Raw genomic sequence first — 51298 nt, 5'->3', positions numbered from 1 at the left:
CCGCCGCTGCCTTCCCCAAGTGGGACGCCGGGCCTTCCCCCTTGGTGGCCCCGCGCCCAATCGCCGCAGTGGGAAGATTCTCCTTACGCTTCGGTCTTGTCCGGCTTTTTGCAAGGATTGGCGGCCCAAGGGGGAGCGCTCTCTCAACAGGGGATCCTGCTCTGGACGCCGGAAGGGGAGCTGTTGGCGGAGCATGGGCTGGATCGACCTTTGCCGGTGGGAGCCTTGGATCAGTTGGCCATCAGCTTGATGGCCCTGGAGACTTGGGGTTACGAGCATCGCTTTGAGACCCGCTTCTACACCACAGGCCATCGGTTGGGCCATCGCTTGACGGGAGATTTGATCCTGGTGGGTGGCGGGGATCCCTATTTCACGGAAGCGAATGTGGCAGAGCTGGCCCGCCATTTGCATAGCCTCAACATTCGCCAGATCGACGGGGATGTGAAGGTGTTGCCCCCCTTCCGTTTGCTGGGCCAACCCGATCCTTTGGGCGGCGCTCAGCGTTTGGCAGAACTCCTCAGCAATACTCAACAACCCCATCCGGTTGTCATTCGCGGCTCGGTGTCAGTCCTAACAGCCCTCCCCGCGGACGCCCACTGCCTGGCCAGCTACACCTCGCTACGGCTGGGATCCCTGTTGCAGATCCTCAATGGCAGCAACGACCGAGCCATGGCAGAAGCCCTGTTGGCGGAACTGGGGGGCGAAACAGCCCTGCTGGAGTACCTGCGGCAGCGGTTGGTGGCTCAGCCTATTTCCCGCCTGGATTCCCAAATGGCCCCCGCCGAGCAAGACATTCGCCTGGGGCAAAGAGGGCGAGCGCTGTACCTTTCCCCCCGCGCCCTAGCTCATCTCTGGGAACACCTGGTAGATTTCACAGATGGGGATCCGACTCGGATCTTGCCCAGAGCGGGCACTGGCCACAGCACCCTGCGGGCGCGCACCTTGCCCCCAGGCACGGCTGCTCAGGTGGGATCCGCTGCGGATCGGCTGATGACGATGGGGCAGCTGCCGAATGGCATCCACTTTGTCCTGCTCAACCAAGGTCCTGACCTGGGCATTTTGCGCCAGCAACAGGATCAGTTTCTGCAGGATGTGGTGGCCATCTCTGAGCCTCTCCGCCGCTAATGCTGACCTCAATTCGAACCTAATTTGAGATACAGCTCTCCCCCCACTTTCCCCATAGGAGGCGGAAGCTCAAGACCCCAGAGCCCCACAGGTTAGGAACAGGGTCAATTCATTTAAGAATGAGACGGCCCTGCAGCTAAGAAGGCATGGAGGTAGACCTCAGGAGGAAGCTTAGACCTGAGAGAGAGTCATAGGGTATGTCCAGGAAGGGAGCAGTTGCACGGATGAACAAGGTTAGTCGTGCAACAGTTTATCGCTGGCTGAACCGAGAAGACCTGAGGCCGACAAAAGTCAAGACCCACAAGCGCAAGATAGACTCGGCTGCCCTGCAGCAAGACGGAGACCAGTACCCAGAAGCTCGACTGAAGGATAGAGCCCGGTCTGGCGTCCAACCCGTCCTGCCAGCGGGACGGAGTCCTCGCGCTATTGACTGTGCTCTTGAGAATGAGAAGGTGAAAGTAGCACAAAAAAGAGTTATGGTCATTTCAATTAAACCAGGAGACTGCGCCCACACCTAAAACTTTGAATGCACGGGGCCATAGGGCTTTTCTCAATGGCCCAGGCAATGGCTCAGGCGTCTCACCCTAACCTGAAATGACTACCCGAAATGACCATAAGTACCTGTTTTTCTCCGACAATTGACTTTTGCTGCTGATGCAAACTCTTTGGCAGACCATCGCCCAGCACCTTGCGGAAGCAACAGGGGATCCCATCCAGCCCCTACAGTATCGTTCTGTGGGCGGAGGCAGCATCAACGCCACCTATCGGTTTTCCTGCGCTTCCCAAAGCCCTCTTGCAGAAGGGGTAAAAGACTACTTCGTCAAATTGGCCCGTGGGGGAGAAAGGGCGCTGGAGATGTTTGCAGCGGAAGCTGCGGGCTTGCAAACCCTAGCGGCTGCCCAGGCCATTCGCGTGCCCCAGCCCATCATCTGGGGATCCGTAGGAGAGCAGGCCTACTTGGTGCTGGAATACCTGGAGCTAACCTCGCCCCGTCCGCACACTGCGGGTTTGTTGGGATCCCAGTTGGCCCAGTTGCACCGCACCCTATCCCCCAACGGCAGCTACGGTTGGGAGCGGGACAACACCATCGGCTCTACGCCTCAGATCAACAGTTGGCGGCAGAATTGGCCGGATTTTTATCGGGAACAGCGGCTGCTCTACCAGGTGAAATTGGCTTGCCAACAGGGGTATCGCGGCACGTGGGTGGCCCAAGCCGAACGGGTAATGGCGGAGCTGGAAGCCTTTTTTCAGGACTACAGGCCAGAACCCGCTCTGTTGCATGGAGATCTGTGGGGCGGCAACTACGGGGCCTTGGCCGATGGATCCCCGGTGATTTTCGATCCGGCCACCTACTACGGGGATCGGGAGACAGATCTGGCGATGACAGAACTGTTTGGCGGCTTTCCAGCCGAGTTCTATCGGGCTTATCAGCAGGCCTACCCCTTGGACGAGGGGTATCCCCACCGCAAGCCCCTCTACCAGCTCTACCACTGGCTCAACCATCTCAACCTGTTTGGAGAGGGCTACCTAGGCTCGGTGCAGCGGGCTTTGCAGCAGTGTTTGCAATTTCTTGGATAAATCGTATGGTTGTTCAGGTTAAGATGAGACGCCTGGGCTACTGATCGCGCCAGCGGGACGGAGTCCTTGAAAAACCTTCTAACCCCCTGCATTATTGCTCCGCAACGCTATTGCTATGCCTACGGCACCCTGACGGGAACCGCAACGCTGACGCGAAGACGCGACCAACGGTTTAGGTGTGGGCACAGTGTTCTGAGTTTGAGTGGAAATGACGATATGTCCATTCCCAAGCCGTTCGCGCCAGTGGGACAGAGTCCTTGGGGGGTAGCTCCCTCTGGGAGAGAAGCTGGGGGTGAGGGGGATCTGTCTCGAAGTAAACTGATCTGAAACGGCTAGGGGGTCTTCTCCGGCGAGGATTCCCCTGCCATGACCACAGCCCCCATGTCCCCCAACAGGCGCGACTGGTTGCGCAATACTCCCAGCAAATTGAGCCGGCTGGCCCGTCGCACAGGATCCGGATCCATCACCAGAACGGCTTCAAAAAACTGGGCTACCTGAGGGGCTGCCGCTTGCAGAGCTTCCACCAAGGGAACAAAATCTCCCCGTAAGGCCGGCTCCACCCCCAGACGATAGATTTTCTGGCAAGCCTCGTACAACTCCCTTTCTGCCGCCTCCTGCAACTGGTCGGGATCCACGGCGGCTGCCGGATCCACCACGGCGTAGTCCAAGTCCCCTTGGGCTGCCAGGCGGGCGCAGCGATTGAGGGTGGGATAGAGATCCGCCAATTCCCCGGTGGCCCGCAGGTGTTGCAGGTACTCCGCCCGCAGCAAAGTCAAGGGCAGGTTGCCCAGGGCCCGCATGGTGAGCTCGGCCTTCTGGGGATCCTCCGCTCTGACCGACTCGGGATCCCCCACCACAGCCCTGACCAAGTCGTAATCAATCCGTTTTTCCTCCTGCAAAAGGGTCTGTATCCGTTGGGCCAAAAACTCCTGCAAGGCTCGCAAGGTGTGGACATCGCCAAAGGCATAGTCCTGCACCACACTCTGCAACAGGGAGTTAAAGTCAAAAGTCCAGCCGGCATCCCAGGCAACCAGCACCAGGCTGTTGGCGGCCCGCCGCAGGGCAAAGCGATCCGAGGAACCGCTGGGGATCCGCCCCAAGCGAAACATGCCCACCAAGGTATCCAGGCGATCCGCCCAGCCCACCACCCGCCCCGTCAGTGCTGTGGGCAAAGCGTCCCCCGCCCCCAAAGGCCAGTAGTGCTGCTCGATCCCCTCGGCCACCGCCTCCGGCTCACCGTCGTGGCGGGCATACTCGGCTCCCATGATCCCCTGCAGCTCGGGGAATTCGTACACCATTTGGGTAACCAGATCCGCCTTGCACAGGTAAGCCGTGCGATCCACCAGCGCCTGCTCCTGGGGATCCAAGTTCAGGGCAGCGGCAATGAGGCGGCTGATGTGGCGGATGCGCTCCACCTTGTCCCGCATGGATCCCAGCCCTTCGGCAAAAGTAACCGCCTGCAGGCGTTCCACTCGCTGCGCCAAGGGGATCCGCCGATCCTCTTCGTAGAAGAAGCGGGCATCCGCCAGGCGCGCCCGCACCACACGGCTGTTGCCTGCCCCGATCCGCTCCGATTGCCGGGGGTCGCCATTGGAAATGGTGATGAAATAGGGCAGCAATTTCTGGGGATCCCGGCCATCCCGTACCGGGAAGTAGCGCTGGTGAGTGATCATCACCGTCTCGATCACCGCAGGGGGCAAGCGCAAAAACTCTGGCTCAAAGCGCCCCAAAACCGCCGTCGGCCACTCCACCAAGTGCACCACCTCCCGCAGCAAAGGAGCAGGGATCTGGGCTTCCCCATTCACTTGCCTGGCCAGCTTGGTCACCTCAGCCTGAATGTATGCCTCTCGCGCTGTTGGATCGGGGCTGACCCCCGCCTCTTGCATTTGCTGAACGTAGCTCTCGGCCCGCTCCAGGACAACCTGCTGGGATCCCAAAACGCGGTGCCCCCGGCTCACCCGCCCCGCCACCCAGCCCGGCATGGAATTGTCCTCGTGGGTCGGCAGCAGCAAAGGCAGCACCTGATCATCCCAAAGGGAGACCAGCCAGCGGATGGGGCGCGGAAACTTCAGATCCCCGCAGGCCCAGCGCATCAGCCGTTCCCCACTCAAGTTGGTAATCCAGGCGGGTGCCAGTTCCTGGAGCACAGCTGCTGTTGGCCGGCCTCGCACCCGCTGCACCGCAAACACAAAGGATCCCTTGCCCACTTGCCGGATTTCCAGGCTGCCGGGATCCACCCCTTGTTTTTGGGCAAATTTTTCCCCGGCAGGGGTGAGCTGGCCATCTTGGTAGGCGACCTGAACCGGCGGCCCCTTCACCTCCAAAGTGCGATCCGGCTGCTGGGTGGGCAACCCCTGCAACAGAACCGCCAGGCGGCGCGGCGTACCGAAAAGCTGCATCTGCTCCGCTTGCAAATGGGCCTCCGCCAAAGAGGCCGGGATCCCGGTTCGCCACTGCTCCAGAGCCGAATCCACAAAACTGGCTGGGAGCTCTTCACAGCCGACTTCTAGCAAATAGGCAACCATACTCCTGTGCTCCGCAGGGCACTATCCCCACTTCCTCAATCAACATAGTCTATGGCTCTGGGCCTCCCTTCTGGCTCACGACTGCTCCGAACCTGGGGTATCCCAGTTTACCAGGGGAGCCGGGGCGTCGTTGAGACAAGAGCTCCAGTCCGCCAGACAACACCCCAATGTCATCCCTGTCAAGTGGGCTCTGCGGCCTCCAGAAACCCATCTCCATGGCTCAAGTGAGGAGCTGCATCCCGCGGCAAATGCGCCACGATGATGGGAAGGCTGGGTCGGTTGCGGGCGATGGTCTCCGGCTCTCGGCCCAGGCGCGACCGGTTGCCGGTTTCACTGGGAATCAACACCAACACATCTCCCGGCTGCAGCGCTTTAAAGACTTCCGCCACCACCCCCCCCTGCACCCGCTGAACCGGCAAGTGGGCATAGCTTTCTGCCGGCAAGGCTGGGGAGCGTTCCCGCCCAGGTCGGGTTTGCACCAGCAGGATCTGCAAACCCGCTTTCAATTCGCCGGCCAGCGTCTGCGCCAGCCCAAGGGTCTGCTGCAGGGATCTGGGAGAGACCTCCAGCTCCGGTGCAACCAAGAGGATGCGGCGTGCTGTCTCGATGGGTACCGGAAACCGCGTGATCAACACTGGGATCCCCACCTGCCGCACCACCGCGTCAATGATGCTGCCGAAAAAGTTCTCCGCATAGGTGGAGTAGCCCTTCCAGCCCAGGATCACCAAGGTTGCCTGCCGTTCCGCCGCCGAGCGAATGATCCCTTTTTCCACCGAGTCATCCACCCGCCGAATCGGCTCCACTCGGGTCACGGCGCTGTGGGCCAGAGCTTCTGCGAAAGTCAGCAACTGCTCCTGCCGGGCCAGGGCTGCCGGCGAGATCCCGGCGCGGTCAGACAAAACATGCAGCGGCAGCAGCGTTCCCCCATCTTTTTTGGCCAAAATCAAAGCCAACTGTAACAGGTTCCTCTCAGTATCCGGGTTGGCCACCGGCACCAAGACGCGAGCTCCCCAATCCGGCTTGGGCAATTCGGTGGACTCTGCGGCCACCTCGGTGGGCTGCATTTGCTCTCCCCAGCGGGCCACAATCCAAGGCGAGGCAACACAGGTCACGAGGATCATGGCAATGGTGCCGTTCACCGTCAGCTCATCCACCAACTTCACCTGAAAGGCCACCGTGATGGCCGCCAGGGTAGCCGCCGCCTGAGCCATCGACAGGCCGAACATAACCATAGCGCTGGCAAAGCGCCAGCCAAACAGTTGGGCCGGGATCCAAGCGGCCAGAAACTTGCTCACCACCTCCGCTGCGATCATCACCCCTCCCACCAGCAGCGTGCGCGGCTCCCCCAAGAGAATACCGGGATTGATCAGCATCCCCACCGAGATCAAGAAGAAAGGCACAAACAGGGTGTTGCCGATAAACTGAATCCGGTTCATCAGGGGGCTGAGAGGCGGGATGATAGGGGTGATGGCCGTCCCGGCCAGAAAGGCTCCCACCACCGGCTCAATGCCAATTAACCCTGCTCCATAGGCCACCACAAACAAGGTGGCAATCACAAACGTAAACTCTGCTCCCTCATCGTGGCCAAAGCGTTGAAAGAACCAACTGCCCAGCTTAGGCACCCCCCAGAGGGTGGCAAAGGTGTAGAGGGCAATCGAAGGGATCAACGTCAGCCAAAATTGCAGCGTCAGCTCCCCTTGGTGGGCGCGCACCACCACCGCCAACACCAATAACGCCAGGACATTGGTGATGAGGGTGGCCCCCAAGGTAGCCGTTACCGTCTGCAGACGCATCAGGCCCAACTTGGAGACGATCGGCAGGCCGATCAGGGTATGGGAGGCAAAACAAGAGGCCACCAGCACCGCCGCCAGAAAGCCATACCCAATGGCCAACATGGCTGCTGTGCCGATGAGCATGGGCAACAGAAAGGTGAGCGCCCCGAAGAGGGTGGCCTTCCCGGCATTGAGCTTCAAATCTTCCAGGCTGGTCTCCAGCCCCGCCATGAACATGAGAAACAACAGCCCCACCGTGCCCAGCAGGATGATGGTCTCATCCCGCTGCAAGATGCCCAAGCCGTAGGGCCCCACCACCAGCCCGGCCAAGATTAACCCGATGATCCCCGGCAGGCGCAGCCGCTCAAACAGCAAGGGAGCCACCAGCATGATGGTCAGGATGATCAAAAACACCAGCACCGGATTCTCAACAGGGCCGATCAGGGCTAGAGGGATCCCCGAAATTTGCAGCCAGTTAGCCAGCATAAATCACCCGACAGACAGCTAATGAACAGACCCGGCAAAGCGCCCGCATGAGTCTATCAGATTCCCCCGGCTCTAAAGTAGATCTCCGTAGTCCACAGTCTTTGTCCAGCCTTCAATCGCTGGCAGGGCGTTTAACAAGTACTTAAAAGCACATCAAATACATTGGGAATGAAGACTGCTGGGCAGGGATGGCCGGAGAAAGGCAAGAGAAACTCCCGAGAAACACGCATTAAAATCAGAGGGTACATGCTCCTAGGCTGCCTATGCACCAGCTTGCTCCTGGAAAAGTAATCGGCCAGCGCTATCAACTGGTTCACAGCATTGCAGCGGGCGGCATGGGGCAGGTGTTCAAGGCAGTCGATACGCGCCTGTTCAACCGTCCGGTAGCGGTAAAGCTGTTGCACCAAAACTTAGCAGGCGATGACAACACCCGACGCCAGTTGCACAAACGTTTTCAGCAGGAAATTCGCATCAGCACGTTGTTGGGGGAGCACCCTGCCATTGTTAAGGTGCTGGATTACGGTCTAGAGAACGACCAACCTTACCTGGTGATGGAATACCTAACGGGGCGCAGTTTGGGGGAGCTAATGCTCAAGCAGCCGGTGCTGCCGCCTCAACAGGTGGTGAGGATGGCCCGCCAAGTATGCGCCGGTCTCTATTACGCCCACAACCTGGAGACTGAGCAGGATGGCCATCTCATCAAGGGGGTGATCCATCGCGACATCAAACCCAGCAACCTCTTCGTCCTGAAAGATGAAACCCTGGGGGAAACCGTCAAAATCTTGGATTTCGGCATTGCCAAGCTCCTCAGCGACGTTTCCCTTGCCCTCGGCACCCAGACCACCGGCTTTTTGGGTACGGTGCGCTATGCCTCTCCCGAACAGGTGCGCGGGGAAGCCCTGGATGCCCGCTCGGATATCTACTCGTTTGGCGTGGTGCTCTACCGCATGTTGACCGGGCAACACCCCCTCCAGCCGAAGAGCGATTCTTTCCCCGGCTGGTACGAGGCCCACAATTACCAGCAGCCCCAACCCTTCAATCGCGCAAATTTGCCCTATGAAATTCCGCTGCAGCTGGAACAGGTGGTGCTCTCCTGTCTGGCCAAAGATCCCGACCGGCGGCCCCAAGATATGAAGGTTCTCAGCGCCCAATTGGAGGGATCCCTGCACTCCCAGAGCGCTGCCAGCTCTTCCCTCGCGCCCCCCCCAACCGCACCCATCTTCTCCGAGCGCACCCTGGCGGCGGTGGATGCAGGGCAGTCGGGCACACACCTGCTCAGTACCCAGGCAGAGCCCGAGGCCAAGCCGTTTCCCCTCTGGGCTGGGATAGCCCTTTTTGTGGCCATTGCAGGGAGCACCTTCTGGGGCCTGCGTCTGCTGTTGGATCCGGGCCCAGGCAGCGAAAGACCGCCTGCTGCCCCCGAACGCCCCCTTCCAGTCGGCGGTGCAGAGCACCCTGAGCGAGATCCCTCAGCCACTCCTGAACCTCTGCTGGACTGGCTGCTACGGGATCCGGAGGGCAAACCGGTGTTTGAGGATGATCCCGCCCCAGATCTGGGAATCGGTGAGTCCGCAAGCGAGCCCACACCCAGGCCAGCGGCAACTCCAGAGGCAGTGTCCTCTACCCCTCAGCCCCCTGCTCCAACTCGGCAGGTGTCCCCTCCCACTCCAGTGCCTGCTGCGCCGCCGCCCCGACCGGTTGCCGTGCCCACGCCCGCTGCTCCACCTTCTCCAGCCCCTGTCCCGGCCAAGCCTCTCCCCCCTCCGCCCATCAATCAACCTTTGTTTCCCCAAGTGAACCGGGTTGCTCCAACTCCTGCTCCCCCTGCAGCACCCCCAACCCAACCCCCTACCCCCGGCTTTCTGGAGCGGTTGCGCGAGGAGCGAGAACGCTTGGGGAAAGACTAGGCGCAAAAAAGGGATCCCCAAGGATCCCTTCGCAAACAGAGACATAGGGCTAGTCTTCGATGGGATCCCCCGTCAAGGGATCCCAGAACAGGTAGAGTCAGGCGGCAGCCAGCCGGGCATTGGCGGCATCCCAGTTCACCAGGTGCTCCAGGTAGGCGCTGATGAAGTCAGGCCGCCGGTTTTGGTAATCCAGGTAGTAGGCGTGCTCCCACACATCCAAAGTGAGCAGGGGCGTTTGGCCGTAAACCAGGGGGTTTTCGGCATTGGGGGTTTTGGTGACCTTCAGGGTGCCGTTGTCCAGCACCAGCCAGGCCCAACCGCTGCCAAATTGGGTGGCGGCTGCCGTCTTGAAGGCTTCTGCAAACTTGTCATAGCCGCCAAAGTCGGCGTTGATCTTGTCGGCAATAGGCCCGGTAGGCGCACCTCCCCCGCCTGGCTTCATGGATTCCCAGAAAAAGGTGTGATTCCAAACTTGGGCAGCATTGTTGAAGATACCCGCTTTGTTGGGATCCCCAAAGGTGGCCTTGATGATTTCTTCCAGAGACTTGTTGGCCAGATCGGTGCCCTCGATGAGCTTGTTCAGGTTGGCTACGTAGGCCGCGTGGTGCTTGCCGTGGTGGAAGGAAAACGTTTCTGCCGACATGTAGGGCTTCAGCGCGTCGGCAGGATAGGGCAGAGCCGGGAGTTCAAAAGCCATAATCGTCTGTCCTCTGTGTCTTGTGCAAGGAATGCAAGAACCTCTGTGTCTTGTGCAAGGAATGCAAGAAAGAACGCGGTGAAGGGTCAGGAGAACCAGAAAAAGGCGTTACCTTTCTTTGCAGTCTTAGTGTAACTCAGAATCACTACGCTTTGGGATCCCTTGGACATTTCGATTCCCGCTGGGACAGGGCTCGACCCCAGAGAGGTGGAACCGCGGCTGTCTCAGCGCAATTGCCGATAACCACTTGTTGGCCAGCGGTCGGAAAAGCGAGATGTCCCAGCTACAGAGGGCTAACGGGATCCCTCCCGCAGCAGCTCAATCAGCAGGGGAGCGACATCCCTGAGCAGGGGGATCAAAACCGCCGTGATGGCGGCAATGGTAACCACATTGCGGGTGAAGTTGAGGGTATCGCGGCTGAGCTGGAAAAACCGCTCGTCCCACCGTTTGACCTCGGCCTCGAGGCGCTCCTCGGCTCTGGCAATGCGCTCCTCGGCTCTGGCAATGCGCTCCTCGGCTCTGGCAATGCGCTCCTCGGTGCCGGCAATGGTTTGCAGCACCTCTTGGTTCTGTCGGGTCAGTTGGGCGATGGCCTGGGCATTGGCCTCCACCGTGCGCTCGATACGCGCCAGCCGCTCCTCGCTGTAGCTCATGGTCGGGGAGGGGGAAATTGATGCGGGCTGGGGAAGTCCTGAGGTGGGATCCCTTGCAGAGCCTCGGTCATAAAGCGCTTCCAGGTGGGGGCAACAAAAGCCCCGCCGGCGGTGCCGGGCAGCATGGGGGAGTTGTTGTCGTTGCCGATCCAAATGGCGGTAGACAGTTGCGGCACATAGCCGATGAACCAAGCGTCGCGGAAATCAGAGGTGGTGCCGGTTTTGCCGGCTACAGGTCGCCCATCGTCCAGACGAGCCGCCCTCCCGGTGCCTTGGGTCACCACCCCTTTGAGGATTTGGTTGAGCACCGCCACCGCCCAGGGATCCAAAACCCGCTGCGGCTGAGGCCTGGCCTCGAAGAGGATTTGGCCGTTGCGATCCACCACCTGGGCCAAGAGGGTCGGCTCCACCCGATATCCGCCATTGGCAAAGACCGCATAGCTGGCCGCCATCTCCAGGGGGCTGACGCTGGCCGAGCCCAGAGCTGTAGCCAAGTTGGGGAACATCTCGGCAGTAATACCCGTGGCCTGAGCCGCTGCAATGACGTTGCGGATCCCGACATCATCGGCCAACTTGACCGTGGGCACGTTGCGGGAGAGCTCCAAAGCCCGGGCAAAGGTGAGGGGGCCATAAAAGGTGTTGTCGTAGTTTTTCGGGCTGTAGGGCGGCGAGCCGGGATAGGTGACGGGGGTGTCGTAGAGGATGCTGTAGGGTGTGTAGCGGCCGCTAGCCAGGGCCGCATAGTACACGTAAGGCTTGAAGGTGGATCCCGTTTGGCGAAACGCCTGGGTGGCGCGGTTAAATTGGCCTCGCTGAGCGTTGATCCCGCCCACAATGGCTTTCACATAGCCGGTACGGGGATCCACCGCCGCCAAAGCCATTTGATCGGCACGACGAGCTGCCCCAATGCGGGGGCCATCTTCATTGACAATGCGCTGGGCAAGGCGCTGCAGACGCAGATCGATGGTGGACTGAACCCGCAGACCTCCTTGCATTAGAGCTTGTTCCCCATAGCGGCGCCGCAGCTCCGCCTCAATGGCGTCGGTAACTGCTGGGGCGTTACTTTGAAAGGAGGTAATGCGGCCTAAGGTCAGCTTTTGCTCCCGCGCCGCCTGGGCTTGCTCGGGGGTAATCCACTTCAGCTCCACCAGACGATCCAGCACCAGGTGTTGCCGCCGTTTGGCTCCCTCCAGGTTGCGAAAGGGGCTGAGGGTTTCCGGGGCCGGCAGGATCCCAGCCAACATCGCCGCTTCAGCCAAGTTCAGTTCAGCCGCATCCTTGTTGAAGTAGCTGCGGGCCGCCGCCTGGATGCCGTAGAGGTTGTGCCCCCAGTACACCTGGTTGAGGTACATCTCCAGGATCTCGTCTTTGCTGAAGACTTGCTCTAGACGCACCGCCAACACGATCTCGGCGACTTTACGGCTGAGGGTGCGCTCCGGCCTCAAAAACAGGTTCTTGACCAACTGCATTGTCAGGGTGGATCCCCCTCCCGCCGAGCCTATACCCCCCTCTACACTGCCCAGGATCGCCCGGCCCAAGCTGACCGGATTAATGCCTGGATGGGTGTAAAAGTGGCTGTCTTCAATGGCCAGCAAGGCCTTTTTCATCTCCGGCGAGACCTGTTCAAGGGAGATCACTTCCCGGTTGGCCTCCCCGTGTAGGCTGGCAATGGGCTCGCCCCGAATATCGACGATGTGGGTGGTGGCAATGGGCACGTAATCCCGCAATTGATGCACGTCCGGCAAGTTGCGAAAGCTGATGGCCAGCCCCACCAATCCGGCAGCCGTTGCCGTGGATCCCAAGAGCAGGGATCCCAGCAACAGATTGCCCACCACACCGGCAACCTGGGCAATCCGGGAGGGGCGGGTGGGTGGGGTATAGTCGGCATGCTCGTCAAACCCCGATCCGGAAAAAGGGGAATTGGAGAAACGCTCTACCCCTGGCTTTCTCGCCCAGCGGGCCAATGGTCTGCGACCGTAGGTCACGTCAAAAACCCTGTCACGTCCGTGTTGCGAAGCAACAACAAGCCAGACCCATTATAGGGCGGCGTCTATCGGCCCGGCAGGATGGCCAACCTCACCCATCGACAACTCCAACCGGGCTAGGTGGAGCGAGTTGAGAGCCGACCATCTTTTGCGTGGGCTTAATTTGCGTGGGCTTAAAATGGCTCATGGGTTCAGCCGGAGGATCAGGCTTTGAGTATATCGTCAGCCTCAGTTTCGCCAGCGTACCGGGATCCGTTGATAGCCCAAATTGTTGAGCGGGGGGTGGCCGAGATCTTTCCGGGAGGGCCTGCTGCCCTGGCGGAGTGCCTGGCCACAACAAATCGTCCCTTGCGGGTGAAGCTGGGCATCGATCCCACCCGACCGGATCTACACCTGGGCCATTCAGTGGTGTTGCGCAAGCTGCGGCAGTTTCAGGATGCGGGCCATGTGGCTATTTTGCTCATCGGGGACTTCACGGCCCTGGTCGGGGATCCCACCGGCCAATCGCAGGCCCGTCCCCGCCTCACCCCGGCAGAAGTGGAGGAAAACGCCCGCACCTATCTGGAGCAAGCCGGCAAGATTTTGGATTTTGAGACCCCCGGTCGGCTGGAGGTGCGCCGCAACAGCGAGTGGCTGGCCCGCCTGACTCTCAGTGAGCTGATCGAACTCCAGGCCCAGATGACGGTGGGGCAGATGTTGGCCAAAGAAGACTTTGCCCAGCGCTACCGAGCTGGAACGCCAATTTATCTGCACGAATTTCTCTACCCCCTCTTGCAGGGTTACGACTCGGTGGCCCTCGCAGCCGATGTGGAACTGGGGGGAACCGACCAGCGCTTTAACCTGCTCACCGGGCGAGATCTGCAAATCTGGAAGGGCCAAACGCCGCAGTTCTGCGTGACGGTGCCGCTTTTGGAGGGGTTGGACGGGTACCAGAAAATGTCCAAGTCCAAAAACAACTACGTGGGGCTGACTGAGGATCCCCTCACCATGTACTCCAAGCTGGAGAAGGTGCCGGATCACCTGGTGGAGCGCTACTTTGAGTTGCTCACCTCAGTGCCCCTTGCCGAGCTGCCGCAGGATCCCCGCCAGCGGCAGATCCTCCTAGCCAAGACCCTAGTGGCCCAGTTTCACTCCCCTGCAGCGGCAGAAGAGGCCCAGCGCACCGCCCAAGCCCTGGTGCTAGACGGTATTCTTGCCGAAACGGGATCCATCCCCACCTTTGCCATCGATGGGTTGTCTTACCCTGTTAAACTCAGCTACATCCTGCGTGAGTGTGGCCTGTGCAAGAGTGCCGCCGAGGCCCGTCGGCAGATTCAAGGGGGCGCCGTGCGGCTGGATGGGCAAAAGGTGGAGGATCCCGACCTGGAGTTTGCCCATGCCTCGGAGCTGGCCGGGCGGATTTTGCAGGTGGGCAAAAAGGCCTTTCGTCGGCTAGTGAAAGGCGCAGATTAGTCTTCCCCTCTCCCTGTGGGAAAGGGGTGAGGGGATCCATCAACGGGCAGGCTTGAAGCCGAGTCCGGTTTTTTTCTGCTTGGTCTTGGCTGGGGGATCGGACAGAGGAGAAGCTGACGAAGTTGGCGGGAAAACGGGCTCCGGTTTGGGCCGGATCGAGCCCGCCTCGGCTACTGCCTCAGAGAGCTTTTGCCGCACCAGCTCCTGAGTCTCCAAAATGTTGGGATCCGCCGCCCATTCCGGGGCCTCTCGAACGGGATCATCCTCGGAGGTGAACTCCAGGTCGTAGGTCTCGGCCCGGTAATCGAGGCTGAAGCATTCCCAAGCCCGCAGACTGTAAAAATAGGGGAACAAACGCACAATGCGCTCGATATCCAGGTGCTCGGCAAAGCGACGAAAAGCCTCTTCTTCAGAAACCGGGAAAGGGGCGTAGTGTTCTGAAACAAACCACCGCAAGAACTTCCGCGCCTCTGGGATGATCTGCTGGGCGGGCAGGGATCCCAGCACCGCTGCGTTGAAGCAGTTGACCAACAGGTGCTCCAGCATCACCGCGTTGTACTCGGCAAAGCAAGTTTGCTCGCGGCTTTCCACCGGCTGCCAGGGCATGTTGCCGTTGGCGGCAATGAGCAGGTGAACCAGGTCATGGGAGGGGTTGGTTTGGATGTAGCCGTGCCCCTCCAACTTGGCGCCATCGCAGCTAAAGAGCTGGTGTTGGGGGCTCCAATAGAACTTGAGTTGCTTTGCCGCCATGTTCAGTTCTCCTCCTCACCCAGGGGATCCTTTTAGAGCTTACACCTGTACTGATGAGCTGCTATGAACTATAGGCCACGGAGGAGAGCGCCGGCTTATTTGACAATTGGTCAGCGAGAACGCTTGCCACAAGTGGCAAAACAAAGGGGTCTTTATCTCGAAGCAATTCTCGGAGCAGACAGGCTTTAGCCGCCCTACTAGGCTCAAAGCTGAGACCCGCTGTGCTCGCATTGTGAAAAAAGATTGAAAAAAGATGAACTCGAGATCCTCTAACTGCAGTAAAAATCTTTACGCCTACACCAAGCGCTACAGTAGCTTTCGGAATTACTGGGTGGTATTGTAACTCCGTACTTTCATGCCACCCCACTATGCTTGTACTGGCAGCTGCAATGACTGTAAAAATACAGCCCGGTCAAGTAAAAAGCTAAAAAGCTGGTTGGCTGCTTCTCCTGGTGCTCGTGGGAAGCTGCCTTGTCGGCTGTGGCTCTTCCGGCGGTACAGGCATTGAGCCGTCGGCTGTGGGATCCCAAGCTCGCCTGACATTCAATGGGGCTCTGACCCGCTCCTTTTCTGGCACACAAGGGGAAATGGAGTTCAACATCGCCCTCCTGCAAGGCGGGGATCCGCCCCAACCAATAACCCAGCTCTCTGCCAGTCAGGTCAGCCTGCAGGTAAACCGGGTAACCGACTTGCTAGGGATCCCGCAGCCGGTAACCTTGACCCTGACACCCACCCGGATCGAAAATCCCCCGCTGGATCTGCCTCAGCGGCCTTTGCTCATGGCTGTGCTGATGGATGGCTCAGGCAGCTTGCTGGTTTTGGATCCCCAATCTCGGCGCTTCCTGGCTGTTTTTCGGCTCTTGGATCAATTTCGCCCTGCACTCCTGGATCTGGGCGCTATTCTGCGCTTTGACAACCGGGGGGCAGGTTTTGGCCTTACAGCTTTGGGGCAGCCCCTGCGCACAGCTCAGCTATTGCAGGACTTCACCGGCGACAAAGAGCTGCTGAGACGAGGCGTTTTGCGCGCTGTTCCGGGGGGGAACACTGCCCTCTACGATGCCACGGTGGAAGCGGGGCGTTTCTTAAGCGACTTTCGGCCCACCGAGCGTTTCAACCGCCGCTTGGTGGTATTCACCGATGGGATTGACAACGAAAGCACCCGCTCCATCAACCAAGCTACTCAGGAGCTGACAACTTTGGCCAGAGAGCGAGGACAAAAACTCACCGTGTATGTGGTTGGGTTGGGGGTCGATTTGAATCTTCTGGAGTTACAGCGTCTGGCTGCAGCTACTGAGGGGACTTTTGTGCTGGCACGGTTTTCTGAAGGGCTGGAAGCTCCCTTTGCCAACTTATTCCCTGCTGCCATTGGGGAGCACCGCCTGCAAATGAGGGTGCAAAGCAATGTTCCGCTATCTGCTGGTTCTTATCTTCTCAGTGGCGAGCTGAGAGTTGAGAGAGAAGGCAGCCGTTTTGTGGCGCCATTCAGCGACGCTGTTCTCACGGTGGGATCCCGCTAGAGTCATTCCGCAGGCTGACAACATCCCTAATCGAGAGCGAGGCGATAAGCAAATGTTTCGACGACTCGGTATACCCAGAAGATTTTGGCAACCGGCTGCGCTTGTCCTGGCGGCAGTGCTTACAGGTTCCCTAACGGTTTTCCTGAAAGGTTGCGGTGGTGGTACCTCCAGCAGCCCCTCGACCGTGGGGTCGCCGCCAAGGGATCCCGGCTCTGGCTCTGGCTCTACCTCTGCCATTTTGGGATTGGTGGTTGATCCCTTTGCTCAGCTTTGTCCTTCAGGCTCAACAGCCGCCCTTTGTTCGGGAGGGCCGCTCTTTTCAAGAGGCAATAAGGTTGAGTTGTTCAACCTAAGCTCAAGAGGGGACATTTTGTTGCCTGCCTTGTTAACCACTGCCTTGGAGGGCAACTTGCGGTTCACCATCCCCTTTTCCGGATCGATTACTCAGCCGCCGGGGAAATTGGTATCGGTTCAGTCCAATCTCCTGGGCCAAGGGCGTCAGTCCGGCCAGCCTACACCCCTGCGGGGATTTGTTTTCAGTGCTGCTGTGGATGTTTCCCCTTGGAGCGAAGCCCTTTATCGCATCTTGCTGCGGGAACGGGATAGAGTGTCTTTCTTCAACTTAGCGCCTCCAGAAATTAGGGATCTGGAAAACATTTTGTTTGTCAGCGTACCTCTTTCCAGAACAGCGCGAAACTTGGAGGAGATCATCACTGACATCATTCGACAAGCGGATCAACTTAGTTTTAATCAGCTCCGCTTTGTGGAGGATCTTATTCGCGTTTGCTATGCCCCAGAAGGTAATCAATCGGATCAGCCCTGCCGCCTCCGCATTCCGGTGCCCCTACCTCCTGCACCGACGGACTTTCCGACACCTCGACCCACTCCTGCCTCTACCCCGACACTAACACCGACGCCAACGCCAACACCAACGCCAACACCAACGCCAACACCGACGCCAATAAAATAACTAGGTAGGAGAGCCGTGTAGCCATGCCCTTGGAGAAGTTGGTCCCGCTATTGCGGTCGCAAAAGCGTCGTGTAGCGATGACGGCTTTCCCCCAGGTGGAGTGAGCCAGTCGTGGAGATATCTATCGAGGTTTGACAGCGCTTGCCGCCTGTGACGGTGGGATGTCAGGCTGAGACAGGAGTGGTTTTGCAGTCGGTAGGAACCATGACGCAGCGTGCCCAAGGATTTTGGCAATGGGGATCCCTTTGCCGGATTGGCCTCTACGTAGCTGCTCTGCTCTGCGGGGTGGCGCTCTGGGGGATCCCGGCCTTGGCTCTGCCCCAGGGGGATGCCATTACCGATCCACGTACCCTCTTGCGGCGGGCGCTACCCATCTCAGAAACGAAGCTGCTGGAGGTTGATGAAGCCATCTCCAAAATCGACGCCGACCTGAAGTACAACCGCTGGTCGGCAGTGCGGGGAGATGTGCGCCAGGTAGAGCACCTCTTGGATCGCTATGGAGATTCCCTGCTGGCCGGCTTGCCCCCGGATCGGGTGACCCCAGCCTCTGAACAGATGGCTGCGCTGCGGGAGCAGTTGCGGGTGATCGGCCAAGCCAGCGAGCGCAAATCCAAGGGTAAAGAAGAGGCCCGCGCTGCCTACGACCGTCTAGTGGACGAGTTGGGATCCCTGGAAAACAACTGGGTGGGGGCTTTCCCCTACACAGTGCCTGCTGAGTATGCCGACAGGCCCCAGCTCTTGGGGCGGGCAGAGGTGGAGCTAAACACCACCGCTGGGCGCATGGTGATCACCTTAGATGGCTACAGCGCCCCTATCACTGCCGGCAACTTTGCCGACCTGGTGCAGCGGGGCTTCTACGATGGCCTGACCTTTGACCGGGTGGAGACCTTCTTCCTGGCGCAGGCCGGGGATCCCCCTGGCCCTGCCGATGGCTATGTGGATCCGGCCACGGGCAAGGTTCGCACCATCCCCATGGAGATTCGCGCCAAAGGCGAGGTGATGCCCCGCTACGGCCAGACTTTTGATCAGATGGGCCTGTGGGATGTGGAACCGGCTCTGCCCTTTTCCGCCGAAGGGACGGTGGCCATGGCCCGCTATCCCGACGATCCCAACAGCGCCTCTTCTCAGTTCTTCATCTTTATGGCTGAGCCGGATCTCACCCCGGCGGGGTTAAACCTCATGGATGGCCGCTATGCCGTGTTCGGGTACGTTACAGAGGGAACGGAGGTGCTGCGCCACATCAAAGTGGGGGATCGGATTTTGAGTGCCAGATTGATTTCCGGCCAAGACAACCTCAAACCCGGAGCCTAGAGGGGATCCCTTCCTTTCTGCCTAACTGTGTCGATAAGCCGCCGTACCGTCGCCGCCCCTGCAGAGGGCTGGAAGCGAAAGGGAAATTTGCCCCTGGCCAACAGGCGCAGACCCAAAGGCACCAAGCTGAGCAGCCCTTTGGGATCCCGGCCCACCACCTGCAGGGCAAAGCGGCGCTCATCTATCCAACCACCAGAGCGCACCAGTTGCACCAGAGTCTTGCGGTGGCGGATGGCTATGGGCAAGGACTCCGTCCGAATAGCGCGAACAGCGTGCGATGGGGAACGGTCGGTGGGCAGAGCAGCGGTCTTGTCTACAGGGCGGGAGAGGATCCCCTGTTTGAGTTCGGTGATTTGATCCAGAGGTGCCACGCCCATCGGGCAGACGCTGTTGCAGTTCCAGCAGCGGGTACAGCCCCAGACACCAGCCAAGCTATCCAGAGCCTGCAGGCGTTGTTCCCGTTGGCTGTCGCGGCTGTCTTGGACGAGGCGGTTGGCTCTGGCCAGAGCATGGGGGCCGACAAACTCTGGGTTCACCTCTTTGGCATTGCAATCGGAATAGCAGGCTCCGCAGAGAATACAGCCACCGGCAGCGTTGAGATGCTCCCGTTCGGCAGGCAGCTGTAAAAACTCTCGCTCCGGGATGCGTCGCCCCGCCGTGCTGACAAAGGGATCCACCCGGCTGAGATCGTTCCAGAAGGGCTGCATATCCACCACCAGATCCCGCAGAACGGGCAGGTTTCCCAGAGGGCCGATGCGAATAGGCTGCGGCTGGGGGCTGCGGGGATCCAGCTCTTCGCCCACATGTCGGCCACAAGCCAAGGCTGCCCTACCGTTGATGCGCATGGCGCAACTGCCACAGATGGTGTTGCGGCAGTTTTTGCGGAAGGCCAAGCTGCCATCCTGCTCCCACTTGATCTGGTTGAGGCAATCGAGAATGGTGGCGCCAGGGGATGTCTCCAGCCAGAAGGATTGCCAGCGGGGCGGCTCCGGCGGCAACTGTCGGAAAATCTGCAGTTCTACTCGCAAAGTGTTCTGCACCGCTGACGCGAAGGGTGGGGATCCGGGCGATGGCAAGGGATCCCATCCTAGCTCTCTCCCTATTGCTCCGCAACGCTAACGGGACAGCAGAAGTGGCTACAACGCGCGGCTGAGGGCGCTCCCCGGCCCCTGAAACAACAGCCAAGAAATAAGGAAGTTGGTGACAAACACGCCCAGCAGCGCCGTAACCACTGCATCGGTGGTGGAGCGACCCACCCCCTTGGCTCCCCCGCTGGTGGAAAGGCCCCAGTTGGAGCCAACAATGGCGATCAAAGACCCGAACACCATCGCCTTCAAACAACAGACGAGCAAATCCCAAGAGGTCAGAAGGGTTTGCGCCGAGTTGAGAAACACCGTGGCAGGAATATTGTAAACCGAAGCGCAGATGACCATCCCCCCCACCAGCCCCGTCAGCAGGGAGAGGATGGTGAGCACCGGCAGCATCAGCCCCGCAGCCAGCACCCGCGGGATCACCAGATAATCCACCGGATCGGTGCGTAACAACAGCAGAGCGTCGATCTGCTCCGTGACCTTCATGGTGCCCAGCTCGGCGGCAAAGGCGGATCCCACCCGTCCGGCCAAGATCACCGCCGTCACCACCGGTGTCAGCTCGCGGGCAAGGGCAATCGCCAAAACTCCCCCAATTAGGGAGGAAGCGCCAAAGTTGATGAACTCCCGCGCCAACTGGATGGTGAAAACACCGCTGATCACCACCGCCGTAATCAGAACAATCAGCAGCGACTCCAGCCCTACCGCCGAAAGCTGATCCAGGGTGTTGCGGCGATGGATACGGCCCCGCATCAGATGCAAAATCACCTGGCCGGCCAGGAGAAAACTGCTGCCCACCCGCTGCAACCAGCTCATGGTTTCCGTCTCAAGAAGCCGTTATCGCTAGGCGACGCTTTGGCGACCCCGTTAGGGGGGCGGAGTCCTTCGGGGTTGCCGGCTCCGCTGGCAGCTGAAAGCTGGGCACAAACGAGGCCCGTGTCAGGGGTTGATCCAGGATCAGCCCCTCGCCCCCCAGCACTTCTAGGGCACGGCCTTCCACCGAGATCCAAACCCGGGCGCCGGGGTTTTGGCTGGTGGCCGTGTAGAGCACCTGCGCAATCCGGCTCATCATCGCCGTGGATCCCCCCCCTTGCGTGAATTCGGGGGAGAAGTTGAGGAAAATATCGTCGCCCTCCACCCGCACATCCAACACCCGCGTCTGGGGGGGAATGGCCGTGGTGAGGTGGGGATCCCGGGGGCCGGCAATCAGCTCCTCCAAGGCCAGGCGGATGGCTTCTTGAGTGTCAAAGGCGCGAACCCTGCGCTCCTGCTGCACGTAGTCAATAGAGTTGTCAGCACTGGTCAGCCAATACAGGGAAAGGGTTTGCCGGGGCCCGATGCTGTACCACCAAGCTCCCCCCATCACCCCTAACCCCAGCAAGAAGCCAAGGATCCCCAATTGCAGGGCCCGGCCCCGACGCGGGCGGGAACGCCGTCCTCCCAACCTGACGGAGCTGAGCTGTGCAATACGGCCTCCGTAGTGGCTCATCGCTGGCAACCCCCTGTCTTACCTAGCTCTAGGGTAGCGAAGAAAAGCCCACTCTGCCGGGGATCCCCCATAGGCTGGACAGGCAAAAGTGCGGCAGCAACTGGGATCCCTTTATTTGTATGATGATAATGATTTACACCCGGCATTGCTGAGTCGATAACTGAGCACACAAGGAGCTGAGCCTCAATCATGGTTACTGCCACCGCTACTGCCACCAATGTTGGCTACATCACTCAGGTCATCGGGCCTGTGATCGACGCCGAATTTCCCAGCGGCAAGCTGCCCGAAATCTACAATGCCCTCAAGGTGGAGGGCACAACCGAAAGCGGCCTGAAGGTTAACGTCACCTTTGAGGTGCAGCAGCTTTTGGGGGATAACCGCGTGCGTGCGGTGGCCATGTCCTCGACCGACGGCCTGGTGCGGGGCATGCCGGTGGTGGATACGGGCGCTCCGATTACTGTGCCGGTCGGGCAGCCCACCCTGGGGCGCATTTTCAATGTGCTGGGAGAGCCGGTTGACCAAGGAGAGCCCGTTCAAGCCCAAGAATTTGCCCCCATCCACCGCAGTGCGCCTCCACTTGTCGATTTGACGATTAAGCCAGAGCCCTTTGAAACCGGCATCAAGGTGATTGACCTGCTGGCCCCCTTCAAAAAGGGGGGCAAGGTGGGCCTGTTTGGCGGTGCCGGCGTCGGCAAGACAGTGCTCATCCAGGAGCTGATCCACAACATCGCTGAGGAGCACTCTGGCCTATCGGTGTTTGCGGGCGTGGGAGAGCGCACCCGCGAGGGCAATGACCTCTACAACGAGATGAAAGAATCCGGCGTGCTGGACAAAGTGGCGCTGGTCTATGGCCAGATGAACGAGCCACCGGGTGCCCGCATGCGGGTTGGCCTGACTGCCCTGACCATGGCAGAGTACTTCCGCGACGTTAACAAGCAGGACGTGCTGCTGTTCATCGACAATATCTTCCGCTTTGTGCAGGCCGGGTCGGAAGTGTCGGCGCTGTTGGGCCGCATGCCCTCGGCGGTGGGTTACCAGCCCACCTTGGCTACCGAAATGGGCAACCTGCAAGAGCGCATCACCTCTACCAAGCAGGGATCCATCACCTCGGTGCAGGCGGTGTATGTGCCTGCTGACGACTTGACGGATCCGGCCCCAGCAACCACCTTTGCCCACCTTGACTCGACGGTGGTATTGTCCCGCAGCTTGGCAGCCAAGGGTATCTATCCGGCGGTGGATCCCCTGGATTCCTCTTCCACCATCCTGCAGGCGGACATTGTGGGTGAAGAGCACTACAACACCGCCCGGGCAGTGAAGCAAACGCTGCAGCGCTACAAAGAGCTGCAAGATATCATCGCCATCCTGGGGCTGGACGAGCTGTCGGAAGAGGACAAGCTGGTGGTGGCCCGCGCCCGCCGCATCGAGCGTTTCCTGTCCCAGCCGTTCTTCGTGGCGGAGGTATTCACTGGCTCCCCCGGCAAGTATGTGAAATTGGCAGACACCATCAAGGGCTTCCAGCGCATTTTGTCGGGGGAATTGGACAATCTGCCGGAGCAAGCCTTCTACTTGGTGGGCACCATCGAAGAGGCCATCGAGAAAGCGGAGAAGCTCAAGTCCAAGTGAGCCCCAAGCGCTCCTGCCCCTCTCCTCTTGGGAGAGGGGAGCTGTGAATCCCAGCAAGCTGTTGGGAAGGGCCCCGTTGGGTCGCTTGCTTGGGGTTTGCTGCTGTTCGGGACAGCTACAGCTTGCGGGACTGTAGGATGGGCCTCTTCTGGGCCTCTTCCTAGGGATTCTCGGCAACAGGCCCAAAGCGATAGCCCTTGCCGTAGACGGTGTGGATCAATTCTGCTGCTCCGGGCAACCTGAGGCGGCGCCGCAGCAGGCGCACCTGAGCTGCCAAGACATTGCTGCTGGGGGGATCCTCTCCGGCCCACACCTGCTCGTAGATCTGGTCGTGGGTGAGCAACTGGCCGGGATGGGTCATGAAGTACTCCAGCAGGCGAAACTCTTTTTGGGAGAGGTGGATCATCCGCCCCTGCCGGTAGGCCACCTGGTTCTCCCGATCCAGCTCCAAATCCCCTATCTGTAGGCGAGGGATCCCTTCTCCAGTACCTGTGGTTCGCCGCAAGAGGGCCCGCACCCGCGCCAGCAGTTCCCGCAGCTCGAACGGCTTCACCAAGTAATCATCTGCCCCGGCATCCAGCCCTTCCACCCGGTCGTCTAGGGTATCTTTGGCCGTCAGAAACAGGATAGGGGTGGTGCAATCCACCTGCCGTACCCGCTGGCAGAGGGAAAGCCCAGAGAGCTCCGGCAACATCCAATCCAAGACCAGCAGATCGTAGGGCAGAGCGGGGGACTTTTGCAGCAGCTCCCAGGCCCGCCCTCCTGTGTAGGCGACGTCCACCGTGTAGCCCTCTCGCCTCAATTGCTGGGCCAGAGAATCGGCCAACTCCACTTCATCGTCCACCAATAAAATCCGTGCCATAGGACTCCGTCCCGCTAACGCGAACGCCTCAGGACTCAGTCTCGCCGTCGTCTTGGAAACTGACGCACGCAGGAAAGGACTCCTTTCGGCCAGAGCGTTGCGCAGCAATCACAGAACTGGAGAGCGGCTCAAGCTGCAAGGATAGATTGTAAAGGCGGCGCCGCGTCCAGATGGGGGATCCCTGCAGACGCTGGGCCAACCGGCGGCTGGCTGCAGACCGGGACAGGCCTTCGGCCAGCAATCGGGCCATTTCTTGACGAATTTCCGCTTCCGATTCACTGTCTCCCCGCCCATTCAAGGACTCCGTCCCGCCTCTGGCAGGGTTAGGGCTGGGAACGGCACCCACATATCCCTCAAGCAAGAGGGTAAACTCCCCCCGCGGCGGCTGGGCGGCGCAGTGCTCCAGAGCTGCTGCCAGGGATCCCCGCCAGAAGGACTCATACAGCTTGGTCAGCTCCCGCGCCAGCACGATCTGCCGCTCTGGGCCGCAGTGATCCAGCAGATCCTGCAGAGTTTGGCGCAGGCGATGGGGGGCTTCATAGAGAACGACGGTGCGCTCTTCTTGGGCCAACTGTTGCAGGCGGGCCTGTCGCTGACTGGGTTTAAGCGGCAAAAATCCCTCGAACACGAATCGTCCTGTAGGCAGGCCCGAAGCGGTCAAGGCGGCAACAGCAGCTACCGGCCCCGGCACAGGGATCACCGGGATCCCGGCCTGAATGCAGGCGCGCACCAACTCTTCTCCCGGATCGGAGATGGCAGGAGTGCCGGCATCGCTGATCAGGGCCACCGACTGGCCCGCCGACAGATACTTCAGGAGTTGCGGGATCCGTTGGGCAGCGTTGTGCTCGTGATAGCTGATGAGGCGGGCGGAGATTTGAAAATGTTTAAGAAGCTGGCCGGAGTGGCGAGTATCTTCTGCCGCCACCCAGTCCACTTCCCGCAAAACCCGCAGCGCCCGCAGGGTGATGTCTTCGCGGTTGCCGATGGGGGTAGCCACCAAATAAAGGCTGGCGGTGGGGTGTTCCATCCCGAGCTCCAAGGCTGAGCTGCCGATAACCAGACAATAGCCAATTAGAGCAATTAGAGATCGCCTCGGATCCCCAGATTAACTTCTCTTGGCCGGTGCCCCGATACCCAAGCATCTGCCTTTCGCGGTAGCGGGACGGAGTCCTTTCGCGGTAGCGGGACGGAGTCCTTTCGCGGTAGCGGGACGGAGTCCTTTCGCGGTAGCGGGACGGAGTCCTTTCGCGGTAGCGGGACGGAGTCCTTTCGCGGTAGCGGGACGGAGTCCTTTCGCGGTAGCGGGACGGAGTCCTATGGCAGGATCGAGAAGTGCTGCGGAGAGGGATCCCGGTGCGCTTGACAACGCGGGCCACCTATAGCATCAAAGCTTTGTTGGATCTGGCGATGCTCGGCTCCGGGCAAATGGCTTCGGTGCGGGCCATTGCTCAGCGACAGGGGATCCCAGCTCCCTACCTGGAAAAGTTGCTGATTGAGTTGCGCCAGGCCGGCTTGGTTTGTTCCCAACGGGGGGCCCAGGGAGGCTACCGGTTGGCACGGGCGCCGCGGCGGATCCCGATCAGCGCCATTTTGGCGGCGGTGGGAGAATCCCTGCATCCTCTTGTGGAGAGTTCTGACGCCACAGCCGTGTATTCGGCGGAGCGGCTGGACTGGGTGACGGAAGCCCTGTGGCAGCGGATCGCTCGACGGGTGCAGCAGGTGTTGGAGGAAACCACTCTGGAAGATCTGTATTTTGATGCCCGGAGCTGGCAAGCGGCTCAGGATCAGGAGAGTGGATTTGTGGTTTGATCGCGTTAGCGGGACGGAGTCCTTTCGCGTTAGTGGGACGGAGCCCTTTCCCGGCGGCTGGCTGTTTTTTCCGGCCCAACCGACTGCCGGGCTGGTGCTGGCGGCAGCTTTGGTATTGGATTACCTGCTGGCGGATCCCTGGGGTTGGCCTCATCCAGTGCGGGTGATGGGGGCTGTTATTGCCTGGGGGCAAGGCTATATCCTCAAGCACTGCTCAACTCCGCGAGCACAACAGTGGGGCGGGGCAGTTCTCACCCTAACTTTGGTGGGGGGATCCTACGGCGTGGGCTGGGGACTGGTCGCCATCGGCAATGCCATCCACCCCTGGGCAGGGATCCTCGTGCAGGTGATCCTGATGGCCAGCTGTCTGGGAGGGCGCAGCCTGCGCTTTGCCGCCTTGGAGGTGTTGGATCCCTTGGAAAAAGAGGATCTGCCGGAGGCCCGTCAACGTCTCAGCCGCTACGTGGGGCGGGATACAGAGCACCTGACGGCATCGGAGATTTTGCGGGCGCTGATTGAGACGGTGGCCGAAAATACTCCCGACGGAGCAACTGCCCCTCTGTTCTACGCCTTCTTGGGAGGGGCGCCCTTGGCCCTAGCCTACAAGGCCAGCAGCACGCTGGATTCGATGGTGGGCTACCGCCACCCCCCTTTCACCCATTTGGGCACAGTGCCGGCCCGCTGTGAGGATGGGCTGACTTGGCTGCCCTGCCGCCTGACGGTGCTCACGCTGGCGCTGCTCAGCCGGGATCCTTGGGGGTTCTGGCAGCGGTGTCGTCAGGATGCGCAGGCGGATCCCAGCCCCAATTCCGGGTGGAGCGAGGCGGCTTTTGCCTGGCGGCTGCAGATCCAACTGGGGGGAACCAATTTCTATCGCGGGATCCCGAAGGTGAAACCCAAATTGGGGATCCCAGCTCGCCCCTTGACCCCGCAAGTGGTGCGGGAAAGCTTGGGACTGCTGCGACAGGTTGTATGGATTTGGGGGAGTTTGATGGTGGGAGCAACTCTCCTGTTGACCGTTCTGCAACTCATGGTCGTTTATTTCACCCCCTAGGATGAACTAAACAACCGGTTGCTTCCTGCTTCTACGACCCTTACCTAGCTGAGCTTTTGACTCAACCCCGGCAGAGGAATCTCCACAGGCGCAACTTCCCCCAGAACTTGAGGTAGAGTTAGCAAAGCTAACTAGATCGGCGGCAACAAAAACCGTAGCTGCTGTCAACCTGCCGTGAACCTAGAACCGCTGAAATAAACGATGATAAAAACAGCAGCTGCTACAGATATCAAGCACAGGGCGGTGGGGCATCCCGTCCTTTTCGCGTCAGCGGGACGGAGTCCTTGAAGCTCGCACTCTCTCGCTTTAGCGGCGCGGAGCGCTTTGCGTCAGCATGAGTGCGGGAGTTATGTCACTTGTGCAACCGTTTATCGCTGGCTGAGCCGAGCAGACCTCACGACAACAAAAGTCAAGACCCGCAAGCGAAAGACAGACTTGGCTGCCCTGCAGCAAGACGTAGACCAGTGCCCAGAAGCTCGACTAAAGGATGGAGCCCAGCGCCAGAGCAATACCCATTAACTGCAGCATTGACAATATCCGACAATATCCAAACAACAAAAAGGCCCCCTTTCGAGGGCTTTTTTGAGGATACTGTTGCGCCGTTTTACCGTGGTTTTCGACCTGGAAAATCCAGTATAGGATACCGGGGATGATTGTCGATAGTTTCCAAATCAAGTTTGGCCTACTGCTCTCACATCCACTTCCCATCCTAATTGTCGAAGGGTATAGATCGCAAAAACATAACGGCAGTCACCAACGCCGCAGAATCCTCTCCCAATCATACCCCATTTTTGGGGTGTGCCCGTCAAGTGCTCACCAAGGGCTAGGATAAAAGACAGCTTGACGGGTTGCTGGCCATGCTTGGTTCCTGGTTAGACAACATCTACGGCGCTTGGTTTCTGCCGGAGCGCACCTTTCGGGCGTTGCGGGAACAGCCTGTTCTCTGGCAAGCCTTTGGGGTGGTGGGGCTGCTCAACGTCCTGGATGCGATTCGCCGCTCTGGGGTAAGCCTGCCGAGCATGGTGCTGGCGGTGCTGATGGGATCCCTGGGCTGGGTGGGTTTGGCGGCTTTGTTGCAATTGCTGGCCTTTTGTTTGGGTCGGGCTGTCCCTTCCTTTTCAGCGCTGCTGTGCTTGACGGGGTTTGCCGGTTTGCCGTGGCTGCTGCTGGGGCCTGCTCAATCGTTGGGTGGGGTGGTGGGATCCCTGCTGGGCCTTGCAGCGCTGCTGTGGTTTGTGGTTTGGCAGGTGCGGGCAGTAGCTGTAGCGCTGGATTTGGAGTGGTGGCGGCTGCTGGGCCTGATCCCATTGGCTTTCCTGGGGGGGATCTTGGCCCTGAGCTGGCTGACCAGCAGCGTCGTTGCTTTGGCTTCCTTGGGCTAAAGCTTATAGTTGTTTCAGGTTAAGGTGAAACGCCTAGGCTACTGATCGCGCCAGCGGGACGGAGTCCTTGAAAAGCCTTCCGGTTCTGCGTATTGTTGCTCCGCAACGCTATTGCTATGCCTACGGCACCCTGACGGGAACCGCAACGCTATTGCTCCGCAACGCTGACACGACGACGCGAAGACGCGACTAACGTTCTAGGTGTGGGTGCAGTGTCCTGGTTGGAATTGAAATGATTGTAATTCTCGTTGAATCCCGGCGTGTGGCCAGGGATGCTTCCCTGGAATTAGCGGGGCACTCGCTGCAGATGCGGCTTTTCCTCCGGCAGAATAGCGCCTTCTACGGGGCAAACCTGTAAACAGATGCCACAGTCGATGCAGGTGGAAAACTCAATCCAAAAGTAGTCGGTGCCTTTGGCATTTTTGGTATCGCCGGGGTGGATGCAGGCAACAGGGCAAGCCTCTACACAGTCGGCCACACCTTCACAGATATCGGTGACAATTGTATGCGGCATGGATCCCTCCCAATGATTGCTCTAAGTCAAATTCTAAGTGCAGTTGCCACAAGGTCAGCCTTGACGTCGCCTGCGCTTCCTATGCTTTTGACTTTTTGATTAGAATGCGCGATATTTGCCCGAAGCTGCCTGAAAAAGATGGGGCTTATATCCCAGTCCTGGGGTTCATTTTAGGCCAAAATTGCTCCCCAACGAAGAATTTTCCGGATTGTCGCTTTTTCTGACTTTGTCTGGGGCCTCTCAGCACAGCGCCAACATGTGGGAGGTCAGAGACAGTCGGCAAACCGGCTCCCGCCGCCTCGAGAGTTCTTTCTTGCCAAAAATGCCAAGGGACATACTCTGCTGTGACCTGGGTTTTAACCGAAAGATAGGATGATTTGGCATAAAACAGGGGCTAAATCTCTCTGGGATCCCGCTCTTGAGACTGCCACCAACGGCTGAGGGGCCAGTACAAAGCAGGTGCCCAGAGGCTACTTAAAATAGCAGACGTGAGGGCATTGCGTTGATGGTTCCACCAGATGCTCTCCAGAGAACGGGGGCCATCGCCACCAATGTTGCCGAAAAACCGAAGGGAGTTCTCCAATCCATCCAGCAAGGTTTGCGTTCCTGCTGGATCCAGGTCATCGGATCCCTGCGAGGCCACGAGCCACATCCATTGCAGTGCCATCAAGGTTTCGGCGATCACCACCATACCAAAAACGATCAAGGCCACCGAGATAAAGTCTTCTTGCATGTAGCGTTGTTTTTGCAACTTGGCGGTGAGGATCCCAACTACAGCCAGCCCCAGCGCATGGGTAGGACAAGGGCTGGTCAGCGCATCTTGCAGAAAACCCAGGGTGACCCCGGCAACAGCCCCCTGCCAAGCTTTGCGCCGCACACTCCAGCACACCACCCAGATCAAGGGCCAATCTGGGGTTAAGCCTGCTAGCTCCAAGCCCGGCCCTCGCCACCAAGGGGCCACTGCTGCCAGCAATCCCGACAGGACAGTCACCAGCCAGTTAAGGTGAGACTTAAGCTTAGGAATCAGAGGGTTGAGCATAGCGGTAGATCAAGAGCTTAGGAATCAGAGGGTTGAGCATAGCGGTAGATCAAGGCCCATTCCAAGAGACCCAGCGGCGCCGACAGTTCGACAGTGGCTTGAGGGGCAGGGCTGGCATCCAAGTTGACCGCTCGAACCGTTCCCACCACAACCCCGGCTGGGTAAAAGCTGCTCAGGCCCGAGGTCACCACCACATCCCCCACCTCTACTTTGGGGGCCTTGTCGAAAAAATCCAAAATGGCACTCTGGGTGCCCGTACCCCTCAGGATGCCCATGTGTCGGCTGCGACTCAGCATTACCCCGACACGGCTGGTGGGATCGCTGATCAGGAGCACTCGGCTGGTGTTGGGCGTGACCGACTCGACTCGCCCGATCAACCCGCCCGGCGCCATGACTACATCTCCCACCCTGACTCCATGCCGGCTGCCGCGGCTGAGGGTGAGCTGTTGCCACCAGTGATCGGCACTGCGACCCACCACGGCTGCTGGGATCCCCGCTTGGGGCATTTGCTCGGTAAATTGCAGCAGTCGCTTCAGCTCGCGGTTTTGGTACTGCAACTCGGCTACCAGGGCTTGCAGCTCACGGTTAGCGGCCTGGCTGAGCACCGCAGCGGGATCCACAGGCGGACGGGCTGGAGCAGTGATCCAACTGTACAATTCCACCAATAGGGATCCCTGGGTTTGGCGCAAGCCCAGCGCTGCCCCCATCGCCAAAGCAGACAGGAGTAACCCCAAGCCGTAGCGCCTCCACCATTGGCGTAGCCGATTCAAGCAATACCTCTCCGACCCACTCGACTCACACCTCAAATCAGGAAATCAGGGAGAGGGAGAAGCGCCTCTAGCCCTTGAAGCTGCCGCTCAACACTCGACCCAAGGTTTTGAAATCCTCCAAAACTCGCCCTGTACCGAGCACCACACAACTGAGGGGATCCGGGGCAATGTGAACCAAGATCCCGGTTTCATGGCTGATCAGGGCATCTAGACCCTTGAGCAAGGCTCCTCCCCCGGCCAGCATGATGCCTCGGTCGATAATGTCGGCAGCCAATTCCGGTGGAGTGCGCTCCAGGGTGCGCTTAATGGCTTCCACAATCACCGAGAGGGGCTCGGCCATGCTCTCGCGAATTTCGGTGCTCTTCACCGTGACGGTACGGGGTAAACCCGAGAGCAGGTGTAACCCGCGCACCTCCATGGTCAGTTCCTCTTGAATCGGGTAGGCGGAGCCAATCCGAATCTTGATCTCTTCAGCGGTGCGCTCCCCGATGGTGAGGTTGTGAACCTTTTTCATGTACTGGGCGATGGCCTCGCTCAGCTCATCTCCCGCTACCCGCACGGACTCGCTCAGCACGATCCCCTGCAAACTGAGGACGGCTACCTCAGTGGTGCCGCCGCCAATGTCGATGATCATGTTCCCGGTGGGCTCTTGCACCGGCAGCCCGGCCCCAATGGCTGCTGCCACCGGCTCATCCACCAAATACACCTCCCGCGACCCGGCCTGGAGAGCGGCTTCCATCACAGCCCGTCGCTCCACCCCGGTCACACCGCTGGGGATCCCAATCACAATGCGGGGAGCAATCAGGTACCGGCCCTCGTGTACGCGGTGGATGAAGTGTTTTAGCATCATCTCCGCCGTGTCGAAATCGGCAATCACCCCATCTCGCAGAGGACGCACCGCTACAATGTTGCCGGGGGTACGGCCCAACATTTTTTTGGCATCTTCCCCCACAGCCAGGGGTTGCTTGGTGTTTTGGTCGATGGCGACCACAGAGGGCTCTTGCAGGACAATGCCTCGCCCGGCCACGTAGACCAGCGTGTTGGCAGTGCCCAAATCAATGCCCATATCACGGGAAAATCGGCTGAATAACCCCACGGTAAGTCGCTCCAGTCTTGATTTGGGAAGAAGCAGCAAGCTTTGGTACCTACTATAGTCTAGTTCTGCAAGAGAATCTCCCCCGAAGAGTGGGAATCTGCTCCAGAGAAACCGGCTATGGCTGTATCCCAGCCAGCTGTGGAAGATCGAATTCGCCGCTAAGGTGCAATCCTGTTGTGATTCGGGATCCCTCGTGCCTAAGGTTGCCATTGCTCCAGCCGGCTATCCGGCCATCGCCCCCTATTCTCCCGGCGTGAAGGTGGGCAAAATACCCTCTACATCTCGGGCACATTGGCCCTGGATCCGGAGGGCAAGACGGTGGATCCGACATCGCCACCCAGACTCGCGTGGTGTTGGAGCTGAGTGACATCCTCCCGACGCTCACCCTGCGGGTACAGCGCGGGGCTTCTCGGCAGTTTAGCTAAGATAGACCAACCCGGTCTTTTGGCGGTTGCGATGCAGCTCTCTGGTGCCTTGGTTAGCGTGGCTACCCTGGACTTGCCTCGTCTACAACGCTTCTATCGGGATCTCTTGGGGATCCCTCCCCAAGTCCAGCTCCCGACAGAGGGGGATCCGGTGTACGTGGAGTTTCGTCTGCCGGGGTTGCGGCTGGGCCTTTATCGCAGCCGTCATCTCGATTGTGGTGCCCAAACCGAAGCGGTGAGCCTCTGCCTACAGGTGCAGGATTTACAGGGATCCCTGACAACACTGGAGGGGTTGGCGGAAGCTTATCAGATCTCCATTTCCCCTCTGCGACAAGCCTTTCACGGACAGGAGGTGGATTTTCGGGATCCCGATGGCAACCGGATTGTACTGCACCAGCCTTCTGCTGCTTTTGGGGAAGCGACAGCCTGGGATCCCCAGGGTTAGATCCGCCAAAGGTAGATGGTGTAGGTGTTGATGACATCCGATACGGTGGTGGTGGCGGTGGGGGGCCAATCCCCCATGTCGAAGGAGTGGGTGACCAGACGAGCGCCGGGCCGAAGCTGGGAGCGCAACTTGTCTCGGATCAGCAGGTGGGAGCTGGGCAGCAAATAACAACTCACCACCGTCGCCGGGGTTAAGTCCAGAGTGAGCAGATCCTGCTGGAGAAAGGTGACTCGATCCTGAACTTGGGCTTCTTGGGCCCGCTGTTGGGCTTCCAGGATGCGCTCCGGGTCGATATCCACCCCCACGCCCCGCGTGCCAAAGCGCTGTGCCGCCCGGATGAGAATGCGGCCATCCCCACAGCCCAAGTCGTACAGAGTATCCTCGCTCCCCACCTGGGCCAAATCCAGCATGGCATCCACAACCAAGGGCAAGGTGCGCACATAGGGGGCTAAGCGGATTCCCTCTGGACTTTGCCGGTTGGACTGGCGTTGGAAGAAGGGATCCCTGACCACCGAGTTCTGACCGAGCTTAGGCTTGAAACCGCGGGGTGCCAAGGGTCGATCCCGAGAAGAGCGGTTTTTTCTATTCATCAAATACTCTCGTCCATGTTTCCATCAGTCTATCAATCTGTTGCGGTACAGAGCCCTCGCTGTTCTACAGGGTGGAAAGCCACCGCCAGTTGCGTCGGTTCCAGCGTCTCGAAAAATATTCTGATTCAACAACTTAAAAAATATCTTGATTCAACAACTTGGCCAGACGTTCCAGCCCCTTTTTGACTTGGCGGGAAACGGTAACGGCGCTGATCCCCAGCCGCTCTGCCGTTTCTTTTTGGGTGAGGTCGTAGAAGAAGACAAATTCCAAAATCTTGCGGGTGCGTTCCTCCAGCTTGGCCAAGGCATGCTGTAGGCGAATGCGGTCTTCTTCGGCCAGTTGAAAACTGCGGTAGCGCTGATCCGGAACGACCTCCCCCAAAGCGACGCTGTCTTCCTCGGTTTGAATCGGGGCATCCAGGCTGAGCAAAAGGCTGTTTTGTTGAGCCAGTTCCAGCTCTCGCCATTCCTGCTCCGTCAGTTGTAGGGCTTCTCTCACCTCGGCCTCAGAGGGAGAACGGCCCAACTCTTGCCGCAGACGGGCAATCACCTTCTTGGCTTGTCGTTGCAGAGTTGTCCAGCGGCGTGGGATCCGCATGGTGGGGCTCTTGTCTCGCAGGTAATGTTGAATTTCTCCGCGAATGTAGGGCATGGCAAAGGAGCTGAAAGCCAGCCCACGGGTAATATCAAACCGTTCGATGGCCTGAATCAAACCCAAGCAGCCAACTTGGACCAGGTCATCGTACCCCTCATTGCACTGGTTGCGCCAGTGATGGGCTTCTTTGCGCACCAAGCCCATGTTTATTTCCACCAGTCGATTGCGCAGGGCCGGATCCCGATTCTGGTGGTACAGCCGCAACAGTTCGGCGGTTCGGGCTTTAACATCCTCATGAGATGCCATAGATCCACATGCGGCTGGGAATCCGGTCTTGGCCAAAGGCAATGGAGTGGAGGCCGCCGGTCGCCTCGGTGAGACGGAGTTCTTGGGAGAGATCAGGCGAGGGGCCGTTATCATAGAGAACCACTTTACCGATTTGCCGAAAATAACTGTAGAACCAGCACTTAAGGAACTGGAAAACCATTCAAAGGCTGAGGATCCCACGCATAATCAACACCTATCCAGTCCAAATAGACGCTTTTGCCCAGCCGAACCGACCTGGCATGCGCAAGCTATAGGGCTACAGAGATGGTGTCAGAAGCACGACTGGACACTGTTGAGATCCGCCAAAAGCTAGAACGTTCTTAGTTTGACCAGGTTTCTGGGCCCAAGCAACAGCATCTCCACGGAAAATCGGCGGGTTTCCTCGGCAAAAGAGCGCAATTTCCCTGTCAGGCCCGATTGAATTGCCCGATTTCTGTTGCTGGCGTGCTCTCATGGACTGGTTCATGATTTGGGATTGGCCGTGAGATCGCCTGCGCATTCTGATCCCCCCTCTCCCAGAGAGAGAAGGGCTGGGATGTTTTTGGGGTCTCAATGCAGCACTTGACCCACTGCGGTCGTCTGAGCGCTCTACCCACAGCTTGTGGGGAAGTCGCGCCTGTGGAGATTTCTCTGACAGGTTGGTAGCCAAGACTACCGTTAGTGATGACTTGTGACGCAGGTCGCTTTGACGTTGAGCAAAGGTTAGCGTTGCCTAGCCCTGTGTAAGCCTTTCAGAGCGGTTCTTGAGGGGTTCCGTGCCGGCGAGAGCTACCAAAAACGACGCAAAACTCGGCTCCTCGCGAATGGGGTGGAAATAGGGTTCAGAGGAGAGCAAGGGGCGGTAGCGTTCCGGCTCCAGGCGTAGGGCTTGCTCCAAAGCTTGTAGGGCCTGAGGCACTTGGCCTTCCCAGGCGTAGCAGCAGGCTTTGGCGTAGTGAGCCTCGGCATTGCTGGGATCCATCTGCAGGGCCCGATCAAAACTCTGGATGGCCAGCTCGTAGAGGTTCAAGTCCATCAGCACCAGGCCGCGCTGCACCCAGATCTGAGGGCGTTTGGGATCCTGCGCCAGGGCACGGTCATAGCTGTTGAGGGCCTCCATCGGGTTGCCGAGGCGGTGGTGGGCAAGGGCATGGCCGGCCCAGAGAGAGGCCGATTCGGAGCCCAGTTGCAGGGCTCGTTCGTAGCTGGCCAGAGCATCGACGTAGCGCTCTAGGTGAAACAGAGCCAGGCCCCGACTCTGCCAAACTTGGGCATTGACGGGGTTGATGGCGAGGGCTTTCTCGTAGCTGATTAGGGATCCCTGCCACCGTCCCAGAGAGGCTAAGGTTAGCCCGTGCAGGTACCACGTTTCCGGGCTGTCGGGGCTGAGGGCAAGGGCCCGTTCGTAGGCACGTAGGGCTTCTTCGTAGCGGCCCAATTGCCGCAGCGTGTTGGCCTGGTTAAAGCGGGCCTCAAAAAAATCCGGTTTCAGCCGCAGAGCCCGCTCATAGCTGGCCAGAGCTTCTTGATGGCGACCGAGATCGTCCAGCAGAGAACCACGGTTGTTCCAGGCTTCGGGGAAGTCCGGCTTCAGCTCCAGGGCGCGGTCGTAGCTGGCCAGGGCAGCTTGGGCTTGCCCCAGGTGGTCGAGGGTGGTGGCGCGGTTGTACCAGGCAATGGGATCCTGCGGCTGATCTCCCACCGCCTGCTCGAAGGGCTGTAGTTGAGCCGCCTGTTCCGCCGAAAGGGCAGATGGGTCAACCGCCGGGGCCGGCGAAACGGCTGTAGATTCTGGAGAGGCAGCACGCTTCTGCCGCCGCAGCCACCAGGCCCAACCCCCGGCCAAAAGCAACAGGCTCGCCCCCAGCACCAGCACGCCCACGTCGGTCGGGGCAATCACAAACGGCATGACCCACTTCCTCTTTTCTGCGCGCCTCTACATCATCACCAAAAACGGCAGGGGATCGCTGGGCCCTGCCGGCGAGATCAGCTCAATGCGCTTTTCGCCAGGGTAGGTGCTGGGATCGATCTCAAAGGTAACCGTCAGCGCCTCGGCGTTGGCCTGCACCGGTTCCTTAGAGCGTCCCAAGGGATCCCCAAAGCTGACTCGGATCCCTTTACCCGCCGGGCTGACTCGGATTTCCGTCACCTGATCCAGATGGGATCCCTCTAGGGTACAGACGATTACATCCCCGACAAAGGCCTCCAGAGGCCAGCCCCGCCGCACCACCGGTTTGGACATGGTTGTCGCTCCCACAGGCTTCTGCATCTCAGTTTAATTTTTCATTTTCCCCTCCCTGCTCCAGCCCAAAACGGCTTTGGTGGCAGAGAGGCTCTCCCCCCTTGGGCCGGATCTCCTGCCACCCCTGTAGAGAAGAGGGAGTTGGGGAAAGGGCAACGGCAGGCGCTCGCAGCAACACCTGGCGGTCTGGGCCCACGCTCACCAAGCGGGGCATCTCTCCAAGGCTATCGGCCACCGCAAACAGCACCCGCTCTCGCGCCTGGGGATCCCAGCCCAGCAGCTGCGCATACCCCAGCGCCGGCGGCGGATCCCAGATTTGCACCGGTGGGATCCCTGTCGAGCCGGTGGGCAAAGGCCAGACCACCGCCCGATCCCAGCTCAAATCGGTCTGGAACCAGCCTTCGTACTCCCGCGCCAGCAAAGTGTTCCCCTGCCAGGCTAGAGGCAGGATCATGGCAAAATCCAATGCCTCAACGGGGTCGTACACCGACCCTGAGGCTTGATAGATAACCTGCAAGGCCCGAGTACGGGTGTTCTCGGCAAACAACACACTGGTCAACCGACCAGCCTGAGGCGTGGCCACCAAATCTAGCCGTGTGTACACCTGCCACTGGGGATCCGGCGCCGGCAAGGGATCGCTGCGCAACAGGCCAACCAATGTGCATTGCCGCTGCCGGGCTTGCTCCTGCAAGTCGTACACCCATTCCCAAGGGATGGGCAAAGTAGGGGGAGAGGAGACTCCAGGGGCAGCCGGCGCCATGTCCCTCGCCCAGGCAGCGCTCCCCTCCGCCCAGCCGATCCAAACAGCCACAAGGGCTCTCCCCAGTTGCCACAGCCAGTTTTGCCTGAGCCGGCCCCCCATCTGCCTCACCTTCCGTCGTGACATACTCCCGCACTCATGCTGATGCAAAGCGCTCCGCGCCGCTAACGCGAAAAGGACGTTTCCTGCGCTTGAGGACTACGTCCCGCTGACGCGAAAAGAACGGGATGCCCCACCGCCCTGTACTTGATGTTGATGGCCGCATGGTGGTCGCGTCCTAGTTCTAGCCCACAATGGGAACAAGAATGCCACCTGTCTTGAACCGCCTTCGGTACTCTTTGACCGCACCGAGAGCAGTTTTGACTGCTGCCGTTGGGATTCACTGCAATCGCCCTCAGCCCAGCTCTTTCAGCCTTGACTGCCAGAATTCGCAGAAATTGTCCCCAACCAGCATCATAGGCAGATTTTGCTAGCTTCGTCCTCGCAATACCTTTGATATTCAGGGCTTCGTACCCAATATGTTTGCCCTTGCTTACCAGCCAGTTCGCTGTTTTGTCATGAAAATCTTTGCGCTGAGATAGTGGTTAGTGGATAGTCACTATTCACTATCCACTGGTCACTATCCACTAGGTCGTGTTGATCTTATGTTAGGATAGAGAGAGTAATTTATAGAGGAAAGAGGATGAAGTTGGTTTTTTTAGATGAAAACAAATGGCAGAAGATATTAGCTTTTTTACAGACAGAAGAGAGAGTTAACATTGGGAAAGAAGCAAACTGCAAACAGTTTATTGAAGCAGTTCTTTGGATAGCCCGTTCCGGTGCTCCTTGGCGCTACCTCCCAGAAGGATATGGCAAATGGTACACCATCTATCAAAGATTTCACCGGTGGAGTCGTGTTGGAGTGTGGGAACGGATGTTCAAGTATTTTATTGACGACCCTGATTTAGAGCATCTCATTATTGATTAAACCATGGTTCGAGCGCACTCCTGTGCTGCCGGAAAAAAGGGGAGCAAGCTTTGGGGAGAAGCCGAGGCGGATACAGCACCAAGATTCATGTGAGTGTAGATGGGTTGGGAAATCCGCTGGAATTGAGAATAACTGGCGGAGAAAAGAGCGATATTACTCAAGGGGAAGAATTGATAGAGGGCTGGCAGAGAAAGGATACCAAAGTAATTGGGGATAAAGGATATGATGCGGATAAGTTGATTAAGAAGATAGGGGAAGCTCAAGCGGTTATTCCGCCTAAAAGGAATAGAAAGACGCAGCGGCATTATGACAAGCATCTGTATCAAGAGAGGCATTTAATCGAATGCTTTTTTCATAAGTTAAAGCAGTACCGGCATCTATTTTCTCGTTTTGACAAATTGGCCAGGAACTTCTTGAGTTTTCTCTATCTCGTCAGTGCTCTCTTTTGGCTCAAATGAAAGATCAACACAACCTAGTCACTAGCCATAGGCGGTTTGACCCCTTCTTCTCGCGAGACAAGGCTCGCTGCAACCTCTTGAGCCTGAGCTCTGCCTTGCGATAGTACTGGGGAACTGGAACAGACTCCCCCGCATCGGTCACCAAAAAGGAGTCCAGTCCCACGTCGATCCCTGTAGTGTTTTCCAGCGTTGCAGACTCAGGAGTAAACTCAGGGACGGACGAATCTTGCAGGCTCAAGGTCACATACCACCCGTCTGCCTTGCGGCTGATGGTAGCGGTCTTAATCACAAAGCCCTCAGGCAAAGGACGGTGCTGAATTATCCGAACAGCACCGATTTTGGGCAGATGGATAAACTGCCCGCAAATGCAGTCCTGTTGCATCGGGGGGAAACTGAAGGAGCGATACCGCCCAACTCCCTTGAATCTGGGTTTCCCTGCCCGCTTGCCGTTACAGTCGCCCTTCAGCCAGCGGTCGAATGCTTTGTGCACTCGCTCTATGCAGTTCTGGAGGACTTGCGAATGGACTGCTCTGTACTCCGGAAACAGGGCTTTCGTGCTCACCAAGTCCCGTTTCTGGGAGTAGAAATCGGGCTTGTCTTTCAGCTCAGGCAAGTGACAGATTAAGGGACAAGCATTGATGTCACAGCGATTGTGTTCCCACCACGCAAAGCGCTCTGCCAAGCGGTAGTTGTACTGCTTGCGTAACAAGTCTAGCCATTGGTCCATCAGAGCAACTTGGCTAGAAGTAGGGCGTAAGCGATATTGATAGGCAGTTCTCATGATGAGTTTATAAAAGTTCTCATGATGAGCGTATAAAATCCTGCTACGCCGGTCATAGCACCAGTAAGGACAAAGCATCGTGTCCTTGCCTCTCATCCCGACCCTCACCCTGGATAGTGGTGAGTGGATAGTGACTAGCCACTAGTCACTAACGGAGGGCGGGGCTTCCCGGCGGTCTAGCTAAAACCAAACCGAAAATGGAAGAAGTTTACTTACCAGAGGAGACCCTTTGCGCTTGGCTGTGGGAAGACCTGGGGCACGGCGACCTCACCACAGAGCTGACCCTACCCCCAGGACTGGAGGGTGAGGCGGTAATCCTGGCCAAGGAGACAGGGATCCTGGCCGGCCTGGAGATTGCCAAGCGGGTTTTTCGGCTGGCGGATCCCCAGGTGGAGTTCATCCCTGGAGTGGAGGAAGGGGCCAGGGTGGCTGTCCGTCAAGAGGTGGCCCACCTCAAGGGATCCCTGAAGGGCATTCTGGCGGGGGAGAGGCTGGCGCTCAATCTTCTCCAAAGGCTGTCCGGCATTGCCACCCTCACCCGCACCTATGTAGAGGCTCTCCGGGGAACCTCAACCCAGCTTCTGGACACCCGCAAGACCACTCCCGGCCTGCGCGCCCTGGAGAAGTATGCTGTACGGGTAGGGGGCGGCAAAAACCACCGCTTTGGGCTGTTCGACGGCATTTTGATCAAGGAAAACCACATCATTGCCACGCAACGCTGTTGCGACCGCGGCGCGGGAGGCGTTTTGGCAGCCGTCAAGCGGGCCAAGGAAGGTGCTCCCCACCACCTCAAGGTGGAGGTGGAGGTGCGGGATCTCCAGGAACTGGAAGAGGCTTTGGCAGCAGGAGCCGATCTCATCCTTCTGGACAACTTCACCCTGGAAGAAACCCAGGCCGCCGTCCAACGGGTGGGAGGGAGAGTTCCCCTGGAGGCCAGCGGCAACATGACCCCAGAACGGGCCAGGCAAGTGGCCGAGGCAGGCGTGAATTACGTCAGCGTCGGGGCGCTCACCCACTCGGCCAAGGCTTTGGATCTCTCTTTGCTGGTGGTGTGACCCTGAGCCAAGTCCTCGCTGGACACTGCTTTATTGCTACGCAACGCTGTTGCGACTGATGCTACTTTGAGAAGACAACCTAAGCCCAGCTCCAGCTCAACTGGGCGCCGCGAAAGGCTTCGCCGGGCATCTGGGTTGGGGGTTGCTTCTCTTGCCGGCTCAGATACCCCCCAAAGCAGAGTCGACCAACTCCAGGAGATGGGCTTTCCGTTATTGCTGCGCGCTGCTCCTGCAAACGCATTAGCGGGACAAAGTCCTCAGATCATGTCCAGCCTCCAGAGGAACAAAACCGTTATTGCTACGCAACGCTGTCGCGACAAGAAGTCGAAAATGAAGGGAGAAACCCCATTGCTACACAACACTGCCACAATCGTCCAGGAGATTGCCCGGCTCAAACAGGAAAGGCAGGCAGTTATCCTCGCGCATTCGTATCAGCTCCCCGAAGTTCAAGAGGTGGCGGACTTTGTGGGAGACTCCTTAGGACTGGCTCGGGAGGCTCAAAAGACGAGCGCCCAGGTGATTGTCTTTGCGGGCGTGCATTTTATGGCGGAGACGGCTGCCATCCTTAACCCGGAAAAGACGGTGCTGCTGCCGGATCTGGAGGCGGGCTGTTCCTTGGCCGATAGCATTCGCCCGCAAGATGTGCTGCGGTGGAAGGCAGCCTGCCCTGAGGGCCTGGTGGTGGCCTACGTCAACACCGCTGCCGAGATCAAGGCTCTGGCAGATGTCTGCGTAACCAGCGCCAACGCAGTTCAAGTGGTGGCCAGCCTGCCCCCGGATCGCCCCATCTTCTTCGTGCCGGATATGTTTCTGGGAGCCCACGTTGCTCAAGTAACCGGAAGGGAGCTGGATCTCTTTCCAGGAGAGTGCCACGTGCATGTTGGCATCCGGGAAGAGCACCTCAAGGCGATGGTGGAAGAGCACCCTGGAGCAGAGTTCCTCATTCACCCGGAGTGCAGTTGCGGCTCTAGCTGTCTCTTCCTCAAACCGGATGCCAAGCTGCTCTCCACCGAGGGCATGGTGCGCTACGCCAAAGCTTCAGAAAGCCGCGAGTTTGTGGTGGCCACCGAGGTGGGCATTCTTCACCGGCTCAAGAAAGAAGCTCCAGACAAAACGTTCATCCCTGTCAAGGCAGAAGCCGTCTGCGAGTACATGAAGAAGATTACCTTGGAAAAGATTTACCGCTCCCTGCAGGAGATGCGCTACGTGATCCAGGTGCCCCAGGAGGTGGCTGAGAAGGCTCGCCGTTCCATCCTGGCCATGCTGGCAGTGCCCGCCGGAGCCTAGAGGTGGAGGGGAAGAACGGGGCGCCGCCCTTGTTAGAAACAGACCTGTTGATCCTGGGAGCAGGGGTGGCGGGGGTGTACGCAGCCCTGTGGGCCGAAGCCCAGGGGGCGACAACTCTGGTGGTAAGCAAGGATCCCCTTCCCTCTGGCTCTACCCCTTGGGCGCAGGGTGGGGTGGCTTTTCCTGTGGATGAGGCGGACGTAGAAGCCCATATCCAAGACACCTTGCAAGCGGGCCGCGGCCTGGTGGAAGAAAAGGTGGCTCGCTCCATTGTGGAGGAAGCACCCTTGCACCTGGAGAGACTTTTGCGCTGGGGCCTTCCTTTCCATCCCCAACCTGTCCGGGAAGGGGGCCACTCCCAAGCGCGGGTACGCCATCTGGGGGGGGATCGGAGCGGACTGTGGCTTCTGAGAGGTTTGCTGGCTCGCCTCAACAGGCTGCCTTTGCAGGGCTACACAGCCCTAAGCCTTTTGCTGGCGGGGGACAGGGTAGGGGGGGCCTTGCTGCTTGGCCCTGAAGGGCCGGTGGAGGTGAGGGCCGGGGCAGTTCTCCTGGCTACGGGAGGATTTGGCAGCCTTTTCCCCGTCTCGACAGCTCCCCCGGGGGCCACCGGCGACGGAATGGTGCTGGCCTGGCGGGCAGGGGCCACTCTCAGGGATCTGGAGTTTGTGCAATTTCACCCCACGGCCTTGCCCAATGGAGCGCTGGTGAGCGAGGCAGTAAGAGGAGAAGGGGCTGTTCTCCTCAACGCCTTGGGGGAGCGTTTTATGCCTCGCTATGCGGAGCTGGGAGAGCTGGCGCCGCGGGATGTGGTAGCTCGGGCCGTTTTCTGGGAGCGGCAGCAGACAGGGGGAACCTACCTGGATCTGCGGGTCGTCGAACATCTGGAGGAGCGCTTTCCCACCGTTGTTGCCTCTGCCCGCGCCTTGGGGCTGGATCCCACGAAGGATCTGCTCCCAGTTGTTCCCGCGGCTCACTACGTGATGGGTGGGATCCGAACGGACACTTTCGGCTTCACCGGCCTGCCGGGCCTTTATGCTGCTGGGGAGGTGGCTTCCACGGGTCTGCACGGAGCCAATCGCTTGGCTTCCAACAGCCTTTTGGAAGGGCTGGTCATGGGCAAGCGGGCCGCCTTGGCTGCCTTGCAAGATTTGGGAGAGGTGAGCTTTCCCCGACAGCTGCAGAGGCTACCCGTTCTGGCGACGTCTCCCGACATCCTGCCGGCTCTCAGGCATCGAGTTGGGGAAGCTTTGGGCGTTGTGCGGGAGGGAACACGGCTGCGGGCTTTTCTGACCTTTGTCAAGGCACTTCCCCTGCAGGAAAAGCCTTGGGCCACCCGGGAAGAGGCCGAGGCAGGCAGTCTGCTTTTGCTGACCCGTCTGGTAGCTCAGGGGGCGCTGCTGCGGGAGGAAAGCCGCGGGGCCCATTTCCGCGAGGATTTTCCTCAGGAAGGGGAGCCTTTCCATACGGAGGTGCGCGGTTCAACTTTTTTCCGGAGACCTCTTGATGCTACGCATTGCTAACGGCAACAGGCATTCCACTCATGGTGAAAGACGCCCGGCCTGTCGATGCGCTCAAAGGTGTGGGCCCCGAAGAAGTCCCGCTGGGCTTGGGTGAGGTTCTGGGGCAGGTTGGCGGTACGGTAGCTGTCGTAGTAGGCCAAAGAAGCGCTGATGGCCGGGATCGGGATCCCCAGGGCAGCCGCCGTGGACACCACCCGCCGCCAGGATCCCTGCCGCTCCCGGATGGCCTGCTCGAATTCCTCATCCAACAGCAGGTTCACCAGCTCTGGATCCCGTTTGTAGGCCGACTGGATCTCGCCCAGGAAGCGGGCGCGGATGATACAGCCCCCCTTCCAAATCCGCGGAATCTCACTGAAGGTGTAGACGTAGCCGTGGGCAACGGTGGCTCTTTTGAGCAGGGCCATCCCCTGCGCATAGGAGCAGATTTTGGAGCAGTAGAGGGCGGCGCGCAGATCTTGGATAAAGCAGTCGGGATCCCCTGCAAAAGTTGCGTCGGGCCCCTTCAACTGGGCAGAGGCAGCCACCCGTTCCTCTTTCATCGACGAGAGGATGCGAGCTTGCACCGCCGCTTCAATGGTGGGCACTGGTACCCCCAGATCTAGAGCGTCCTTGACTGTCCACAAACCGGTGCCTTTTTGCCCAGCCTTATCCAGAATGAGATCCACCAACGGCTTGCCGGTTTCCGGATCCAGGGTTTGGAAAATCTTGGCGGTAATTTCAATTAGGAAAGATTCCAGCTCTGTTTCATTCCAAGCCTGAAAAATCTCCTGCATCTGCGAGGCCGACAGCTTCAAAGCCCTGCGCATTAGGTCGTAGACCTCGGCGATCAGCTGCATATCGCCGTATTCGATGCCGTTGTGTACCATCTTCACGTAGTGCCCGCCCCCTTTGGGCCCCAGGTAGGTGACACAGGGGCCGTCTGGCACTTGAGCGGCAATTTTGGCCAAGATTGGCTCCAGTTGTTGGTAGGCCTCTGGGCTGCAGCCGGGCATGAGGCTGGGGCCGTTCAGGGCTCCCTCTTCCCCGCCGCTCACTCCCATGCCGACAAAGTGGATCCCGGTGGGGGCGAGGGCTTCGGCACGGCGATCGGTGTCGGTGTAGAGGGAGTTGCCGCCGTCGATGATGATATCCCCCGGATCCAGCAGGGGTTTAAGCTCGTCAATCACCGCGTCTACCGGCGCACCCGCCTTGACCATGATCAAGAATTTGCGGGGCCGCTCCATCAGTTGCACCAATTCCGGCAGGCTGGCGGCGGGGGGGATCCGTTTGCCTTGGGCTCGCTCCCGCATGAACTGGTCGGTTTTGGAGCTGGTGCGGTTGTAGACGGCAACCGGGAAGCCATTGCGCTCGACGTTGAGGGCCAGGTTCTCCCCCATCACCGCTAGGCCAATCACCGCAAAGCTGGGCTTGCTCATGGTTGGGGCACTATCGACACCTCACCCAATCTAGAGGCCAATCTGACCGACGGGGCTCAGGGATCCTGTTTTCTTCACCTTTGCCGGCCCTGATTCAAGGGCAGCCCAAACTCTCACGGGTGGTTACGCCGGTTATCGGGTGGGATCCCTCAGCTCGCTCACACAACTGCCGCTTTGCCGCCCGATCCACATAGGCTTCGCTGAAATCGGCGCCGGCAATCTGCGCTCCTTGCCAAACCGCCCGTGCGGCAATGGCTCCCGTGAGCTTGGCCCCTCTGAGATCGGCTCCTGCCAAATTGGCCAGATCCAAAAGGCTATTGCTCAAATCGGCACCGGATAGGTTGGCCCCCGCCAGATTGGCCTTGGTGAATGCCGCCCCCGAAAGGTTGGCCCCGTGCAGATCGGCGCCCTGCAGGTTGGCGCTGACAAAGCTGCTGCCCCGCCAATCTTGGCCGGATAGATCTTGACCTTGCAGATCGGCGTTGTTGAAGTTGAGACGGGCTTGGCTGCCCGCTATGGAGCCCCAGAGGAGCCAAAGCAGCAGAGTGGCCGCCAGCAGCATGCCCAGCTTCCCGAAGTCGCGCCAGCAAGTCGAGGCGTTGGATTTTGGGGCCATCGAGGATCCCTAGATTCTCTACCCCCATTCTTGCCGATTTTCCCCTTGCCCACTGAGAACTGGGATCATTGCGTTGCAGCAGAGACAGCCGTTATCCGCCGTAGGTTACATTCCGCTCGGTGGTGCGAAATTGCAGGATCGTCAGCCCCACCACAATGAGAAACAGGACGATGGATTGCGCGGCAGCCCTACCCAAATTGCCTGAAGACACTCCGATTTTGTAGATCTCGTAGATCAACACCGAGGTGGATCCGGAAGGGCCCCCAGCAGTCAGCAAGTCAATGGTGCCAAAGATATCGAAAAACGCATAGGTCATGTTGGTAATCACCAAAAAGAAGGTGATGGGAGAAAGCAGCGGTAGGGTGATGGCAAAAAAGCGACGCACTGCACCGGCCCCGTCGATGGCAGCCGCTTCCAGCAAATCCTTGGGCAGGTTTTGCAGGCCGGCAAGGTAAAACAAAATGTTGTAGCCCATCTGCTTCCAAACGCTAGCAAAGATCACCACCCAGGGGGCCAAGTTGGGATCGCTGAGCCAGTTTAAAGGGGGGATCCCCACCAGGCCCAGCAAATGGTTGGCCACCCCTCCCAAGGGGTTGAACATGATAAAGAAGATGATCCCGGCCACCGCCGGAGAGATGGCGTAGGGCCAGATCAGCAACACCCGATAAATCGCCGCCCCCCGAATCGGCTGATAGGCCAGCGTGGCAATCAACAGGGATCCGCTCAACCCCAGCACCACGATGGCCGCCGAAATGGCAAAGGTAATCCCCAGGCTGCGCAGATAGGTGGAATCCGTCAGCAAAGCGGTAAAGTTATCCACACAGACGAAGCGGCTGCGCGGCGCCCCCACAAACGTGAGCAGGGTGGAAAGGCGGAAGGTATCCAGCCCTGGGTAGTAGAGAAACACCACCAAGATCGTGAAGGTGGGCAACAAGAGCAGCCACGCCAGCCACCACTGCTTAAAGATGCCCCTCTCCTGAACAGCTGGGCCGGGGATCCCCAGGCGGCGCTCCTGCTCCTTCTGCGTCCACGCCAACAGCGGCCAGAGGGGAATGGCCATGCCCGCCAGCACCAGCCCCACGCCAAAGGCCATGTCGATGGCCTTGCGCTCCGGCTCAAAAGTGCAAAAATCCAGGGGCGCCATAAAAATCAGGGATCCCAGCCCTCCTGCTAGGCCCCCCAGCACTGCCCCCACCGGCACAGGCCACTCGATGCGTCGAAAACGGAGCCCCATCCAGAGGGATCCCAGCAACCCCGCCAACAGGGGCAGCAGCACTTGGATGAATCCCAACATCGCCTCTCACCTCGGCTTTGCTCTTCACAAGAGCCTTATCAAAGCCCGGAAAGGGGCAGGCCGCCGCCCACCCCCATCCCTCAATAACACCCCTGGCCCATCGACACTGAGGCTACTGGTAAAGGGAGTTGTACTCGGCCAGAAGGCGGTTGGCCTCCTCGTTGGCCTTGGCCATGGCCTGGGCCGGATCCCCGCCTTTAAGCATCAGATCTTCCATGGTTTGGGTTACCACGTTGCGAATTTCGGGGAAAGCCCCCAGCAGCGCCCCCCGAGTGGCAGGGGTCACCTTGGAATTGTTGATTTGGTCGATGGCGGTGAAGAAGTTGGGGTTTTCCTTGAACCAGCCCTTCGACTCCAGCAAGGCTACCGAGCTTTTCCGAATGGGCAAGTAGCCGGTCACTTGGTGCCACTCGGCAGCATTTTCGGTGTTATTGAGCCACAGCATGAAGGTCAGCGCCCCCTCTTCCACCTCCTTGGGCAGATCCTTCACCAGCCAGAGGCTGGCTCCCCCGATCAAGTTCCCCGTCCAACCCTTGTCGGCGTTGTAGGGCATGCGGGTGGTGACCAGCTCGATGTTGTTTTGCTTGGCAGCGTTGGTGATGTTGGCGACATCGGCGCTGCTGGTGATGGCCATGGCGACGGTACCGGTCTGGATGGCCTGCTCGGTGGCTGCCCAATCCCGCTGCTTGCCGCTGTAGATGTAGTAGCCTTTGTCATACATCCCTTTCCACCAGGTGGCGATGGCAATTGACGGCTCCGAGTCCAAAAAGACCTGGGTGGCACGGGCGGCACGGCCATTGTCGTTGTTGGCCAAGAGGGCATTCTGCTGGGCCATCCACTGCTCGTAGAACCAGCCGTGATTGGGCCAGGTCACACAGCCCTGGGGAGCGTCGGGGAGGGCCATGATCTTTTGACAAGCAGCCTCCAGCTCTTGCCAGGTGGCCGGCGGCTTTTCGATCCCAGCCTCCTTCAAGATGGCCGTGTTGGAGTAGAGAATGGGGCTGGAGCTGTTCCAGGGCATGGAGGTAAATTTGCCATCCAGGGTGTAGTAGCTCACCACCGGCTCGATAAAATCGTCGAAATTCACTGGGATCCCGTTCACTTCGGTGCGATTGCCCAGAGCCTCGGCAATGGACTTGAAGTAACCAAAATCCCGTGCCCGTTGGGTGCCCACCTCAAACCATTGCACCACCGAAGGAGCAGCATTTTGTTGAATGGCCAGGTCGGTGGCTTGCTGAATTTCTTCGTAGTTGCCGTAGCCTTCGACCGTAACTTTGTATTGAGGAAATTGTTTGTTGAACTCTGCCGCTTTTTCGCGGGCCCAATCCAGGCGGTTGTCGGTAAAGGCAATCCAAACCTTGACTTCGGCAGGAGACTGAGCAAAGCTGTCGGCAGCCAGAAGAGCAGCAGCAGACGCAGCCACCAGGCCAGCCGCAACAGCCAGGAAAGTACGACGGGTATTCATAGAAAAATGCAGTCGCATTCGCTAAAGGCACCTCTGAGATTACAGCACCGACATTAAGAGCAGGTTATGTCTGGCGGGATCCCTCTAGGAAGTGAACCTTCAGGCCAAAGTCAGAGTCAGACAGGGTAAAGGCTGAGCCTGGGTTATGATCGACAACCTCTCTAGGGGTCTGGAAAAATGAGAATGAAGATGAAAACCGCAAGCTTTTGCCTGTTATTGGTTACTGCCCTCCTGATGGCGCTTGCTCCCTTTGCGCAGGCTCGCCCCCGTCAACGCACTGCCACAGCCACCACGCCAACGGCTGGATCCCTGACCCCGAGCGGTGAGCGCACCTTCACTCACTCCGGCACCTACACTCGCACCGGGCCAAGTGGCAGATCGGGTAGTGGCACCTATTCCGGCCAGGGATCCCGGCAATTCATTCCCGGTCAGGGGGTGGAAGGAGACTATTCCGGCCAAGTCACTACCCAACAAGGTCAGACCTGGAACCTGAACCATCAGCACACCACTACTCACACACATGAGGGTTGGCAACGGCAGGGCAGCACCACCCTGCAAAACGCCGAGGGCAAGACGGTGGGCAGCAGCTCGAGCCTTATCGAGGGCCAAGCGGGGCAAGGCTGGCAGCACAGCGGCCAATTCAACAATGCTCGCGGCCAAACCTACACCACCGAGTCGAGCAGCACACCGACCGGGCCAGGACACTGGCAGCGGGAAACTCGCGTCTTCAATGCCCAAGGGGATCTGCTTGGTGGCACCCAGTCCTCTGTGCAGTACCGATTTGTGCCAGGACAAGGCTAGGTGAAAACAGTAGAAGGCAAGACTCTAAAGGGTCAACCCATCCGCCGCACCACCACGATCGGCCCCAACCTGTGAAGAAGAATCTGAAGGGCACTTTAAGGGATCCCTTAGGATTTTGTGGGAGGAAGCGGGCGGACGGAATCGAACCGACAACAGCAGTTTGGAAGACTGCGGTTTTACCATTAAACTACGCCCGCACAGGCATTCACTGATGCCGGAAGCCTATGATAGCACCTCTCCCCAGTCAAGGTCTGGAGAGAAATCCATTTCCATCAGCGAGACGGGCTTCTTGGGTGGGCTGCGCTTACTTGCGGCGGAGATCTTTATGGCGTTTCCTTTGCCATTGGCGAAACTCTTTCTCGTAGCGTTCACCCTCCGTTTGGTAGGCGTTCCAGCCCTTGAGGGCAACGGTCAAGCCCCACCCCATGAGTATAAACAGCGACCAAGATAGCCCTCCACCGGAGAGCCAGTCTAAGCCCAGCAAAAAGCTGTTGACAATTCCATAGCGGCCCAGCAGTTGGTAAAACTGCCGACGGCGGTAGCGCTGGAATTCTCGGTGTTGGCTGTTCAGCTCTTGCCAGGCCTTCCATTCCTGCTCGGCCAAGTCCAGCTCTTGGGGGGAGATCCCCAGTTCGGCAGCCATCTCCTGCAGTTGGGAGCGGGTGAACTCGCCCAGGCGTGGCTGGCGGGCAATGGCCCGCTGGAGGATCTGCTGCACGTCCTCTTGGCTGTACCGGGATCCCGACATTTGGCTGACTTACATATAACTTCGTAAACTTTATATCTCTTAGTTTGGGCTAGCTGGATCTTGCGCCTTATGAAGCTCCCTCCGCCGCGGGATCCCAACCGTTAGACTAAACCTAGACTGCGAGCCTCCTTCTCTGGGGTTAAGTGTCCCTGTACTGCCTGTGATCTGTGCTTGCCAGTAGGGTTATGGCCTCCACCCGCTCTAGATCTTACCTTCGCCAGAGTCGTACCTCCCTATTGAGCGATCTGCTGCAGGCTTTGCCGCACCTGCGCCCACAACTGTATTTCAAATCCTCTTTGGTTGCCCTCAGCCACGCCATTGAGGATCAGGTGCTGCAAGGGCAGGGATCCCCGTGGGTATTCGCTAACTTTCAAAAGGAGCGCTACTACCGCCAGGATGCACGGCGCTACCAGCGCATCAGCGCAATGGCCCAAGACGTGTTTGTGTTGGCGACCCCAGAAAAGGATTTTGCTCAGACAGACCTGCCCTACCACACCATTCCCTTGGATCCAGAGGATCCCTTGGTGCAGGAGTGGCACTTGATCGTCATCGATGCCCACTATGCCACCTGCCTCGTGTGTCGAGAACGCTTGCAGATGCAGCGGGAGCGTCCTTGGCAAAGCAGCGATATGGATGCAGCTCGCCAATTTGATGGGATCTGGTCATTTGATCGTCAGATTACAGTCCAAGCGGCTTTGGCCCTGTTGCCCAAGATCCTCAGTTACCGACCGGATCTGGAACCTCGCCTTGAGCCCCTTCGCCAGTACCTCAAGGGATCCCCGCAAAACTCCGCCAGCCAACTGAATCCAGGCCCCTTTACCGAGCGGCTGATCACCTATCTCCAGGCAGGGCAATACAAGCTGCAGCGGGCCTACCGCACCATTCGGGCGCAAGAGCGCAAAGAGCATCTGATCAACCGCATCAGCAGTGCCATTCGCCAGTCTTTGGATCCCGGCGAGATTTTGGCAATTGCTGTGCAGGAGCTGGGGCAGGTGGCAGAGGTGGGGCGATGTTTGATCTACCGTTACGATGGCCAGGCCCCTGCTGTTCAGATTGAGCAGGAGTACCGCACCCTAACGATGGGCAGCCTTAAGGGATCCCTGTGGCCTCTTCCCAGCAACCCTTTTTTGCGGGAGGCAGTAGCCTCGGCACAAGCGGTGTGCTGCGAGGATACCCAAAAGGATCCCCGCCTGCAGCGAGTGCCGGAGCTGTGGCAGCCGGCCCAAATTCGGGCTTGGGTGGCCATGCCGATTCTCTATCAAGGGCGGTTGCTGGGCCTATTGGAGCTACACCACGAACACCCTCACCGCTGGCAGCCGGCCACTCTGGAGTTGGCAGAAGCCATTGCCAACCAAGTGGGGGTAGCCCTCTTGCAGGCAGAAGCCTATCAGCACCTAGAAGAGCTCAATCGCCAGTTGGCAGCTCTGGATCAGGCCAAATCAGAGCTGATTGCCGTGACCGGACACGAGCTGCGCACCCCGCTGTCCACCATTCAGGTGTGTTTGGAGTCTTTGGCCAGCGACCCCGACATGCCCCTGGAGATGCGCCAGGAAATGTTGAACACAGCCCTGCAAGATGCCGATCGGCTGCGGGAGTTGGTGCAGGACTTTCTCACCCTCTCCAAGCTGGAAAGTGGTCGCGTTCGCTGGCATATCGAGCCGTTGTCTGCTCAAGAATGTGTGGAGCTGGCCCTGAGCAATGTCAAAGCGCGACGGCGGCACGAAGACTTGCCCACCATCGAGCAGGTGCTGCCCAAACGGCTGCCAATGGTTAGGGCGGATGGGGAGTGGCTGGTGGAGGTGTTGCGTAAGCTGCTGGACAATGCCTGCAAATTTACCCCTTCCACCGGACGGATCTGGATTCGGGCAGAAGTGGAGCCACCAGCCGGTGGATCGACGGGGGCGATGGTGAAGTTCACTGTTGCCGACACCGGGCGCGGCATTGAGCCAGACCGGTTGCAAGCCATCTTCGAGCGGTTTTATCAAGCAGAGGGATCCCTGCGGCGCTCGGTGGGTGGGACGGGCTTGGGGCTAGCCATTTGCCGACTGATCATTGAGGCCATGGGGGGGCG

Annotated in this window: 48 protein-coding genes, 1 tRNA gene and 1 pseudogene; 21 read left to right on the top strand and 29 right to left on the bottom strand. The window is 59.1% G+C overall.

The window, feature by feature from the left end:
* The 3 genes from NW805_RS11235 to NW805_RS11225 form a co-directional block, all read left to right on the top strand.
* Positions 1-1125 (top strand): D-alanyl-D-alanine carboxypeptidase (locus NW805_RS11235; protein ID WP_414422530.1); only part of this gene is annotated, 1125 nt, incomplete at its 5' end.
* Between the two features lie 197 nt (positions 1126-1322).
* Positions 1323-1643, top strand: coding sequence for an IS630 transposase-related protein (locus NW805_RS11230; protein WP_414422529.1), 321 nt, complete (start codon positions 1323-1325; stop codon positions 1641-1643).
* 136 nt (positions 1644-1779) lie between these two features.
* Positions 1780-2703: a fructosamine kinase family protein gene (locus NW805_RS11225; protein ID WP_414422528.1), complete on the top strand. Its 924-nt coding sequence runs from the start codon at positions 1780-1782 to the stop codon at positions 2701-2703.
* A 332-nt stretch (positions 2704-3035) separates the two neighbouring features.
* Here NW805_RS11225 and glyS read toward each other — a convergent pair whose 3' ends face one another.
* Both glyS and NW805_RS11215 read right to left on the bottom strand, forming a co-directional pair.
* Positions 3036-5228 carry a glycine--tRNA ligase subunit beta gene (glyS, locus tag NW805_RS11220; protein ID WP_414422527.1) on the bottom strand — a complete coding sequence of 731 codons (2193 nt, stop codon included), beginning with the start codon at positions 5226-5228 and terminating at the stop codon, positions 3036-3038.
* A 179-nt stretch (positions 5229-5407) separates the two neighbouring features.
* Positions 5408-7486 carry a cation:proton antiporter gene (locus tag NW805_RS11215; protein ID WP_414422526.1) on the bottom strand — a complete coding sequence of 693 codons (2079 nt, stop codon included), beginning with the start codon at positions 7484-7486 and terminating at the stop codon, positions 5408-5410.
* Positions 7487-7749: 263 nt separating this feature from the next.
* On the opposite strand from NW805_RS11215, the gene NW805_RS11210 reads away from it, so the two are divergent.
* Entirely contained in the window at positions 7750-9393 is a 1644-nt protein-coding gene (locus NW805_RS11210) for a serine/threonine protein kinase (RefSeq protein WP_414422525.1), read from the top strand.
* A gap of 97 nt (positions 9394-9490) precedes the next feature.
* Here the strand turns inward: NW805_RS11210 and NW805_RS11205 are convergent, their stop codons facing one another.
* The 3 genes from NW805_RS11205 to NW805_RS11195 form a co-directional block, all read right to left on the bottom strand.
* Complete coding sequence (locus tag NW805_RS11205; RefSeq protein WP_414380927.1) at positions 9491-10090, bottom strand: superoxide dismutase; 600 nt, start codon at positions 10088-10090, stop codon at positions 9491-9493.
* A gap of 293 nt (positions 10091-10383) precedes the next feature.
* Positions 10384-10743: a hypothetical protein gene (locus NW805_RS11200; RefSeq protein WP_414380928.1), complete on the bottom strand. Its 360-nt coding sequence runs from the start codon at positions 10741-10743 to the stop codon at positions 10384-10386.
* Positions 10740-12728 carry a transglycosylase domain-containing protein gene (locus NW805_RS11195; RefSeq protein ID WP_414422524.1) on the bottom strand — a complete coding sequence of 663 codons (1989 nt, stop codon included), beginning with the start codon at positions 12726-12728 and terminating at the stop codon, positions 10740-10742. Before NW805_RS11195 ends, NW805_RS11200 begins: the two co-directional genes overlap by 4 nt.
* A gap of 255 nt (positions 12729-12983) precedes the next feature.
* On the opposite strand from NW805_RS11195, the gene tyrS reads away from it, so the two are divergent.
* Positions 12984-14180 (top strand): tyrosine--tRNA ligase, encoded by a 1197-nt coding sequence (gene tyrS, locus NW805_RS11190; protein ID WP_414422533.1) that lies wholly within the window; start codon positions 12984-12986, stop codon positions 14178-14180.
* 39 nt (positions 14181-14219) lie between these two features.
* Here tyrS and NW805_RS11185 read toward each other — a convergent pair whose 3' ends face one another.
* Positions 14220-14930 (bottom strand): hypothetical protein, encoded by a 711-nt coding sequence (locus NW805_RS11185; protein ID WP_414422523.1) that lies wholly within the window; start codon positions 14928-14930, stop codon positions 14220-14222.
* Positions 14931-15388: 458 nt separating this feature from the next.
* Between NW805_RS11185 and NW805_RS11180 the strand changes: the two genes are divergently transcribed.
* The 4 genes from NW805_RS11180 to NW805_RS11165 all read left to right on the top strand — a co-directional run bounded on the left by NW805_RS11180 (position 15389) and on the right by NW805_RS11165 (position 18728).
* Entirely contained in the window at positions 15389-16447 is a 1059-nt protein-coding gene (locus tag NW805_RS11180) for a vWA domain-containing protein (protein ID WP_414422522.1), read from the top strand.
* A gap of 158 nt (positions 16448-16605) precedes the next feature.
* Positions 16606-16800 (top strand): hypothetical protein, encoded by a 195-nt coding sequence (locus NW805_RS11175; protein WP_414422521.1) that lies wholly within the window; start codon positions 16606-16608, stop codon positions 16798-16800.
* A 20-nt stretch (positions 16801-16820) separates the two neighbouring features.
* A complete protein-coding gene (locus tag NW805_RS11170) occupies positions 16821-17417 on the top strand; it encodes a hypothetical protein (protein ID WP_414422520.1) in 597 nt (198 codons plus the stop codon).
* Between the two features lie 204 nt (positions 17418-17621).
* The gene (locus NW805_RS11165) at positions 17622-18728 is read left to right on the top strand and encodes a peptidylprolyl isomerase (protein ID WP_414422519.1); all 1107 of its coding nucleotides are present in this window, start codon (positions 17622-17624) and stop codon (positions 18726-18728) included.
* Here the strand turns inward: NW805_RS11165 and NW805_RS11160 are convergent.
* The 3 genes from NW805_RS11160 to NW805_RS11150 all read right to left on the bottom strand — a co-directional run bounded on the left by NW805_RS11160 (position 18725) and on the right by NW805_RS11150 (position 21305).
* On the bottom strand, positions 18725-19756 hold the full coding sequence (locus tag NW805_RS11160) for a succinate dehydrogenase/fumarate reductase iron-sulfur subunit (protein WP_414422518.1): 1032 nt from the start codon (positions 19754-19756) through the stop codon (positions 18725-18727). The genes NW805_RS11165 and NW805_RS11160 overlap by 4 nt on opposite strands.
* A gap of 108 nt (positions 19757-19864) precedes the next feature.
* Positions 19865-20632 carry an MlaE family lipid ABC transporter permease subunit gene (locus NW805_RS11155; RefSeq protein WP_414383623.1) on the bottom strand — a complete coding sequence of 256 codons (768 nt, stop codon included), beginning with the start codon at positions 20630-20632 and terminating at the stop codon, positions 19865-19867.
* 10 nt (positions 20633-20642) lie between these two features.
* Positions 20643-21305, bottom strand: a complete 663-nt coding sequence (locus tag NW805_RS11150) for a GerMN domain-containing protein (protein WP_414383625.1) — start codon at positions 21303-21305, stop codon at positions 20643-20645.
* Positions 21306-21494: 189 nt separating this feature from the next.
* On the opposite strand from NW805_RS11150, the gene atpD reads away from it, so the two are divergent.
* Positions 21495-22928 (top strand): F0F1 ATP synthase subunit beta, encoded by a 1434-nt coding sequence (atpD, locus tag NW805_RS11145; RefSeq protein ID WP_011434062.1) that lies wholly within the window; start codon positions 21495-21497, stop codon positions 22926-22928.
* Between the two features lie 160 nt (positions 22929-23088).
* Here atpD and rppA read toward each other — a convergent pair whose 3' ends face one another.
* On the bottom strand, positions 23089-23790 hold the full coding sequence (rppA, locus tag NW805_RS11140; protein WP_414422517.1) for a two-component system response regulator RppA: 702 nt from the start codon (positions 23788-23790) through the stop codon (positions 23089-23091).
* 28 nt (positions 23791-23818) lie between these two features.
* Positions 23819-24817, bottom strand: coding sequence for a 16S rRNA (cytidine(1402)-2'-O)-methyltransferase (gene rsmI / locus NW805_RS11135; RefSeq protein WP_414422516.1), 999 nt, complete (start codon positions 24815-24817; stop codon positions 23819-23821).
* Positions 24818-25143: 326 nt separating this feature from the next.
* Between rsmI and NW805_RS11130 the strand changes: the two genes are divergently transcribed.
* The 4 genes from NW805_RS11130 (at position 25144) to NW805_RS11115 (ending at position 28035) form a co-directional block, all read left to right on the top strand.
* Positions 25144-25599 (top strand): Rrf2 family transcriptional regulator, encoded by a 456-nt coding sequence (locus NW805_RS11130; RefSeq protein ID WP_414422532.1) that lies wholly within the window; start codon positions 25144-25146, stop codon positions 25597-25599.
* Positions 25583-26653, top strand: a complete 1071-nt coding sequence (cbiB, locus tag NW805_RS11125; protein WP_414422515.1) for an adenosylcobinamide-phosphate synthase CbiB — start codon at positions 25583-25585, stop codon at positions 26651-26653. The genes NW805_RS11130 and cbiB overlap by 17 nt, the downstream gene beginning before the upstream one ends.
* A gap of 324 nt (positions 26654-26977) precedes the next feature.
* Entirely contained in the window at positions 26978-27172 is a 195-nt protein-coding gene (locus tag NW805_RS11120) for an IS630 transposase-related protein (protein WP_071818172.1), read from the top strand.
* A 338-nt stretch (positions 27173-27510) separates the two neighbouring features.
* Entirely contained in the window at positions 27511-28035 is a 525-nt protein-coding gene (locus NW805_RS11115; RefSeq protein WP_414422514.1) for a YIP1 family protein, read from the top strand.
* 286 nt (positions 28036-28321) lie between these two features.
* On the opposite strand, the gene NW805_RS11110 is transcribed toward NW805_RS11115, so the two are convergent.
* The 4 genes from NW805_RS11110 to NW805_RS11095 all read right to left on the bottom strand — a co-directional run bounded on the left by NW805_RS11110 (position 28322) and on the right by NW805_RS11095 (position 31454).
* Positions 28322-28549: an indolepyruvate ferredoxin oxidoreductase subunit alpha gene (locus NW805_RS11110; RefSeq protein ID WP_011434056.1), complete on the bottom strand. Its 228-nt coding sequence runs from the start codon at positions 28547-28549 to the stop codon at positions 28322-28324.
* 394 nt (positions 28550-28943) lie between these two features.
* Entirely contained in the window at positions 28944-29588 is a 645-nt protein-coding gene (mreD, locus tag NW805_RS11105) for a rod shape-determining protein MreD (RefSeq protein ID WP_414331966.1), read from the bottom strand.
* Between the two features lie 17 nt (positions 29589-29605).
* Entirely contained in the window at positions 29606-30358 is a 753-nt protein-coding gene (mreC, locus tag NW805_RS11100; protein WP_414422513.1) for a rod shape-determining protein MreC, read from the bottom strand.
* A 67-nt stretch (positions 30359-30425) separates the two neighbouring features.
* On the bottom strand, positions 30426-31454 hold the full coding sequence (locus NW805_RS11095; protein ID WP_414419661.1) for a rod shape-determining protein: 1029 nt from the start codon (positions 31452-31454) through the stop codon (positions 30426-30428).
* Between the two features lie 456 nt (positions 31455-31910).
* Between NW805_RS11095 and NW805_RS11090 the strand changes: the two genes are divergently transcribed.
* Positions 31911-32324, top strand: coding sequence for a VOC family protein (locus tag NW805_RS11090; protein ID WP_414422512.1), 414 nt, complete (start codon positions 31911-31913; stop codon positions 32322-32324).
* Here NW805_RS11090 and NW805_RS11085 read toward each other — a convergent pair.
* The 7 genes from NW805_RS11085 to NW805_RS11055 all read right to left on the bottom strand — a co-directional run bounded on the left by NW805_RS11085 (position 32321) and on the right by NW805_RS11055 (position 37335).
* Positions 32321-32914, bottom strand: coding sequence for an SAM-dependent methyltransferase (locus NW805_RS11085; protein ID WP_414373469.1), 594 nt, complete (start codon positions 32912-32914; stop codon positions 32321-32323). The two genes, NW805_RS11090 and NW805_RS11085, sit on opposite strands and share 4 nt — an antisense overlap.
* Positions 32915-33047: 133 nt before the next feature.
* Positions 33048-33815 (bottom strand): RNA polymerase sigma factor SigF, encoded by a 768-nt coding sequence (locus NW805_RS11080; RefSeq protein WP_414356291.1) that lies wholly within the window; start codon positions 33813-33815, stop codon positions 33048-33050.
* The gene (locus NW805_RS11075) at positions 33802-33939 is read right to left on the bottom strand and encodes a hypothetical protein (RefSeq protein WP_414400424.1); all 138 of its coding nucleotides are present in this window, start codon (positions 33937-33939) and stop codon (positions 33802-33804) included. The genes NW805_RS11080 and NW805_RS11075 overlap by 14 nt, the downstream gene beginning before the upstream one ends.
* A 609-nt stretch (positions 33940-34548) precedes the next feature.
* Positions 34549-35724 (bottom strand): tetratricopeptide repeat protein, encoded by a 1176-nt coding sequence (locus tag NW805_RS11070; protein ID WP_414422511.1) that lies wholly within the window; start codon positions 35722-35724, stop codon positions 34549-34551.
* 27 nt (positions 35725-35751) lie between these two features.
* Positions 35752-36057 (bottom strand): hypothetical protein, encoded by a 306-nt coding sequence (locus NW805_RS11065; protein ID WP_011434047.1) that lies wholly within the window; start codon positions 36055-36057, stop codon positions 35752-35754.
* Positions 36058-36085: 28 nt separating this feature from the next.
* A complete protein-coding gene (locus NW805_RS11060; protein WP_414422510.1) occupies positions 36086-36943 on the bottom strand; it encodes a hypothetical protein in 858 nt (285 codons plus the stop codon).
* A gap of 38 nt (positions 36944-36981) precedes the next feature.
* Positions 36982-37335, bottom strand: a complete 354-nt coding sequence (locus NW805_RS11055; protein ID WP_414422531.1) for an RNA-guided endonuclease InsQ/TnpB family protein — start codon at positions 37333-37335, stop codon at positions 36982-36984.
* Between the two features lie 164 nt (positions 37336-37499).
* Between NW805_RS11055 and NW805_RS11050 the strand changes: the two are divergent.
* Positions 37500-38242: pseudogene (locus NW805_RS11050) on the top strand (IS5-like element ISSoc13 family transposase).
* 4 nt (positions 38243-38246) lie between these two features.
* On the opposite strand, the gene NW805_RS11045 reads toward NW805_RS11050, so the two are convergent.
* The gene (locus NW805_RS11045) at positions 38247-39023 is read right to left on the bottom strand and encodes an RNA-guided endonuclease InsQ/TnpB family protein (RefSeq protein WP_414422509.1); all 777 of its coding nucleotides are present in this window, start codon (positions 39021-39023) and stop codon (positions 38247-38249) included.
* A 197-nt stretch (positions 39024-39220) separates the two neighbouring features.
* Between NW805_RS11045 and nadC the strand changes: the two genes are divergently transcribed.
* The 3 genes from nadC (at position 39221) to NW805_RS11030 (ending at position 42888) form a co-directional block, all read left to right on the top strand.
* Positions 39221-40078, top strand: a complete 858-nt coding sequence (gene nadC, locus NW805_RS11040; protein ID WP_011434043.1) for a carboxylating nicotinate-nucleotide diphosphorylase — start codon at positions 39221-39223, stop codon at positions 40076-40078.
* A gap of 198 nt (positions 40079-40276) precedes the next feature.
* Entirely contained in the window at positions 40277-41365 is a 1089-nt protein-coding gene (nadA, locus tag NW805_RS11035; protein ID WP_414383838.1) for a quinolinate synthase NadA, read from the top strand.
* A 29-nt stretch (positions 41366-41394) separates the two neighbouring features.
* The gene (locus NW805_RS11030; protein ID WP_414422508.1) at positions 41395-42888 is read left to right on the top strand and encodes an L-aspartate oxidase; all 1494 of its coding nucleotides are present in this window, start codon (positions 41395-41397) and stop codon (positions 42886-42888) included.
* Here NW805_RS11030 and gndA read toward each other — a convergent pair.
* From gndA to NW805_RS11010, 4 genes are all read right to left on the bottom strand, one after another.
* Positions 42885-44303 carry an NADP-dependent phosphogluconate dehydrogenase gene (gene gndA, locus NW805_RS11025; protein ID WP_414422507.1) on the bottom strand — a complete coding sequence of 473 codons (1419 nt, stop codon included), beginning with the start codon at positions 44301-44303 and terminating at the stop codon, positions 42885-42887. The two genes, NW805_RS11030 and gndA, sit on opposite strands and share 4 nt — an antisense overlap.
* 94 nt (positions 44304-44397) lie before the next feature.
* Positions 44398-44919: a pentapeptide repeat-containing protein gene (locus NW805_RS11020; protein ID WP_414329417.1), complete on the bottom strand. Its 522-nt coding sequence runs from the start codon at positions 44917-44919 to the stop codon at positions 44398-44400.
* 91 nt (positions 44920-45010) lie between these two features.
* The gene (locus NW805_RS11015; protein WP_414422506.1) at positions 45011-46213 is read right to left on the bottom strand and encodes a carbohydrate ABC transporter permease; all 1203 of its coding nucleotides are present in this window, start codon (positions 46211-46213) and stop codon (positions 45011-45013) included.
* A gap of 112 nt (positions 46214-46325) precedes the next feature.
* A complete protein-coding gene (locus tag NW805_RS11010) occupies positions 46326-47678 on the bottom strand; it encodes an ABC transporter substrate-binding protein (RefSeq protein ID WP_414422505.1) in 1353 nt (450 codons plus the stop codon).
* A 234-nt stretch (positions 47679-47912) separates the two neighbouring features.
* On the opposite strand from NW805_RS11010, the gene NW805_RS11005 reads away from it, so the two are divergent.
* Entirely contained in the window at positions 47913-48479 is a 567-nt protein-coding gene (locus tag NW805_RS11005; RefSeq protein ID WP_414422504.1) for a hypothetical protein, read from the top strand.
* A 126-nt stretch (positions 48480-48605) separates the two neighbouring features.
* On the opposite strand, the gene NW805_RS11000 is transcribed toward NW805_RS11005, so the two are convergent.
* Together NW805_RS11000 and NW805_RS10995 are read right to left on the bottom strand one after the other, a co-directional pair.
* Positions 48606-48676 (bottom strand) — tRNA-Gly (locus NW805_RS11000).
* 107 nt (positions 48677-48783) lie between these two features.
* Positions 48784-49227 carry a 2TM domain-containing protein gene (locus tag NW805_RS10995; RefSeq protein ID WP_414422503.1) on the bottom strand — a complete coding sequence of 148 codons (444 nt, stop codon included), beginning with the start codon at positions 49225-49227 and terminating at the stop codon, positions 48784-48786.
* Positions 49228-49412: 185 nt separating this feature from the next.
* Here NW805_RS10995 and NW805_RS10990 point away from each other — a divergent pair.
* The coding region (locus NW805_RS10990) for a DICT sensory domain-containing protein (RefSeq protein ID WP_414422502.1) at positions 49413-51298 on the top strand (1886 nt) is incomplete at its 3' end.

The organism is Synechococcus sp. W60.1, assembly GCF_047461575.1.
Taxonomy (GTDB): domain Bacteria; phylum Cyanobacteriota; class Cyanobacteriia; order Thermostichales; family Thermostichaceae; genus Thermostichus.
Note: the sequence above shows the minus strand (reverse complement) of the source record. Positions and strands in the feature narration are given on the sequence as shown.

Excerpts from the sequence above, each read along its gene's own strand:
- NW805_RS11070 (WP_414422511.1), bottom strand. The coding sequence starts at position 35,724 with ATGCCGTTTGTGATTGCCCCGACCGACGTGGGCGTGCTGGTGCTGGGG.
- gndA (WP_414422507.1), bottom strand. The coding sequence starts at position 44,303 with ATGAGCAAGCCCAGCTTTGCGGTGATTGGCCTAGCGGTGATGGGGGAG.
- NW805_RS11215 (WP_414422526.1), bottom strand. The coding sequence starts at position 7,486 with ATGCTGGCTAACTGGCTGCAAATTTCGGGGATCCCTCTAGCCCTGATC.
- NW805_RS11005 (WP_414422504.1), top strand. The coding sequence starts at position 47,913 with ATGGCGCTTGCTCCCTTTGCGCAGGCTCGCCCCCGTCAACGCACTGCC.
- NW805_RS11185 (WP_414422523.1), bottom strand. The coding sequence starts at position 14,930 with ATGGCGGCAAAGCAACTCAAGTTCTATTGGAGCCCCCAACACCAGCTC.
- NW805_RS11045 (WP_414422509.1), bottom strand. The coding sequence starts at position 39,023 with ATGAGAACTGCCTATCAATATCGCTTACGCCCTACTTCTAGCCAAGTT.
- nadC (WP_011434043.1), top strand. The coding sequence starts at position 39,221 with ATGGAAGAAGTTTACTTACCAGAGGAGACCCTTTGCGCTTGGCTGTGG.
- NW805_RS10995 (WP_414422503.1), bottom strand. The coding sequence starts at position 49,227 with ATGTCGGGATCCCGGTACAGCCAAGAGGACGTGCAGCAGATCCTCCAG.
- NW805_RS11205 (WP_414380927.1), bottom strand. The coding sequence starts at position 10,090 with ATGGCTTTTGAACTCCCGGCTCTGCCCTATCCTGCCGACGCGCTGAAG.
- rsmI (WP_414422516.1), bottom strand. The coding sequence starts at position 24,817 with ATGGAACACCCCACCGCCAGCCTTTATTTGGTGGCTACCCCCATCGGC.
- NW805_RS11065 (WP_011434047.1), bottom strand. The coding sequence starts at position 36,057 with ATGTCCAAACCGGTGGTGCGGCGGGGCTGGCCTCTGGAGGCCTTTGTC.
- NW805_RS11200 (WP_414380928.1), bottom strand. The coding sequence starts at position 10,743 with ATGAGCTACAGCGAGGAGCGGCTGGCGCGTATCGAGCGCACGGTGGAG.
- glyS (WP_414422527.1), bottom strand. The coding sequence starts at position 5,228 with ATGGTTGCCTATTTGCTAGAAGTCGGCTGTGAAGAGCTCCCAGCCAGT.
- NW805_RS11115 (WP_414422514.1), top strand. The coding sequence starts at position 27,511 with ATGCTTGGTTCCTGGTTAGACAACATCTACGGCGCTTGGTTTCTGCCG.
- NW805_RS11080 (WP_414356291.1), bottom strand. The coding sequence starts at position 33,815 with ATGGCATCTCATGAGGATGTTAAAGCCCGAACCGCCGAACTGTTGCGG.
- NW805_RS11165 (WP_414422519.1), top strand. The coding sequence starts at position 17,622 with ATGACGCAGCGTGCCCAAGGATTTTGGCAATGGGGATCCCTTTGCCGG.
- nadA (WP_414383838.1), top strand. The coding sequence starts at position 40,277 with ATGGGCTTTCCGTTATTGCTGCGCGCTGCTCCTGCAAACGCATTAGCG.
- NW805_RS11150 (WP_414383625.1), bottom strand. The coding sequence starts at position 21,305 with ATGAGCCACTACGGAGGCCGTATTGCACAGCTCAGCTCCGTCAGGTTG.
- NW805_RS11020 (WP_414329417.1), bottom strand. The coding sequence starts at position 44,919 with ATGGCCCCAAAATCCAACGCCTCGACTTGCTGGCGCGACTTCGGGAAG.
- mreD (WP_414331966.1), bottom strand. The coding sequence starts at position 29,588 with ATGCTCAACCCTCTGATTCCTAAGCTTAAGTCTCACCTTAACTGGCTG.
- NW805_RS11110 (WP_011434056.1), bottom strand. The coding sequence starts at position 28,549 with ATGCCGCATACAATTGTCACCGATATCTGTGAAGGTGTGGCCGACTGT.
- NW805_RS11225 (WP_414422528.1), top strand. The coding sequence starts at position 1,780 with ATGCAAACTCTTTGGCAGACCATCGCCCAGCACCTTGCGGAAGCAACA.
- NW805_RS11060 (WP_414422510.1), bottom strand. The coding sequence starts at position 36,943 with ATGTCACGACGGAAGGTGAGGCAGATGGGGGGCCGGCTCAGGCAAAAC.
- atpD (WP_011434062.1), top strand. The coding sequence starts at position 21,495 with ATGGTTACTGCCACCGCTACTGCCACCAATGTTGGCTACATCACTCAG.
- NW805_RS11010 (WP_414422505.1), bottom strand. The coding sequence starts at position 47,678 with ATGAATACCCGTCGTACTTTCCTGGCTGTTGCGGCTGGCCTGGTGGCT.
- NW805_RS11155 (WP_414383623.1), bottom strand. The coding sequence starts at position 20,632 with ATGAGCTGGTTGCAGCGGGTGGGCAGCAGTTTTCTCCTGGCCGGCCAG.
- NW805_RS11210 (WP_414422525.1), top strand. The coding sequence starts at position 7,750 with ATGCACCAGCTTGCTCCTGGAAAAGTAATCGGCCAGCGCTATCAACTG.
- NW805_RS11015 (WP_414422506.1), bottom strand. The coding sequence starts at position 46,213 with ATGTTGGGATTCATCCAAGTGCTGCTGCCCCTGTTGGCGGGGTTGCTG.
- NW805_RS11230 (WP_414422529.1), top strand. The coding sequence starts at position 1,323 with ATGTCCAGGAAGGGAGCAGTTGCACGGATGAACAAGGTTAGTCGTGCA.
- rppA (WP_414422517.1), bottom strand. The coding sequence starts at position 23,790 with ATGGCACGGATTTTATTGGTGGACGATGAAGTGGAGTTGGCCGATTCT.
- NW805_RS11090 (WP_414422512.1), top strand. The coding sequence starts at position 31,911 with ATGCAGCTCTCTGGTGCCTTGGTTAGCGTGGCTACCCTGGACTTGCCT.
- NW805_RS11085 (WP_414373469.1), bottom strand. The coding sequence starts at position 32,914 with ATGAATAGAAAAAACCGCTCTTCTCGGGATCGACCCTTGGCACCCCGC.